The sequence below is a fragment of the Streptomyces sp. NPDC048434 genome, from assembly GCF_043200375.1.
Classification (GTDB): Bacteria; Actinomycetota; Actinomycetes; order Streptomycetales; family Streptomycetaceae; genus Streptomyces.
Map to the genome: position 1 here is coordinate 110,702 of NZ_JBICXQ010000027.1, position 41,649 is coordinate 152,350.

Genomic DNA, 41,649 nt, shown 5'->3' on the forward strand with positions numbered 1-41,649 from the left:
TACTCGTCCTGCTTCGACGCCAACGGCGGCGTCTTCGAGACGCTGCTCGGCCCGGACGACGCGGTCATCTCCGACGCCCTCAACCACGCCTCCATCATCGACGGCATCCGCCTGTGCAAGGCCCGCCGCTTCCGTTACGCCAACCGCGATATGGCCGACCTGGAACGCCAGTTGAAGGAGGCCGGCAGCGCCGGCCGCAAGCTCGTCGTCACCGACGGCGTGTTCTCCATGGACGGCTATGTGGCGCCGCTGCGCGAGATCTGCGACCTGGCCGACCGCTACGGCGCCATGGTGATGGTCGACGACTCGCACGCGGTCGGCTTCGTCGGCCCCGGCGGCCGCGGCACCCCCGAGCTGCACGGGGTGATGGACCGCGTCGACCTCATCACCGGCACCCTCGGCAAGGCCCTCGGCGGCGCCTCCGGCGGCTATGTCGCGGCCCGCGCCGAGATCGTCGCGCTGCTGCGCCAGCGCTCGCGCCCGTACCTCTTCTCCAACTCGCTCGCCCCGGTGATCGCGGCCGCCTCGCTGAAGGTGCTCGACCTGCTGGAGTCGGCCGGCGACCTGCGCGAGCGGCTGCACGCCAACACCGCGCTGTTCCGTTCCCGGATGACCGAGGAGGGCTTCGACATCCTCCCCGGCGACCACGCCATCGCCCCCGTCATGATCGGCGACGCGGCCGAGGCGGCCCGGATGGCGGAGCTGCTCCTGGAGCGCGGCGTCTACGTCATCGGCTTCTCCTACCCCGTGGTCCCGCAGGGCCAGGCGCGGATCCGGGTACAGCTCTCCGCCGCCCACTCCACCGAGGACGTCCACCGCGTGGTCGACGCGTTCATCGACGCGAGGTCCGCGCTGGGGGACTGACGCCGCCCACGGGCGTCGCCTGAGAAACTGGAAACATGATCGAAGCACGCCGGCTGCACATCCTCCGTGCGGTGGCCGACCACCGCACGGTCACCGCCGCGGCCGCCGCGCTCTATCTGACGCCCTCGGCGGTCTCCCAGCAGCTGGCCGCCCTGGAACAGGAGACCGGCCACCGTCTGGTGGAGCGCAGCGCCCGCGGCGTACGGCTGACCGCCGCGGGCGACATCCTGCTCGCCCATGCCAATGCCGTCCTGGCCCAGCTGGAGCGCGCCGAGTCCGAGCTCGCCGCCTACGGCTCGGGCGAGGCCGGCACGGTCACCGTCGCGGCCTTCGCCACCGGCATCGGCCTGGTCGTCGCGCCCGCGCTCACCGCGCTCACCCGCACCGCGCCCGGCATCCGGGTCCGCGTCCAGGACGCCGAGGGCGACGCCAGCCTGCTCATGGTCCTGGACCGGCAGGTCGATGTGGCGGTCGCCGTCGAGTACCGGGGCGCGCCCAGCGCCGACGACCCACGGCTGACCCGGGTCCCGCTCTACGCCGAGCCGTTCGACGCGGTGCTGCCGCCCGGCCACCGCCTCGCCGACGCCGCGCAGGTGGCCGTGGCCGATCTCGCCGACGACCCCTGGATCGGCCCCTACCCCGGCAACCCCTGCCACGATGTGGTCGTCCTGGCCTGCGAATACGCCGGTTTCGAGCCCCGGCTGGAGCACTCCTCCGACGACTTCCGGGCCGTGGTCGCCCTCGCCTCGGCCGCCGCGGGGGTGGCCCTCGTCCCCCGCTCGGCCCTGCGCGACATGGACCTCACGGGGGTGGTGGTCCGCCCGGTCGACGATGTGGCCCCCACCCGCCGGGTCTTCGCCGCCGTACGCCGCGGAGCCGAGGAGCACCCCCTGCTCCGGCCGGTGCTGGCCGCCCTCCGGGAGGCGGCGGCGCCTCAGGGGTGAGGGGCGCCCGTCATGCCACGCTCGGTGCCTCGTCCATGGGGATGACCCGGGCCGTGGCGGCGGCGGTGGCGATGAGCCGCTCGTCGCCGTCGGTGAGGGCGGCCTCCAGGAAGGCGATATCGCCCACGCGGTGCACGATGCGCCCGGTGCCGATGAGCCGGCCGGGGCGGGTGGGCCGGAGGAACGAGGCCGTCAGCTCCAGGGTGGACTGGAACTGGTCGGGCCGGAGCGTGGCGAGGAGAGCGGGGCCGACCGTGTCGTAGAGCATCGCGGCGAGGAAGGCCCCGAGGACGTTGCCCATCGGGTTGGTGAAGTCCTCGGTCGCGGTGAACGCCAGCCGGATCGTGCCGTTCGCGGCGTCCGCGTCGAGGAACTCCATGCCCAGGGTGGCCGCCGCGGGAGGCAGGGGCGCACGCCCCTCCATCGCCTCCCGGAACGTCCCCGCCCCTTCGCTCATCGGACTCCTCAGGCCGCCGTCCACGACGTTGATGTCTTCTCTCCCTACCCCGCCCGGCCCCGGTACGGGCCCGGTCCACCCGAATAGCCATGCCCCCGAGGACGCGCCCGGCATGCCGGGCGGGGCCGGTCATGGCAGGCTCGGCACGGCGGCGGCGAGGGAGGCGAAGCGATGTCGGTCGGCTCCACCGGCCCGGGCGGCGCGGCGCCGGGCACCGTGCCCCAGGACCCCTACGCGCTGGTGCGCACCCGCGAGTATCTGAAGCTCCTGCTGACGGCGGCGCTGGTCGGCTTCCCGGTCTGTGCCGTCTCGTTCGGCTTTCTCGCGCTGGTCCACGAGCTGGAACCGCTGATCTACCAGGACCTGCCGCGGGCGCTGGGCTTCAGCGGGCCGCCGATCTGGTGGCCGGTCCCGATGCTCGTGGTCGCCGGCCTCCTGGTCGGCCTGACCATCCGTTATCTGCCGGGCCACGGCGGCCATGAGCCGGCTGACGGGCTGGCGCTCAGCGGCGCGCCCCCGCTCTCCGCGCTCCCCGGTATCGCCCTCGCGGCGCTGGCCTCGCTCAGCTTCGGTGCGGTGCTCGGCCCCGAGGCGCCGCTCATCGCCCTCGGCGGCGGGCTGGCCGCCGGCGCCGTACGGCTGCTGGGCCGGGATGCCGGCCCCCGGACCGCCGCCGCGGTGGGCGCGGCCGGCAGTTTCGCGGCGGTCAGCGCACTGCTCGGCTCCCCGCTGCTGGGCGCGTTCCTCTTGATGGAGGTGTCGGGCCTGGGCGGCCCGATGCTCGGGATGATGCTGGTGCCCGGTCTGCTCGCCGCGGGAATCGGTGCGCTCGTCTTCACCGGGCTGGGGGACTGGACCGGACTCGGTACGTACTCCCTCGCGCTGCACGACATCCCCAAGGCCGCCGAGCCGACGATTCCGGAGTTCGGCTGGGCCCTGGTCATCGGGGTGGCCGCCGCCTTCCTCGCGGTCGGCGTACGGCGGCTCTCGCTGTTCCTCAAGGGGCATGTGGTCTCCCGTCGCCGCGTCCCGGCCACGATGGTGATGGGCCTGGTGGTGGGCGCGCTGGCGGTGGCGTTCGCCGGGACCACCGGCAAGCCCGCCACCGAGATGCTCTATTCGGGCCAGTCGGCGCTGGGGTCGCTGTTCCAGGACAGTGCCGGCTACTCGGTGGCGGCGCTGCTGCTGCTCATCCTGTGCAAGGGCCTGGCGTACTGCGCCTCGCTGAGCGCCTTCCGGGGCGGCCCCATCTTCCCCGCGCTGTTCCTCGGCGCGGCCGGTGGTGTCGTGCTGTCCCACCTGCCCGGCCTGTCGCTCACCGCGGCCTTTGCGATGGGCGTCGGTGCCATGTGTGTGGCGATGCTCCGGCTGCCGATGATCTCGGTGCTGCTGGCCACCCTGCTGCTCGGCAGGAGCGGTCTGACCGTGATGCCGCTGGTGATCGTCGCCGTGGTCGTCGCGTATGTCGTGGCGCTGCGGCTCACTCCGGCCACCGCCGCGAGCGCACCCCCCGCGGCCGCACCGCACGCCGCCTGAGGCCCGTCAGCGCCGCGGCGTCCGGCCCGTCCGGGTCCAGGCGGCCAACTGGCGCTCCGTCCAGGTGTTGATGACCCGGTCGGCCGGTACGTCGCACTCCTCGGCGCGGGCACAGCCGTAGATCTGCCAGTCCAGCTGGCCCGGCGCATGGGCATCGCTGTCGATGGCGAAGAGCGTCCCCGCCTCCAGCGCCTGGCGGAGCAGCCGGCGCGGGGGATCGAAGCGGTCGGGACGGCAGTTGATCTCGACGGCCGTACGGTGCTCGGCGCAGGCCGCGAAGACCTCCCCGGCGTCGAACTGCGACTCCGGGCGCCGCTTGCCGGTGATCTGCCGTCCGGTGCAGTGACCGAGCACGTCCACCAGCGGATTGCGGACCGCGGCCAGCAGCCGCCGTGTCATCGGCGCCCTGTCCATCCGCAGCTTGGAGTGCACCGAGGCGACCACCACGTCCAACTGGTCCAGCAGCTCCGGCTCCTGGTCGAGGGTGCCGTCGTCGAGGATGTCGCACTCGATCCCGGTCAGCAGCCGGAATGGTGCCAGCCGCTGGTTCACCTCCGCCACCAGCGACAGTTGCTGCCGCAGCCGTTCGGCGGTCAACCCGCGGGCGACGGTGAGCCTGGGGGAGTGGTCGGTCAGCACACACCATGCGTGCCCGAGGTCGCGGGCGGTCCGGGCCATGGTCTCGACCGGGCTGCCTCCGTCCGACCAGTCCGAGTGCAGATGGCAGTCACCGCGCAGCGCCCGCCGGAGCCGCTGCCCCCGGTCCCCCTCGACCAGCGGACCGCCCGCCTCCTGTTCGAGAGATGACAGATACTCGGGCCGCGCCCCCGCGAGCGCCTCCTCGACCACCCGGGTGGTCTTCGGGCCCAGCCCTTTGACCCGCCCCAGCGAACCGTCCAGGGCGCGCCGGCGCACCTCGTCGGGGGACATGGCGCCGATCACCGTCGCGGCCGTACGGAACGCCTGGACGCGGTAGCTCACCGCACCCTGCCGCTCCAGCAGAAAGGCGATCCGCTCCAGCGCCTCGACGGGGTCCACGGACGGCTCCTTCCCGGGGCGCGGCCCCGCAGCGTCCCTTCACGGTGCCGCACGCGGTGGGCGGCTGCCACCGGGGGTGTCGGTGCCGCCCTCGGGAATCACCCATTACCGACGGGTCCGAAGGCGCGCCGTTATACGGTTATGTCCGTTCTCCGGGTACTCGGTCCGTTTCCATGGGAATGGCGTACGGATAGTTCCGATGAATCCGTTCAAGGTGTTCAACTCGCCCGATGCCGCCCATGAACTCCGGGCGAATCGGGCACATTTCATACCTCTGCAACATTCGGAGCGGTCCATCGTAAGTGCGCGCCGGAGTTCGGTGACCGTGCTGTGCTCAGGTGCCGTAAAAATTGGCGGTCTTCAAAAAATCTGCACACCGAATGCGCAGTCGGCACATGCTCTCCTGCGACGCACCCCCACGCTGACCTGCAGCTCATCGGTTTGATGCGGGAATGTCCAGTTCGTCGAACGAGCGATTACCGGTGGGTCAAAAGTGAAACTGGAGAAGTTGTGGAGAAGCTGCCACCAAGTCATGGACGCGCGTGCACTTCACGTAATTCGGCGAGGCGTTGGGGTCGAGATCGGTGGTTCTCCGATTAGCAGCGCAACGCGCCCGCATGCTTTGATCCTTCGCACTGCGGGAGTCACACCATCGGTCCCCGATTGCGGGTACCGGACTGCCGCAGCCGCGGCCGGGCCACCCCACCGGACGGTTCGGGCGCAGCTTTTTCGAGATATTCATCCGAAGGGAAACACCATGAACTCCACCCCCCAGGTTCAGACCCAGGAAATCTCCGACGCCGACCTGGACAACGTGTCCGGTGGCCTCCTCAACGGCGCGGTCGGCACCGCCGCCAACACCGTTGACTCCATCGCCCCCGTCTCGGGCGCCGTGGGCACCGCCACCGGCCTGGTCGACGGCGCCACCGGCGTCAACGCCTCGGGCGTCGTCGGCACCGCCACGGGCCTCGTCTCCGGTCTCTGAGTCGTCCCTGTGCCGCTGAGCGGTACAGCCGGCTTTGAACGGTGACAACGGCAGGTCGGCGCCCCCTCCTTGTCGACGTGCCGGGCCGAGTGCCCCGGATCCCTGGCTGTGTCCGGGACCGGGGCGCACGGCCGCCATCCTTCTGAAACAGACCATTGCAGTTGAGGGAAGAGTGTCGTGGAGTTCCGCCAACAGGCCCTTTCCAAGCTGCAGTCGCCCGAAGAAATCGACGTGCCGGTGCGCTTCGCCAGGCCCCAGGGCCTGCTGGTGTTGATCGTCACGGTCCTCTTCGTGATCGCCGCGTCCCTGTGGGCGGTGACCGGCACCGTGTCGTCCACCCTCAGCGCACCCGGAATCCTCACCCACGGCCAGGGCAGCTATATCCTGCAGAGCCCTGTCGCGGGCCAGGTCACCGCCGTACTCGCCCAAGAGGGCAAGCGGGTGGCCGCCAACACCCCGGTTCTGAAGGTTCGCACCGCCCGGGGCACCGCCGTCGTCCGCACCCTCGCCGCCGGCCGGCTGACCACGATGGTCGCCACGATCGGATCCGTCGTCACCACCGGCGCCGATGTGGCCTCCGTGGAGCGCGTCGCCCATACCGGCGACCCCCTGACGGCAACGCTGTACGTACCGGCTGAGAGCGGCGCCACCGTCCCCGTCGGCGCCTCCGTCGACCTCACCGTCCAGTCCGTGCCGAGCCAGCAGTACGGCGTGCTGCGCGGGCGGGTCAAGGCCGTCGGCAGGACCGCGCAGACCCGTCAGCGGATCGGCGCCTACCTGGGCAACAGCCAGCTCGGCGAGCAGTTCTCGCAGCACGGCCAGCCCCTCGCGGTCCTGGTGAAGCTCGATGCCGCCCCGCACAGCGCGTCCGGCTACGCCTGGTCGACGTCCGGCGGCCCGCCGTACGCCGTCGACTCCATGACGCCGGCCACCGGCGCCGTTCATCTGGCCGCGCAGCACCCGATCGATTGGCTGCGGCCATGACCGCCACCGAAGACTCCGCAGCCGCGCAGCAGCAGCTGCCGCCTCCGGGCCGCGGCCGGCACCGTCCCGAGCCCGCGCCCGGCGCCCGCCGCACCCGTCGTGCGGCGCCGCCCGCCCCGAAGCCCAAGAAGACCAAGGCCGTACGCACCCCCACCGTCCTCCAGATGGAGGCCGTGGAATGCGGCGCCGCCTCGCTTGCCATGGTGCTGGCCCACTTCGGACGGCATGTACCGCTCGAAGAGCTGCGGATCGCCTGCGGTGTCTCCCGCGACGGCTCGCGCGCCAGCAATCTGCTCAAGGCCGCCCGCAGCTACGGCCTGCAGGCCAAGGGCATGCAGATGGAGCCGTCCGCGCTCGCCGAAGTGCAGGCGCCGGCCATCCTGTTCTGGGAGTTCAACCACTACGTCGTCTACGACGGCACCGGCCGGCGCTTCGGCCGCCGCGGCGTCCGCATCAACGACCCCGACAAGGGCCGCCGCTTCGTGGCGACGGAGGACTTCGACACCAGCTTCACCGGTGTCGCCCTGGTCTTCGAGCCGGGCGAATCCTTCCGCAAGGGCGGCCGTAAGCCCGGCGTCCTCGGCGCGGTGCCCGCCCGGATGCGCGGTACCACCGGCACCCTGCTGGCTGCGCTGCTGGCCAGTCTGCTGCTGGTCGCGGTCGGTGCGGCGGTGCCCGCGCTGAGCCGTACGTACATCGACATGTTCCTGATCGGCAACCAGACCTCGCTGCTGGGGCCGCTCTTCGCTTCGATGGCCGCGATGGTGGCGCTGACCGCCGTACTGACGGGTCTGCAGCAGGCGAATCTGCTGCGCGGCCGCATCATCTCCTCCACCCTGACCAGCGCCCGTTTCCTGCGCCATCTGCTCAGACTCCCGGTCACCTTCTTCGCCCAGCGCAGCCCGGCCGACCTGGTCCAGCGACTGCAGTCCAACGACGCGGTGGCCGAAACCCTGGCGCGCGACCTCGCCGCCGCGGGCGTGGACGGCATCGTCGTCATCCTCTACGCCGTCCTGCTGTGGACCTACGACCCCCAACTCACGGTCATCGGTGTGGGGATCGCGCTGCTCAACGTGGTCGCCATGCGGATCGTGATCCGGCTGCGGGCCACCCACACCCAGAAGCTGCGCGCCGACACCGCCCGGCTGACCAACACCTCCTACTCCGGTCTGCAGCTCATCGAGACGATGAAGGCCACCGGCGGGGAGAACGGCTACTTCCGCCGCTGGGCCGGACAGCACGCCACCACGCTGGAGGTGCAGCAGCGCCTCGGTGTGCCGAGCGCCGCGCTGGCCGTCGTCGCCCCCACCCTGGCCACGCTCAACAGCGCGCTGATCCTGTGGATCGGCGGACTGCGGGCGGTCGAGGGCCATATCTCCATCGGTCTGCTCGTCGCCTTCCAGGCGCTGGTGACCCGCTTCACCGCCCCCATCACCCGGCTCAACGGAGTGGCGGGCCGAATCCAGGACTTCGCCGCCGACGTGGCCCGCCTCAAGGACGTCGAGAGCTTCCCCGTCGACACCCTCTACTCGCGCCCCGAGCCGGACGCCGACACCCGCAGGCTCAAGGGCCATGTGACGCTGGAGGAGATCAGCTTCGGCTACAGCCCGCTGGACAAGCCGCTGCTCACCGGCTTCTCCCTGGCGGTCGGCCCCGGCCGGCAGGTCGCCCTCGTCGGCGGATCCGGCAGCGGCAAGTCCACCGTCTCCCGGCTGATCTCCGGGCTCTACAGCCCCTGGGAAGGCACCATCCGCATCGACGGACAGCGTCTGGAGGACCTCTCCCGCAGCGCGCTGGCCGCCTCCGTGTCCTTCGTCGACCAGGACATCTTCCTCTTCGAGGGCACGGTCCGCGACAACGTGGCGCTGTGGGACCCGTCGATCCCGGACGACGCGGTCATCACCGCCCTCCAGGACGCCGCGCTCTACGACGACGTGATCGCCCGTCGCCCCGACGGCATCCACAGCCGGGTCGAGCAGGACGGCCGCAACTTCTCCGGCGGGCAGCGGCAACGCCTGGAGATCGCCCGCGCACTGGTCCGGCGCCCCAGCATCCTGGTCCTCGACGAGGTCACCAGTGCCCTGGACGCCCAGACCGAGCAAATCATCATGGACAACCTGCGGCGGCGCGGCTGCGCCTGCGTCGTCATCGCCCACCGGCTGAGCACGGTCCGCGACAGCGACGAGATCGTAGTCCTCGACCACGGCGTGGTCGTCGAACGCGGCCGGCACGAGGACCTGGTCACCGCCGGGGGCCCGTACGCCGAGCTGGTCAAGGAGCACTGACGTGTCATCCGTACCCCCGCCCGCGGTCGTGGGACCGGGCGACACCGATGCGGTGACGCAGGCGCTGGGCAGCCTCGGCACGCCCGTCGACTGCACCGGGCTGCGCAGCGTTCCCCTGGAGGGCCCGCATGTGCTGTGGCTCGTCACCGGCGGAGCGCTGGACCTCTTCGCGGTCGACGCCGCCCAGGAAGGGCACTGGCACTTCCTCGGCCGGCTCGAAGCGGGCACCCTGCTGCTCGGCCCGGTCGCCGGCCCGCACCACACCCTGCTCGGCCGGCCGTCGCAGGACTGCCTGCTGCGCCGGATCCCGCTGCGCGAGCTGCCCCGGTATGAGTACGGGGACTTCGGCGACACCGGGTCGTATCCGCAGTACGGCGCGCAGGGCGGCTATGGCTACGACCCCGCGTACGGCGGCCAGGGCGAGGCACCCTCCGCGCTGGAGCACGCCTTCGCGCTGGGCACCGCCCGCAGCCTGGGTGTGCTGTTCGAGGCCCCGCTCGACGGCCGGCCCGCCGATGAGGCGGTGGCCGACGACGACATCCTGTGGATGCCGGTCCCGCCCGGCAGCGTGCAGTACGGCGCCTCCTACAGCGCGGAGGCGGCCGGCGATCTGCTGGTGGACCCCGCGCTGTGGCAGCAGATGGTCAATCAGCAATACCGGCTGCTGTCCGCCGTCGACCGCTGGATCGAGCAGCTGGAGCGCGCCCACGAGGACCGTACGGCGGCCGGCATCAAGGCGGGCGAGGCTGTCCGCGAGCGGGCCGACCAGGCGCTGATCGCGTCCATCGGCCGCCAGGACCGGGCCGGGCGCGGCAGCGCCGAGAGGGACCGGGCCGGCGACGACGCCACCTTCGCGGTCTGCCGCACGGTCGCGGAGGCGGCCGGGATCACGCTCACCGAGCCGCCGAAGGGCGGCGCCGCCAACGACCGCATCACTCCGGTCGAACGGATCGCGGTCAGCTCGCGGATCCGGACCCGGGCGGTCCGGCTCCAGGGCCGCTGGTGGCGGACCGATACCGGACCCCTGGTGGGCCACCGCGCCAAGTCCGGCGCCCCCGTGGCGCTGGTGTGGCGCCGGGGCCGCTACGAGGCGGTCAACCCGGCCTCCGGGCTACGGATGCGCATCGGCAAGGACAACGCCGATGAATTCGAGCCCCGCGCCGTCATGTTCTACCGCCCGCTGCCGGAGCGGTCCATGAGCCTGTGGCGGCTGATGCTCTTCAGCCTGCGCGGTACGCGGACGGACCTGCGGAATCTGGCCCTCGCCGGGCTGGTGACGGTGGGTCTCGGTGCCCTCGTGCCCCTCGCGACCGGCAAGGTGCTCGGGGAGTACGTCCCGAGCGCCGACCGGAGCCTGATCGTCCAGGTCTCCCTGGCCGTCATCATCACCAGTGTCGTCTCCGCCGCCTTCATGCTGCTGCAGAACCTCACCGTGCTGCGGATGGAGGGCCGGATCGAGAGCGCGCTGCAGCCGGCCGTGTGGGACCGGCTGCTGCGGCTGCCGACGAAGTTCTTCACCGAACGCTCCACCGGCGAGCTGGCCAGCGCCGCGATGGGCATCAGCGCCATCCGGCGGGTGCTGTCCGGACTCGGCCCGGTGGCCGTGCAGGCCACGACGGTCGGCGCGATGAACCTGGTGATGCTGCTCCTGTTCAGCGTGCCGCTGGCGCTGGCGGCCATCGCCATGCTGATCGTCATCGGTGCGGTGTTCCTCGCCATGGGCCTGTGGGAGCTGCGCTGGCAGCGACGGCTGGTCAAGCTCGGCAACAAGCTCAACAACCAGGCGTTCCAGACCCTGCGCGGTCTGCCCAAGCTGCGGGTCGCCGCGGCCGAGAGCTTTGCGTACGCTTCCTGGGCCCGGGAGTTCGCGCGCTCCCGTGAACTCCAGCAGAAGGCCGGCCGGATCAAGAACCTGACCACCGTCCTCAATGCGGTCTATCTGCCGCTCTGCTCGCTCACCATGTTCATGCTGCTGGCCGGACCGGCCCGCGGCAGCATGTCGGCCGCCTCGTTCCTCACCTTCAACACCTCGGTGACCATGCTGCTGACCTCGGTCACCCAGATCACCGGCGCCTTCGTCTCGGCCGCCGCCGCACTGCCGATGTTCGAGCAGATCCAGCCGGTGCTGGACGAGAAGCCCGAAGTGCGCGGCGCCAGCGCTCAGCCCGGCGCCCTCTCCGGCGGCATCGAGGCCAAGAAGCTGTCCTTCCGCTACACCGACGACGGCCCGCTGGTCCTCGACGATGTCTCGCTGCGGGTCCGGCCCGGCGAATTCGTGGCCGTCGTCGGCCCGAGCGGTTGCGGCAAGTCGACCCTGCTGCGGCTGCTCATCGGCTTCGACAAGCCCACCTCGGGCAATGTGCTCTACGACGGCCAGGATCTGGCCGCCCTGGACCAGGCGGCGGTGCGCCGCCAGTGCGGGGTCGTCCTGCAGAACGCCCAGCCCCTCACCGGATCGATCCTGGACTGCATCTGCGGCGCCGAGTCCTTCACCCAGGAAGAGGCCTGGGCGGCAGCCGAGATGGCGGGCCTGGCCGAGGACATCAAGCGGATGCCGATGGGGCTGCACACCATGATCTCCGGTGGTGGCGCCATCTCCGGCGGCCAGCGACAGCGGCTGATGATCGCCCAGGCGCTGGTCCGCCGTCCGCGGATCCTGTTCTTCGACGAGGCCACCAGCGCCCTGGACAACGAGACCCAGCGCATCGTCATCGACAGCACCCGCAAGCTGAGCGCCAGCCGTCTGGTGATCGCGCACCGGCTGTCCACGGTCATGGACGCCGACCGCGTGATCGTCATGGCGGACGGCCGAGTCGTCGAGCAGGGCGCCCCGGCCGAGCTGCTCGCCGACACCGGCGGTTGGCTGCACGACCTGGTCCGGCGTCAGCTCACCTGAGCCCGCCGGTGGTCTGCCGCACCGCTGCCCCGCCCGGCCGAGCCTTCCCGGAATCCCCGCAAAGCACCGCATATCGTGCAGGTAGCGAGCGGAGGATGCGATGGCCAACAGCAGAAACCTGTTCCATGCGATGCCGCCCGACCGGCGTCGGCGGCTGAGCGATATCGCCGTCGAGGTGTCGATGCCGCGAGCCACCCGCCTCTTCGAGGAGGGCCGGCGGGCGGACCGTTTCTGGATCATCCACAGCGGTCAGGTGGCGCTCGATCAGCGGGTCCCCGGGCGCCGGGCGGCGGTCGTCGAAACGCTCGGCCGGGGCGAACTGCTCGGCTGGTCCTGGCTGTTCCCGCCCTACCTGTGGCACCTGGGAGCGCAGACCGTCGGCCCGGTGGAGGCCGTGGAGTTCGACGCCAGGGTGGTCCGCGACCTGTGCGAGTCCGATCCCGTCCTCGGCCGGGCGATGTACCGCTATGTGGCCGAAACCGTGGCCGACCGGCTGCACGGCACCCGCGTCCGCCTGCTGGACCTGTACGGCCCCCAGGGCAGCGGCCTCGACGCCTGACCGTCGCGCGGGCGCCGGCTTGTGACGGATGACTGCCGACGCTGTGTCCGCTCACCATGAACCCGCGCCGCCGGCCGCACCACAATCGCCTCCATGAGCACTGCGGACATCAGCGAGCCGACCGCCCACCACGGCCAGCCGCTCGCCCGGGACGACGCACAGGACCTCGCCGACGCCGACCGCGGCTTCGTCGCCGGTCTCGACCCCTGTGTCGTCCGGGACGCGGACGGCCGGGTCGTCTGGGACAACGACGCCTACGCCTTCCTGGCCGACGACTGCCCGCCCACCGCGCACCCCTCGCTGTGGCGCCAGAGCCGGCTCGTCGCCCGGCAGGGCCTCTACGAAGTGCTGCCGGGCATCTACCAGGTACGCGGCCTGGACCTGTCCCACATCACCTTCGTCGAGGGCGAGCGCGGTGTCCTCGTCATCGACCCGCTGATCAGCGCCGAGGTCGCGGCCGCCGCCCTGGCCCTGTACCGCGAGCACCGGGGGGAGCGCCCGGTCACCGCCGTCCTCTACACCCACTCGCACATCGACCACTTCGGCGGCGTACGGGGCGTGGTCGACGAGGCGGACGTGGCCGGCGGCCGGATACCCGTGATCGCACCGGCCGGCTTCCTCGCCCACGCGGTGAGCGAGAACGTCTTCACCGGCCCCGCGATGGCCCGCCGGGCCGGCTACATGTACGGCGCGCTGCTGCCCAAGGGCCCGGCCGGCCAGATCGGCTGCGGCCTGGGCCAGACGACCTCGCTCGGCTCCATCGGCCTGATCGCCCCCACGCTGCACATCACCGAGACCGGCCAGGAGGAGGTGATCGACGGCATCCGGATGGTCTTCCAGCTGACGCCCGGCACCGAGGCCCCCGCCGAAATGAACTTCCACCTCCCCGACCTGCGGGTCCTGTGTGTCGCCGAAAACGCGTGTCACACCCTGCACAACGTCCTCACCCTGCGCGGTGCGCTGGTCCGCGACCCCAGCGCCTGGGCCCGCTATCTCACCGAGACGCTGCGGCTGTTCGCCGGCACCACGGACATCGTCTTCGCCTCCCACCACTGGCCCACCTGGGGCCAGGAGCGTGCGGTCCGCTTCCTGGAAGAACAGCGCGACGCCTACGCCTACTTGCACGACCAGTCCGTACGGCTGATCAACGCCGGGCTCACCGGATCCGAGATAGCCGAGGAGCTGCGCTTCCCGCCCGCGCTGGAACGCGCCTGGCACACCCGCGGCTACTACGGCACCCTCAGCCACAACGCCAAGGCCGTGTACCAGCGTTACATGGGCTGGTTCGACGGCAACCCGGCCCATCTCTGGCAGCACCCGCCGGTGGCCGCGGCCACGCGCTACGTGGAGTACATGGGCGGCGCCGACGCCGTACTGGCCAAGGCCCGCACGGCGTGGGAGGCCGGCGACCTGCGCTGGGTGGCCGAGGTCGTCCACCACGTCATCTTCGCCGAACCGGACAACGCCGAGGCCCGCGCGCTCCAGGCCGATGCCCTCGAACGGCTCGGCCACGGTGCCGAGTCCGGGCCCTGGCGCAACTTCTACCTGATGGGCGCCGCCGAACTGCGCGAGCACACCACCGGCACCCGCACCCCTGCCGCAGGGCGCACCCCCATCGCGCCCGACCTCCTCGCCGCCCTCACCCCCGAGCAGATCTTCCAGTCGATGGCCGTCCGCCTCAACGGCCCCCGTGCCGGCGACCAACGCCTCCTGCTGCGCTGGGAAATCGCCGCCCCTCCGGCCGGCACCGACGGAGCCGGCGGCCTCGCCACCCCGGAGACCTGGACCCTCCTCCTCTCCAACGGGGCACTCACTCCCATGCCCGGCGACGCCCCGCGCGGCGAGAAGCCCCACGCCACCCTGCGTCTGGCGCGCACCACCCTGAACGCCGTCCTCAGCGGTGCCACCACCTTCCCCGACGAGATCGCCGCCGGAACGGTCACCCTCGACGGCGACCCCCAGGCCCTCCTCACCTTCAGCGCCCTCCTGGACAAGCCCGACCCGGCCTTCCCGATCGTCACGCCGTAGGGGGCGTCGTCACCCTCCCCGGCGGACCCCGGAAGCCGGCCGGCCCGGCTCCTCGGCGTCACGGAGCAGGAGCGCGGCCAGTGCCAGCGCCGTGCCCCGTGGCGTCGAGAGGTCGAGCCCGGTCAGCGTGGCGAAACGGGCGAGGCGGTTGTCGACGGTGTTGGGGTGGAGGGTGAGCAGCCGGGCCGTGGCCCGGCGGTCCTGTGCCTGCTCCAGATGGGTGCGGAGGGTCTCGATGAGTTCGGGCCGGTCGGCGACCGGGTCGAGCAGGGCGGCAATCCGGTCGCTGCCGGCGCTGGGACGGGACAGCTGGTATTCGAGCAGCACGTCATCGAGCCGGTGCAGCCCGGCGGGGTGTCCGCAGGCGCGGGCCACCCGGACGATCCGTGCGGCGGTGCGTGCCGCCTCGGGGATCTCCGTGCCCTGTTCCGCGTGCACGGCAGCGAGCCGTACGCCCGGACCGCACACCCCGTCGAGCAGCTCGGCGAGTACGGGCGGCGGCTGTACCCGGCCGGGCACGATCGCGCGGCCCCCGGTGCCGTCGAGCAGGGCGGGCACTTCCCTGCCGAAGGCGCGGTCCAGCGCCGCCTGCAGCCGTCGCACCACGCGCCGTGTGGCGACCGGAGCCCGGGGACCGTCCGGCAGCTGTACGGAGAGGACCAGCGACGGCCCGTCGAGGCCGCTGCCGGCCGGAGGAGGTGTGGTGCCCTCCAGCAGCCCGCGTACCAACGAGCGGCGCTCTGCACGCCGTTCGGAGGCGAGGGCGGCCTGCTCGTCGAGGTAGGTCTCGGTGACCGTGCGCACGATGCGCTGCTCGGCGCCGAACAGCCAGCCGGCCAGCTCGACCAGCGCGGCGTCCTCGCCCGGCCGGGCGGCGTCCCGCAGCGCCTGCCACAGCACCCGCACCCCCACGCAGTGCGTGGTCAGCAGCAGATGCAGCGGCATGCCCTCCTCGGCCCGCTGGGCGGCGCGCTCGCGGAAGACGTCGAAGTCGCCGGGGACGGTCCGGGGATCGCGCACCACCCGGTCCAGGAACAGCCGCAGTCCGTGCCGCGCGGTCGCCGCGATCTCCACATCCTTGACGTCGGCGGGGAGTTCGGCATAGCCGTGCAGCTGCTCGAAGACGTCCCGGGACATCAGCCGGGCGAGTGCGTTCACCCGGGGCGCACAGCGCGCCGCCAGCGACCGCGCGGTGTCGGACAGCGCCGGGACCGCCGAGTCCGGATCCGTCACGTCGGACGCACCGGACGCAGCGGAGGCATCGTCCACACCGGCCCCATCGGCCGTACCGGCCCCATCGGCCGTACCGGGCACGCCCGTCGTCATCAACCGCCTCCCGGTGCCGCTGTGACGCGCCACCCTAGCCCGGCCGGCTTCCGGCGGGAAAAGAGCGCTGCCGTCCGGAACCGTCCCCGCCACCCGGCCGACTACCTGTGCCGGGTCGCGCCTGCGGCCCGTCGGCCGCTGCTGCGGCGAGTGAGGCGGCCGGGTGCACCGGCTGGTGATGCGTAGGGGAGAAGCGCCATGCGTTCTGGGAAGTTGTGCGGTGCCGCGGTGGTGGTCGCGCTGGCCGCCACCGCGTGCGGCGGCAGTGGGGGAGACGGTGGCAGGGACACGGCCGGGGGCGCCCACGGGCCGGGCTTCCCCGTGCGGATCGCCGACTGCAAGGGCGCCACCACCACCTTCCCGTCCGCGCCGCGCAAGATCGTCACCAGCAACGCCGCCTCGCTGGAGATGCTGCTGCGGCTGGGGGCGGGCGACCGGGTCATCGGGACCGGATTCCCGCCCGGCAAGGGCGCCTTGCCCGGCGCCCTGGGGGCGCAGGCCCGGAAGGTGCCGGTGCTGGGGAAGTCCGTGATTCCCAAGGAGAAGCTGCTCGGCTCGGGTGCCGATCTCTACATCGACACCTTCGCTTCGATGAACTCCATGGGCCGTGCCGGTGACGCGCCGAGTGAGGAGGAGTTCACGGCGGCGGGCATCAAGCACCTCTACCTGGCGTCCACCGCCTGCGCCCCGATGGCCGGGAAGCCGCAGCGCGATCTGTCGGGTGTGGAGGGCGACATCAAGCGGCTGGGCGCGGTGACCGGCACCAGGGAGCGGGCGGACGCGCTCGTGGCGGGGATGCAGAAGAAGACCGACAAGGTGCACCGGGCGGTGGGCGGCATCGCCCCCGCCGAGCGGCCGACGTACTTCTTCTTCGACTACGACGCGGGCACCAAGCAGCCGGTCGCCGTCTGCCGCAAGCAGGTCGCCAACGCCGTGATCGGCCAGGCCGGGGCACGCAATGTCTTCGAGGGCTGCGACGGGGACTTCAAGCCGGTCTCCTGGGAGGAGGTGGTCGCCAAGAACCCGGACTGGATCCAGCTCGGGGTCCGTCACCGCGGTGACGCGGCGGCCGACGCCAAGGCGTACGACGAGGCCGCCGCGTTCCTGAAGAGCTTCCCCGCCACCAAGGGGCTCGCTGCCGTGCGCAACGGCAAGTTCCTGCGGATCGGCTCGGAGCGTACGACGATCGCCGGTGTCGGTAACGCGGACACCGTCGAGGAGATCGCGCACACCATCCATCCCGAACGGTTCAAGGCGGCCCGCTGATGGCTCCGGTGATCTCCGGGCCGCACGACCGCGAGGAGCGGACCGAGCGCTACGAGCGCCCCACACCGCCCGCCGGACCGCTCGCCGTGGGGCTCGGCCTCGCCGTGGTGGTGGCGCTGACCGCCGCGGTCTGCCTGGGCTCCACCGATATCGCGCCCGCTCACGTCTGGTCGGTGGTGTTCCGGCGGCTCGGCGGTGCGCCGCCCCGGCCGGGTACCGACGACCTGATCGTGTGGCAACTGCGGGTCCCCCGCGCCCTGTTGGCGGCACTGGTGGGTGCGGGGCTGGGGCTGGTGGGAACGGCGACCCAGGCGCTGGTGCGCAATCCGCTGGCGGACCCGTATCTGCTCGGCATCTCCAGCGGCGCCTCACTCGGCGCGGTCGCCGCCATCGTGCTGGGCGCCGGCGCGGGCGGAGTCCTGGGGCTGGGGCTGTCGGCGGCGGCGTTCGCCGGAGCGCTGGCCTCGTTCGCGCTGGTGTGGTGCATGGCCCGGCGCGGCGGGGGGCTTCTCACCGCTGCGTCTGGTGCTGGCCGGCGTCGGCATCGGGCAGTTCCTGTCCGGCCTCACCAGCTATCTCGTGCTCCAGGCCGGCGATGAACAGCAGACCCGCAGTGTGCTGTTCTGGCTGATGGGCAGCCTGAGCGGGGCCACCTGGAACGTCCTGTGGCTGCCGGTACTCGCCGTCGCCGCCGGGCTGTTGGCACTCCAGGCGCGGGCCCGCGCCATGAACGCCCTGATCATGGGCGATGAGACCGCGGCCGGGGTGGGCGTGGACGTCACCCGGCTGCGCAGGGAACTCTTCGTGGTGACCGGTCTGCTGACCGGCGTACTGGTCGCGGTCTCCGGAGCCATCGGCTTCGTGGGCCTGATGGTGCCGCATCTGTGCCGGCTGGTCATCGGCGGCGACCACCGCCGGCTGCTGCCACTGTCCGCGCTGACCGGTGCATTGCTGCTGGTCGTGGTGGACATCGTGTGCCGTACGGCGATGGACTCCCAGGAACTTCCGGTAGGAGTCGTCACCGCGATGATCGGGGCGCCCGCGCTGCTGTTCATCCTGGACCGGCGGATGGAGGCGGGCCGGTGAATGTCGAGATCGAGGATCTGCAGGTCGGCTACGCGGGCCGGAATGTCGTGGCCGGAGTGCGGCTGATGGCGGCCGACGGCGAGATCGCCGGGCTGGTCGGCCCCAACGGCAGCGGCAAATCCACCGTGCTGCGGACCGTCTACCGGCATCTGCGGCCCACCGCCGGGAGGGTGCTGCTGGCCGGGGCCGACATCCGCACGCTCACACCGGGACAGACCGCACGCCGGGTCGCCGCGCTGCCGCAGGAGCGCGGCAGCGATTTCGAGCTGACCGTGCGCGAGGTGGTGACGATGGGCCGTACGCCCCACAAGCGGGCCTTCGCGGGCGAGGACCACGCCGACCGGGAGAGCGTGGCCCGCGCGCTGGCCGCCGTCGGCCTGGCCGGGCAGGGCGCCCGCCGGTTCTCCACCCTGTCCGGGGGTGAGCGTCAACGGGCCCTGCTGGCAAGGGTGTTCGCCCAGGACCCGGCGGTGCTGGTACTGGACGAGCCCACCAACCACCTCGATGTCCGGCATCAGGTGGAGCTGCTGACGCTGCTGCGGGCGCAGCGCCGTACGACGCTGATCTCGCTGCACGATCTGAACGCCGCGGCGTCCCTGTGCGACCGGCTGCATGTGCTGCACGCCGGGCGGGTGGTGGCGTCCGGCACGCCCCGAGCGGTGCTGACGCCGTCGCTGCTGGCCGAGGTGTTCGGGGTGCGCGCCGCGGTGACCGAACATCCGCTCACCGGCGACCCGTTGATCGCCTTCGATCACCGGGAGGCGTTGCCCGCCGGGGACGGGTGACGGTCGCCGCGCCGGGGCGGCGGCGGACACCCCGCCCCCTCACCCGGCCACGAAGTGGTTCGGCCGCCCCTGGTGGAACACCAGCCGGCCGAGCCGCTCGGCCTTCGCGCGATGCAGCAACTCCCGCCGTCCGTCGCCGTGTTCGAGCACACAGGAGTGCCAGGGCGTCATCCACACATCGGGCGTATCGAGCAGCCGTATGCCGAACTTGGCCGAGCCCCCCGGCTGCGGATGGATGGAGAGCCGGAACGCGCCCGGGTGGTACGCGCCGACCAGCTCGCCCCAGGCGCGGCTGCGCTGTATCACCCCGTAGGCGCGGCGGCGGCAGTCGCGCTGCAACGCCGAACGGGTGCCCCGGAACGAGGCGGAGTCCTCGAAGAGGAAGCGGGTGATGCCCTGGTACAGGCGGCGCGTCGGTTCGTCGCCGCGCGTCAGGGACCGCAGGGCCTCCAGGGCCGGTGCGTAACGCTCGTGGACCAGGGCCCGTTTGGCGTCGTGCGACAGCCGCTGCCCGTACACCTCGCGCAGGTCGAAGACGTCCAGCCGGGTCAGGCCCTCGTCGTGGATCAGGGCGCGCAGCGCGTCCGCGTAGGCATCGATGTCCCGGTCGGGCACCTGGATGAGATCGCTGAAGACATGCCCGTCCGAGCAGATGACCACCCGCGCGCCGGGCGGGTGGACGGCCTCGATCCGGGCACACAGGGCGTCCAGGAAGCGCAGTGCCAGCCGTTCGCCCTCGTCGGGGAGGTGGCCGAGCACCTTGGCGGGGTTGGGCGACTTGCACGGGAAGCCCGGCAGGGTGAACACGATCGGCTCGCCCGCCGCCACCGGAGCGGCGAGCTGCCGCAGTTGGGCGGGGAAGGCGTCCGGGGTGTCCCCGTGGCCGGTGTCGAGCGTGCGGCGGTGGGGCAGGAGCTCGGCGAGCACCGCCGTGCAGCCGGCCGGGTGGCCGGCGGGCACACCGGGTCGCGGCCGGGCCGGGCTGGTCAGCACGCGGCATCCGGCCCGCCCGCGCCCGGACAGGCGGCCGGCGCGCCGTAGGTCACCGGCAGCCGGTCGACCCCGCGCGCCAGTACCGCCGGGATCCAGCCCAGCTCGCCGTCCGGGACGGCCGGCCGCAGGTCCGGCAGCCGTCTCAGCAAGGTGCCCAGGGCGATGTGGAGTTCGATACGGGCGAGCGCGGCGCCGGGGCAGAAGTGGATGCCGTGGCCGAAGGCGAGGTGCGGGTTGGGGGCGCGGTCGAAGTGAAGGGCGTCGGCGTCGGGGAACTGCCGGGCGTCGCGATTGGCCGCACACAGCGACACGATGACGGAGTCGCCCGCCGGGATGCGCGTCCCGTGCAGATCGGTGTCCTCGGCGAAGAACCGCCAGGTCGTCAGCTCGAAGGCGCTGTCATAACGCAACAGTTCCTCGACGGCGCGGGGCAGCAGCTCCGGACGGTCGGCCAGCGCCGCCAGGTGGGCGGGATGGCGCAGCAGGGTGACCAGGGCCGTGCTGATCTGGTGGGTGACCGGTTCCTGTCCGGCGACCAGCAGCTGGAAGATCATCGAATCGAGCTCTTCCCGGCCGAGCCGGCCGTCGTCGCGCGCGGCCACCAGCCGGGAGAGCAGATCCTCGCCGTGCTCCCCACGTTTGTGGACGACCAGATCGGCGATGTACTGCTGCAGTCCGCGCAGCCGCGCCTCGTACGCCGGGCGGCCGGGGTCCGCCGGCCCCACGGGCTGGACCACCTTGCCCCAGTCCCGGTCGAAGCGCGCCGCGAACTCCCCCGGCAGCCCGATGACTTCGGCGAGCACCTGAAACGGGAAGCGCCCGGCGAACACCTCGACCAGATCGGCCTCGCCGGCGTCCGGGAGGCCGTCGAGCAGGGCGTCGGCCATCGCCTGGAAGCGGGGGCGGAGCCCCTCGACGCGCTGCGGGGCGAAAGCGTCGGTGATCAGCCGGCGCAGCGCGGTGTGCCGCGGCGGGTCCTGGTGGAGCAGATGCACCTGGAGCTGGGAGTGCTGGGGCTCGGGCATGATCGAGGCGCGGGCCCGCCAGGCTGCGTTGCCACGCGCATGGTGTTTGCCCAGCCGGGTGTCGGTCAGCGCCTGATGGGCGGCCTCGTAGCCGGTGACGAGCCAGGCGCACACCCCGCTGGGGAAGCGCACCCGGTGGACCGGGCCGCGCGCCCGTAGCTCGGCGTACAGGGGATAGGGATAGCGGGTGTACTCCGGCCCGTACAGCTCTACGGGATCGGGCGGTGTGGACAAGGTGTCCTCCTCGGCGGTGCCGGTCGGTGACGAACCGCGCCCGGACGGCACGGCGTTGGAGAGGTCGTGCGCGGGGCGCGTCGAGTTCCCGCCGGGGACGGTGATTTCGGCCGGGCGGGCGAGCGGGGTGGCGAAGAGGGCGGCCGGGAAGTAGCCGAAGAGGATGCCGAAGCAGAGGATGCCGAAGCCGACGTCGAACCGGACCCGGGGCACCGAAGCGGACGCTGAAGGGGACGCCGAAGGGGACGCCGCACAAACCCAGTTAGTCGGCCCCGAAGGCCGCTGAGTTCCGGCGCAGGAACAGGACAAACCTCACCCTCCGACGAGCCCCCGATGGCCCGCTCGGCACCGCCTCCACCTGCCACGATGACGCGATGTCCCGCTCTTCGGCCGACCGCAGTCGGCCCCCTCTCCGTCAGGCCGTCCAACGGCTGCTGCCCGCACGGCCGGTCATAGGCTTCCTCGTGCTGCTGGCGCTGCTCGGCACGCTGTCGTACGCGGCCGGTGCCGTCGCCGGTCCGGTGGCCCCGGATCTGCGCCCGGCCGGCGATGCCCGTACGGGAGGCGGCCCGCCCGCCGATGACGGGGACATGGGCGGTATGCACGGCATGGGTGGCGCGGACCCCCGCCCGGTGACGGGGGGAGTGCCGCGATGACGCCGCAGCCCCGGCCCGGACCCCGGTCATCGCCCCCGCTCGCGGCATCGGCCCCGCCCGGCACCACCACCCTCACGATCGGCGGAATGACCTGCGCGGCCTGTGTGGGCCGGGTCGAGAAGAAGCTCGGCCGGCTGGACGGCGTCGCCGCCACGGTGAACCTCGCCACCGGCCGGGCAACGGTCAGCCACCCCGCGGCGGTCTCCGTCACCGACCTCGTCAGCACCGTCGAGGCCGCCGGATTCACCGCACAGCTCCACGGGCCCGCCCCGGCGCCGGATGCGGAAGACCGGCCGTCGCTCGCCGGCCGCCCGGACGACCGGGACGACGGCGCCCGCGCCGAGCGGCACCGGCTGCTGGTGACCGCGGTGCTCTCGCTGCCCGTCCTGGTCCTGTCGATGGTGCCCGGCTGGCAGTTCCGCGACTGGCAGTGGCTGTGCTTCGTGCTCGCCGCGCCCGTCGCCGTATGGGGCGCCGCCCCCTTCCACGCCCGCGCGCTGCGTGGTCTGCGGCACGGCGCGGCCACCATGGACACCCTGGTCTCGCTCGGCGTCGTCGCCTCCTTCACCTGGTCCGCCTATGCGCTGTTCCTCGGTGGAGCCGGGGCACCCGGAATGACGATGCCGTTCAGCCTGCTGCCCGCCGCCGGCGACGGGGCCGCGCACCTCTACCTGGAAGCCGCCGTCGGTGTGCCGCTGTTCGTGCTGGCCGGGCGGCGGATGGAGGCCAGGGCCCGGCGCGGCACCGGGGCCGCGCTCCGCGCCCTGGCCGAACTCGCCGCCAAGGACGTCGAGGTACGCACGGCCGACGGCATGGGGGGCGCCCAGGTCAGGCGCATCCCGGTGGACCGGCTGCGGGCCGGCGACCGTTTCCTGGTCCGGCCCGGGGAACGGGTCGCCACCGACGGCACCGTCGTCGAGGGAAGTTCCGCCCTGGACCTGTCCCTGATCAGCGGGGAGAGCCGCCCCGTCGAGGTCGGTCCGGGGGCGGCGGCCGTCGGCGGCGCGGTCAACTCCGGTGGTCTGCTGGAGGTACGGGCCGACGCGGTGGGCGCCGACACCCAGCTCGCCCGGATCACCCGGCTCGTCGAGGACGCCCAGACCGGCAAGACCAAGGTCCAGCGGCTCGCCGACGCGGTGGCGGCCGTTTTCGTCCCCGCCGTCCTGACCGTCTCGGTCACCGTCCTGGGCTTCTGGCTCGGCGCCGGGGCCGACCCGCAGGCCGCGGTCACCGCGGCGGTGGCCGTCCTCGTCGTCGCCTGCCCCTGCGCACTGGGGCTGGCCACCCCGACCGCGCTGCTGGCCGCCACCGGCCGGGGCGCCCAGCTCGGGATCCTGGTCCGCGGGCCGGAGGCGCTGGAGCGACTGCGCCGCATCGACACCGTCGTCCTCGACAAGACCGGCACCCTCACCACGGGCCGGATGAGCGTCACCGCCCTCACCGCGCGCACCGGCGGCCTCGAATCCGCGGCGGCGCTGCGGCTGGCCGCCATCGTCGAGCAGGGCTCCGAACATCCGCTGGCCCGCGCCGTCGGCGCAGCCGCCGAAGCCCGCCTCCCGGGCCAACTGCTGCCGCCCGTAACGGACTTCGCCGCCACACCCGGGCACGGCGTCCACGGCACGGCCGACCGGCACCGGGTGGAGGTCACCCGGCCCGGCGACCTCACCGGCCTGCCGGCCCCGCTGCCGGAAGCGGTGCGCACCGCGGAGGCGGCCGGACACACCGCCGTCCAGGTCACCGTCGACGGCACCCCGGAGGCCGTCATCGCGGTCGGTGACGCCCTCCGCCCCGACAGCTACCGCGCCGTCGAGCATCTGCGCCGCCTGGGGCTGCGGCCGGTCCTGGCCACCGGCGACCGCGCCGCCACCGCCCGCGCGGTGGCCGGCCATCTCACCATCACCGAAATCCACGCCGGGGCCCGGCCCGAGGACAAGGCCGCCCTCGTCACCACCCTCAGGGAGCAGGGCGGCCGGGTCGCCGTCGTCGGCGACGGCGTCAACGACGCGGCGGCCCTTGGCCTCGCCGACCTCGGGATCGCCATGGGCAGCGGCACCGATGCCGCGATCGGCGCCGCCGATGTCACCCTCGTACGCGAGGACCTCCAGGCCATCCCCGACGCGGTACGCCTGGCCCGGCGCACCCTGGGCACCATCCGCAGCAATCTCGTCTGGGCCTTCGGCTACAACCTCGTCACCGTGCCGCTCGCCGCCGTCGGCCTGCTCAGTCCGATGCCGGCAGCCGCCGCCATGTCCGCCAGCTCCCTGCTCGTCGTGGGCAACAGTCTGCGGCTGCGCGCCTGGCGCCCGGCCGGGCCCGGCAATCCGGCCCGCCGCCCCCACAACCGCCGGACACCGGCCGGCCGGGAGACCTCATGAAACGGCTGTCCGTCATGAAACGGCTGTCCGTCCCGTCCTTCGCCGTCCCCTTGCTCACCTGTCTGGCGACCCTCGGCACCCTCACCGCATGGACCGCCACCGGCCATGCGGGCCGGCCCGCGGAGCTGACCGTCCCCGAGGGCCGGGTGCTGATCCCCTCGGGAGCCGAGGCCACCGCCGCGTTCTTCACCCTCCGCAACACCGGCGGCGCCGATGACGTCCTGACGGGTGTCACCGGCCCGGCCGGCCACCGCGCGATGCTCAGCCGCACCGTCGACATCGGGCACAACGCCCGGAGCATGACGATGGTCCGGGCCGCCACCGTCCCGGCGGGCGGCGCGCTCACCATGACGCCGACCACCCTGGACGTCATGGTCAGCCCGCCGCCACGGCTCGCGCCCGGCGACCGGCTCACCTTCACGCTGCACTTCCGCCACAGCCCGCCACGGACCGTACGGGCCCGCGCGGTACGTCCCGGCCGGTGAACCCGCCGGGCCCCCGACGCCACGGGGCTCATGGACCGGCCTTCGCCCACCCATGAGCCCCGTCACTCGCCCGATTGCGCGGCCCGTCAGGCCAGGGCGTCCTCGTATACGCGTGGCCCGTCGGCCGGTTCGGGGCGCTCCGCCTCCGTCAGCAACGCGACCAGCGTCTCCCGGGCGCGCGCCACCCGGGACCGCACGGTTCCCACGGGGCAGCCCATCACCCCGGCCGCCGCCGCGTACGGCAGCCCGAGCAACTGCGTGAGCACGAACGCCTCCCGCCGCTGTGGCGCCAGCGCCGCCAGCAGTTCGGCCAGCGCGACGCCCTCGTCGAACCCCGGCACACCCCGCGGCTGCACCCGCTCGGCGGCCGTCTGCCAGTCGTCGGTCGCGGCCAGCCGGGGCCGCACCGCGTGGGACCGGATGCGGTCCGCCACGACCCGCCGGGCGATGGTCAGCAGCCAGGTCCGCGCCGACGACCGGCCCTCGAACCGCGGCAGACTGCGCAGCGCCCGGACATAGGTGTCCTGCACCAGGTCGTCGGTCGCTTGCGGATCACCGCTGAGATGCGCCACATAGCGCCGCACATCGAGCTGAGTGGCCCGCACGAACTGCTCGACGGCCCGTTCGTCACCGGTACGGGCGGCCAGCGCCCAGCCCGTCACCGCCTCGTTATCCCGCATACCGCGACCGCCCCTCGCAGCCCGTTCGCGCCTCGTGGAGGATGGACGCATGCTCTGCTCGCGCATCCGTACGGCACTCTCCGCCCGCCTCGACGGCGAGGAACTGCCACCCGAGCTCACCCCCGGCCGGCTCGACGACCACCTCGCCGGCTGCCGGGACTGCCGACTGTGGGACGCGCAGGCACATGCCCTGACGGCAGGCCTCGACCGCGCCGCCGCACACCCCGAGGACGACCCGACGGCCGCCGATGCGCTGCTCGCCCGGCTGCGGCCGGCCGCCGCACGGCCGGGGGTATCTCCCGGCTCGGCGGACAGCGGCGGCACCCGGGCCGGTTGAGGCGGGGGAAGCGGTGGCCCGCGGGCGCCCGCCCCCGTCGGCCGGTGCGCCGGGAACGGACACCGGCAGCAGCGCCACCGGCATCCGGACAGGAATCATCATCTGGAGTCCTTCGCATGATCCGGTCGCCGCGCGCGGCGGGGACCGGTGAAGTCGGAGCCGGGACCGTCGGCGGGTGCACTCGGCGCCCGCCCGTCCGTCGGCTCAGGAATTCGACCGTGCTGTCAGCAGACAGCCGGCTCATGCGGCGGACCCCGCAACGACCTCGTATACGCCAGCAGCAACTGCCGCACCGCACGCCGCGGCTCCTGACGGGCGGCACGGACGGCGGGCCGCGGCTCGGGCAGCAGAACCCGTAGGACGAGCACCAGCGGCGCGAACAGCCGGGCCGACACGGTCCGTACGAGCCGGAACGCCGCCCGTTCGCCGCCCCACAGCCATCCGGCGCTGAGCAGTGCGACCAGCAGGTGGGCGGCCAGCATGCCGGTCGCGCTGCCGTGCATTCCCGGCATCTGATCCGGGTGGACCATGCTGCCCATGTGCCCCATGCCGCCCATGTCTTGCATAGGGCCCGCATGGTCCATCGAGGGCATGGCCGCCATCTGCTGATGCATCAGCTGCTGCAGCTGTGCGCCGTCCCGGCCGGAGAGCCGCATCCCCTCCGCGCCGCACAGCCAGTTCTCCGCCCACTGGCGTGCGAGCGAGCGCTCGCCGCCTCCGGTACGGGCGACCGCCTGGCCGAGCGAGAAGGCGCTGTGCAGGGCCGCCTGGGTGCCGACGGTCAGCAACCCCACCCACAGCGGCCCGCGTTCCCGGCCCGCACAGCACCAGGCGCCGGCCGCGGTCCCCGCCCCGGCGACGAGCAGCATCCACGCCGGTACCACGGCATCGGACATCACCATGTGCCCCAGCGCGGCGAGCAGCACACAGACCGCCGCGAACACCGCCGCGCGTAGCCCCCTGAGAACCTGCCCCGCATCCATGACTGGCCCATCGTCGCACCCCTGTTCCGCAGCGGAACGAGAGGGGCCCCGGCCTGCCGCGCCGACCGGATCCACGCGGAACCGGCAACGGGGCGCGGCCACCCGCCACGCCCCGTCGTCAGTGGTTGCCGCTCCTGCCGTGCCTAGGGCCGGGGCCCGATGACCTTCTCGCCGTCCCGGACGGTGATGGCGACGGCCGGGCAGATGTCGGCGGCGTCCAAGGCGCGCTCGTCCTCGTCGATCCGCTCGTTCAGCGGACGGGCGTGCGCGCCGTCCAGGGCGAAGAGATCCGGCGCGATGGCGGCGCAGGATCCCGAGGCCATGCACTGCTCGGGGTCGATCTCCACCTTCCAGGTCATCAGCTCACCACCCCACCGGCATGACCCGCGGACCGCGCACCAGCATCTGGCTCTTCCACTCCACGTCGCCCGCCAGTCGCAGCTCAGGGAACCGGGTGATCAGGGCGATGAGCGCCTCCTGAAGCTCCAGCCGGGCCAGCGGTGCGCCCAGGCAGTGATGGACACCGTGACCGAACCCGAGGTGCTGGGTTCCGCCCCGGGAGATGTCCAGCTTCCCCGGTGCGTCGAAACGCAGTGCATCCCGGTTGGCCGCGCCCACCGCCACCAGGACCGGGGTGCCGGCCCGCACCAGCGTCCCGCCGACCTCGATGTCCTCCGTCGCATAGCGCGGCTGGCTCGCGCCACTGCCGAGCGGCACGAACCGCAGTAATTCCTCCACGGCTCCGCCGATCAGCTCCGGCTGTTCGCGCAGCAGGGCGAGCTGGCCCGGATGATCCAGCAGCGCAAGAACGAAGTTGGGGATCTGGGTAGCGGTGGTCTCGTGCCCGGCGACCAGGATCCCGACGCACAGGTCGACGAGTTCGAGTTCGGACAGCCGGTCGTTGACATCCCGGGCGTCGATCAGCGCCGTCATCAGATCGTCCCGTGGCGCCTGCCGGTGCTCCTCGATCAACTGCCGCATGTAGGAGCGGAGTTCTTCAAGGTTGGCGTCGAATTCCGCCGCCGTGAGGGAACTTGTCGACAGAGCGGCGTCACTCCACACCCGGAACCGCGGCCGGTCCTCGGCCGGCACGCCGAGCAGCCGGCAGATCACCGCGACGGGGATGGGCAGCGCATAACGGTCCACCAGGTCGGCGGGCGGCCCGGCCGCCGCGAGCTCGTCGAGCAGCTCGTTCGCCAGCTGCTTGACCTGCGGCCTGAGCTTCTCGACCTGGCGGACGGTGAACGCCTTGGCCACCAGCGTGCGCAGCCGGGTGTGATCGGGCGGGTCCATGCCCAGGATGCCGCTGTCGCGGCGCCCTTCGGACTGCCGGGGCTCGTCGTGCCGGACGCCCTCGGCACGGCTGAAGCGCTGGTCGCCGAGGACGAACCGGGCCTCGGCGTACCGGGTCACGAGCCAGGCCGGCTCGCCGTACGTCATCCGCACCTTCAGCAGCCCCGGGCGGTTGCGGGCCTGCTCGTACTCTTCGGAAAGCTCAAGGCTCTCGGGGACATTGAAGGGGTAGGAAAGGGGTGCTGTGTCGGCTGTGGTCACGGTGACCTCCCTTGTGTAAGCACCTGCTTACATAAGGTAGGCCGCCCCCTCGGGGCGGTCAACGACGCATTGTGGCCGTCATCGTGACGGGCCAACGGAGAGGAGCGTGACGATGGCGGAGTCCCCGCAGCACGACGTGCCGAGCACCTACCGCCGGGACGCACAGGGCACGCGACTGCGGTTGCTCGACGCCGCGTCGGAGCTGTTCGCCGAGCGTGGCTACGAGCGGGCCACGGTGCGCGACATCGCGGCCCGCGCCGGGGTCAATCAGGCCCTGCTGTTCCGCTACTTCGGCTCGAAGAAGGCTCTGTTCGGGGAGGTGATGGCGCATGGCGGCCACGAGCAGCTGCGCACCACTCCCGCCGAGCGGCTGTTCGAGGTCGCGCTGCGCGGCATGCTGGCCGGCGGCAGGGAGGGCGCCGACCGCTCGCTGGAGGTGTGTCTGCGCTCCATCGGCGGCAGCGACGAGATCGCGGATGCGCTGCGGGGGCTGGGAGAGGAGTATGCGGCGGTGCTCGCCACGCTCTCCGAGTCCGACACCGGGACCCTGCGCGGGGATCTGGCGCTGTCCTGGCTGCTGGGAATTGGCCTGATGCGTGTGGTGGTCGGCAAGGAGCCGCTGGCGAGCGCCGATCCCGACACGGTGTGCCGGCTCGTCGTGGGCGCCCTGGGGGGTCTGCTGGAGGGCCTGCCGCAGGGTGCGGGGACCGACGGGGAAGGCGGCCCGATTCCGGAGTGAGCGGGCGAGTCGTGGCGTGGCCTGTTGCAGTTCGTGCTGCGTTCCAGTGACTCTGCGGCGGGTCGCGAGTCGGTGGACAAAGCCACCCTTATTGTCAGTTTTGCAGAGAATATTCTTTTTCTGCAGAGTCGAGTGAAGGTGGAAACATGCTCCGTTCGATCCCTCGCGGCCTTGCAGTGGCCGGCCTGGCCGCGGCTGCCCTGGTGGTGCCGACGGCAGGCGCCGCCACCGCCGCAATCCCGGTCCCCAACAGCTCACAGACCGCCAAGTGCTACTCGCGCCACTGCGACAGGGGCCACTACGGCGACCGGTACCACAACCGGCATCACAACCGACACCACGGCCACAGCCACGGCCGCTTCGGGCACGGCGGCCACGACGGCTACGACGGCTACGGCCGTGACAGCGGCCGCCGCGACGGCGTCGGCTCCGGCCGTGACGGCGGCTACGAACGCGACGGCTTCGGGCGCGACGACGGCCTCGGGCGCGAAGGCGGCCTCGGGCGCGAAGGCGGCCGCGACGGTAACGGCCTGGGCCGGGACGGGCTGCTCGGCCTCGGGGTGCTCGGACTGCTCTAGAACCCGTCAGGTAGCCGTACAGGGGGCCCGGGGAGATGCATCCCGGGCCCCCTCTGCATGCCGTGCCATGTGCCGGGTCGCCTGGTCCCCTGGCGTCAACAGGGCCGTGGTGCCGGTATCCGTACGGTCCCGGCCGGACCGACCGGTTAACAGGAGGATTGCATTCCGCCGAGTTGCCCCGCCACATTTCACGTTTCAACGTTTTTTGGATTCAGGTGAATCGTTGTCATAGGGCTTGCGGGATGGCAGGATTGCCCTGTCGCATCGTGAATGGGGGATTTGCGGCCAATGGGGGACGGGGGAAAGGGTCCCTTCTGCGTAGCGCGCACCTGACCCGTGCGCCGACCATCAAGCCCATGGGTATCTCGCTTGAGCGAGTGCACTTGCTTTGCGCTGCCCATTTTCAACGGTTTGGATTCTGGTGATAGCGGAAGAAGTTTATGATCTTGTGCTGGATGATCTCTTCATCCGGCTTGACCAACTGGTTCCGGGGAGTTCGGTCTTCCTCAAACTGGAGGGTCTCAATCCTGCCGGTTCGGTAAAGCTCAAGACCGCCGTCGCGCTCGTAGCAGCGGCCGAGGATTCCGGTCGCTGCTTTCCGCGGACCCGGCTGATCGAGTCGACGTCGGGAAACCTCGGCGTCGCCCTGGCAATGGTGTGTGCGGCAAAGGGATACCCGCTGACCTGTGTCACGGACCCCAATGCCACCGTCCAGTCGAGGCGCCTGATGGAGGTCCTCGGTGCCGAAGTGGTGGTCATCGACGTCCGGGACGCCCAGGGCGGCTATCTGCAATCGCGCATCGATTACATCGGCGAACGGCTGCGCCGCGATCCCGATCTCCACTGGCTGAACCAGTACGCCAACCCGGCCGGACCGCAGGCGCACCGGGATCGCACCGGCCGTGCGATCTTGGAGGAGATCGGCCATATCGACTACGCCTTCATCGGCGCCGGTACGACGGGAACGCTGATGGGCTGCGCGGAGTACCTCCGCCGGCACAGCCCCGCTACCCGGATCATCGCGGTGGATGCCGCGGGTTCGGTGACCTTCGGCGGGCCGGCCTCCCGGCGGCACATTCCGGGACTGGGGACGAGCCGGCGCCCGGAAATACTGGACACACGGAATATCGACGACGTCGTGCTGATTCCCGAAGCGGATTCCGTCGAGATGTGCCGGACGCTGGCCGAAGAACGCGGACTGCTGCTGGGCGGGTCGTCCGGAACGGTCTTGTGCGCCGTGCATGACGCGGCCAAGAACATCCCGGACGGAAGTGTCGTGGTGGCGATTTCACCGGACTTCGGCGATCGCTATCTGGAGACCATCTACAACGACGCATGGGTGGCCGAACGCTGGCCCGAGATAGCCGGCCACAAGATATCTCAGGCACCGGCCTGAGACGGGGGGAAGATTTATGTTCAACTTCGAGATAGTCGCCGGAGAAACGGTGCGCCAGGTCCTCGACGACAAGCGCGGAGACGTTCTCGGCATTGTGCGTAGCGCCTACCGGGCGCATGAGTCCGGAGACTCCATCAATCCGGACAGCTACTTCCTCCGCTTCCCGGACAAGCCGGATTCCCGGATCATTGCGCTGCCCGCGTTCCTGGGCGCCGACGTCCAGCTCGCCGGCATCAAATGGATTGCGAGCTTCCCGGGCAACACCCGCATCGGAGCCCCGCGGGCATCGGCCGTCCTCCTTCTGAACGACTACGAGACCGGCTACCCGATCGCCTGCCTGGAAGCCGCGAGCATCAGCTCGGCCCGTACCGCCGCCTCCGCGGCCGTCGCGGCCATCGCGCTCCGCCCGGACGGCTTCGCGGGGACCCGGATCGCCGTCGTGGGCGGGGGAGTCATCGCACGCAACATCTGCGACTACCTCGCCGTCGCGGGCTGCGTCCCGGACTCGTACCTCGTCCACGACCTCGACGAGGCCTCCGGACAGGCCCTGGCCGAGCATGTGCGCACCACGCAGCACCGTGCGGCCACCTTCACCGCCGACCTCGATGCCGCGCTGGGGGCCGACACCGTCGTCTTCGCCACGACCGCGCTGGAGCCCTACGTCAGCACGCCGTTCAAGCCCGGCCAGCTCGTGCTCCATGTCTCCCTGCGTGACCTGGCCCCCGAGGTGGTCCTGGCGGCGGACAACGTCCTCGACGACATCGACCACTGCCTCAAGGCGCAGACCTCACCCCACCTCGCCGAGCAGCTGTCCGGCTCCCGCGAGTTCGTCAACGGGACCCTCGCCGGAGTGCTGAACGGCGAGGTGACGCTCTCCCCGGACCGCCCGGTGATCTTCTCGCCGTTCGGCCTGGGTGTGCTGGACCTGGCCGTGGGCGCGTTCGTCCTGGGCGAGGCCCGCAAGGACGGCACCGCCATCGAGGTGCCCAACTTCTTCGGGGAGACCCGCCGGTGGTGAACCACATACCCCGCTCCGTCGCGATCGTGGGTGCCGGATCGCGCGGCCTGGGCATCTTCGAACGGCTGGTCGCGCACTGCCTCGACCGGCCGGCCCCGCTCACCGTCCACCTCATCGACCCGCAGCCCTTCGGCGCCGGATTCCACCTGCCCGGCCAGCCCGACCACCTCCTGCTCAACACCGTCTGCGCACAGCTGACGGCCTTCGCCGACGCGGACATGGTGGACGGCCCCGTACCGTCGCCCGGCCCCTCGCTCCACGCATGGTGCCGGCAACGGGATCTGCGGCTGGCGGACGACGGTTATACCGTGCGCGCGGGAGAAGGACGGGAGATCCGGCCGAACGACTTCCTGCCGCGCAGGCTCCTGAGCGAATATCTGGTCTGGGCGGCGGAGGAGATCGCCGACGCGGCGCCCGAGACCCTCACGCTGGTCCGGCACGGTACGACCGCCGTCGACATCCTCCCCGGGGCACCGGACACCGAGACGGTGGTCCTCGCCGACGGCACCCGCATCGAAGCCGACGTCGTCTTCGTCACCGTCGGGCACCACACGCTCTACCGGCCCGCGGCGCCCGCCCCCGATCCACGACTGGTCACCCGCCCCTACCCGCTGCCCGCGGCGCTCGACAGCATCGGAGCGGGCGAACGCGTCGCCGTCCTCGGCGCGGGGCTGACCGCCATGGACGTCATCGCCACGCTGACGCTCGGACGCGGCGGCAGGCACACGACGGGCGCGGACGGAATGCGCTACCTCCCCAGTGGGCGGGAGCCGTCGATCGTGCTCACCAACCGCTCCGGGCTGCCCTCGCGCAGCCGCCCCCGCCTCCACCCTGGACGGGTGCGCTTCGCGCCGCTGGCGCTGACCACGGACCGTCTCGACGCGCTCCGCACCCACCGTGCGGAGGGACGGCTTCGCTTTGCCGACGATGTCCTGCCGCTCGTCGAGGCCGAGATGGAACTCGCCTACTACCGCGCGCTGCTGGCCCGGGAGCTGGGCGACGCCATGAGCGCGGGGCTGGAACTCACCAGGCGCTGCGCCCGGGCGGGGCACGAGAGCGTACTGGCGGAGCTGCGGGCCCGGTTCGGCCCCGGCCCGGTGCCCGGGATCCTGTCCGCTGACGTCACGGACCGGCAGTGGACGGGGTACGACGCCTACCGCGACTGGTTCACCGCCGAGGTCACCGCCGATCTGGCCGAGGCCAGGGAAGGCCTCGGTGCGAGCCCCCTCAAGGAGGCCCTGGAGGTCCTCCGCGACCACCGCGATGTCCTGCGGGCGGTCATCGACCCGCCTGGCGTCGACGACGCGTCCCTGGCCACGTTCTTCGGGGAGTTCGCTCCCGCGGTGAACCGGCTGGTGATCGGCCCGCAGCTCGACCGGTCGGCGGAGCTGCTCTCCCTGATCGACGCGGGGATCGTCCGGCTCGGCCCCGGCCCGCAGCCGAAGGTCGTCGCACCGGCCGGAGCGGGCCCCTGGCGGCTGGAATCCACCTGTCTCGCCCAGCCGTTGAGGATGGAGGTCGACCACGTGGTGCAGGCGCATGTGGCCGAGCCCGGCGCGGACCGGGTGCCCGGGTCGCTGCTCGGCACGCTCGTCGCCGCGGGCCGCCTCCGTACCCTCGCCCACCGCGGAGGCACGGTGCACGGGCTCGACGTCACCCGGCAGGGCCAGGGCATCGACCGTACGGGCACCGCGCAGCCGCGTCTGTTCCTCCTCGGCTCGCACACCGAGGGATCCAGTTACTACAACCACTATGTGCCCTCGCCCGGCGCGCCCTCCCGTGCACTGCTGGACGCGGAACTCGCCCTGGGCACTGCTCTGCCGGAACTGATGACGAGGAAGCGATGAACAACAGCGAGACCTTCACCCCATGGACGCAGGAGTACCGGCCCGAGACGCGCGCCGCGCAGGGCGACGGCTGGCGCTGCCCGACCACCGGCGCCGTGCCGCCCCCGGTCGGGCTGGGCGCCACCTACGCGCGCGACAACGAATACCGGTCGCCCGCCGGACTGGCGTACCTCCGGGACCAGGGGACGCCGGGGTACGAGCAGGTCGAGAACGTGGTGGCGGGTCTGGAGGGCGGCTCGGACGCGCTCGTCTTCTCGTCCGGTATGGCCGCCGCCACGTCCGTCTTCCAGGTACTGCCCGCCGGCGCGCGGGTCGTGGTCCCGCAGACCATGTACTTCGGACTCACCAAGTGGCTGCGGGAGTTCGGCCCCCAGCGCGGCCTGGACGTCGTCCAGGCGCCCATGAACGACCTGGACGCGGTGGCTGCCGCCGTGACCGCTGCCCCGACCGCGCTGGTGTGGGCGGAATCCCCGGCGAACCCCACCTGGACGGTGACCGATCTCGCCGCGTGCGCCGAGATCGCGCACCGGGCCGGCGCCCTGTTCGGCGTCGACAACACCGTCCCCACCCCGGTGCACTCCCGGCCGTTCGCACTCGGCGCCGACCTGATCATGCATTCCGGCACCAAGTACCTCAACGGCCATACGGACGTCGTCGCCGGACTGCTCGTCAAGGCGCCGGAGAGCACGGAGGCCCGGGACGCGATCTGGGAACGGCTGCAGCTGCACCGCCGGCTGACCGGCCCGATACTCGGGCCGCTGGAGACCTACCTCCTCATGAGGGGCATCCGCACGCTCTTCCCCCGTATGCGCCAGATCTCGGCCACCACGATGGCAGTGGCCGAGCACTTCGCGGAACACCCCCTCATCCGCCGCGTCGCCTACCCGGGACTGCCCACCGACCCCGGACACGAGATCGCCGCCCGCCAGATGACCGGGGGATTCAGTGGCATGCTCTCCCTGCATGTCGACGGCGCATGGCAGCAGTCCCTGCGTACCGCGAACCACTGCGAACTCTTCATCCGCGCCACGTCGTTGGGCGGTGTGGAGAGTCTGATCGAACACCGCTACACCTTCGAAGGGCCGGGTAGTACCTCGCCGAAGGACATGCTGCGCCTGTCCATAGGTCTGGAGAGCCCCTCAGACCTCGTCGCCGACCTCGAACAGGCCCTTGAAAAGGCCGCTAAGGAAGACCGTTGAGTTCCAAGACCCCCACTCCCCACTCCGAAGCCGCCCCGCCGGACTCCTCTCCGCCGGCGGGCCCCGCGGCACCGGAAGGCGGCGGCCCGCCCCCGGCCGCAGGGCCGGGGCGCCGTCCCGGCTTCCTGCGTGACGCCTCACTGTCCGCGGTATTGGCGGGCTTCGTCGCCGTCGTCGTGTCCTACTCGGGTCCGCTCGTCATCGTGCTCGCGGCGGCCTCCGCCGGGCACCTCGACACCGCCCAGACCAGCTCATGGGTATGGGCCATCTCCATCGGCAGCGGTCTGACCTGCATCGCGCTGAGCCTGCGCACCAAGATGCCGGTGATCACCGCATGGTCGACCCCGGGTGCGGCCCTCCTGGTCACGAGCCTGGGCGCCTACTCCTACGCGGAAGCCATCGGGGCCTTCCTCATCACCGGTCTGGTGATCACCCTGGTTGGTCTGACCGGGGTGTTCGGGTGGCTGATGCGGCAGGTGCCCACCGCCGTCGTCTCCGCCATGCTCGCCGGCATCCTGTTCTCGTTCGGAACAGGAGTCTTCACCTCCCTCAAGACCGCACCGTTCATTGCCGGTTCGGTACTGGTCGCCTACCTCCTGGCCAAGCGCTGGCTGCCCCGGTACGCCGTACTCGTCGCCCTGGCGGCGGGCGTCCTCGCCAGCGCGGCCAGCTCCCGGCTGGACATCCATCTGGACCGGATCGAGCTGGCCAAGCCGGTCCTGACGACCCCGGACTTCTCGCTCGCCTCGCTCATCGGCATCGCGGTGCCCATGATCCTGGCGACCCTCGCCTCGCAGAACGCACCGGGCATGGCGGTGCTCACCGCGTCCGGCTACCAGCCCAAGGACCGCCTCCTGATCGGTTCGACGGGCCTGGTCTCCACGCTGCTCGCCCCGTTCGGCTCCCACGCCATCAACCTCGCGGCGATCACGGCCGCCATCTGCACCGGCCCCGAATCCCACCGCGACCCCCGGCGCCGATATGTGGCCGGAGTCTCCTGCGGAGCGTTCTACCTCCTCATCGGGGCGTTCGGCTCGACGCTGGTGGTGCTCTTCGCGGGACTGCCCAAGGAACTCGTGGCGGCGGTCGCCGGTGTCGCGCTGCTCGGCGCCCTGGCCGGCGGCCTGACCGGTGCGGTGAAGGAGGAGAAGGACCGCGAGGCGGCCCTGATCACCTTCCTCGCCACCGCCTCCGGCGTCACCCTCTTCGGCATCGGATCCGCCTTCTGGGGACTGCTCTTCGGGGTCGTCGCCCACCTCGTGCTGACCCGCTGGCGCGGTACGCCCAAGGAATCCGCCGCCTGACCCGATCCGCCGTTCGCCGACAGCGGACCCGGCCCCGCCGGGCCGCCGGACCCCCTCCGTGTCCGGCGGCCCGGCGCCGCCCGTCAGGAGTTCCGCCCTGCCAGCCCTGCCGTGGGCGGGTGACGGGAACGGTCAGGAGGAGCCGGATCCGGCGCCCTCCCGGTTCAGATTCGTCACCTTCTGCGGCAGCGGCCCCGCACCGTCGGCGAGCGGGGGAGCGGAGCCGGACGTGGTGGTCCCCTGCTTGAGGCTGTCGAGAATGGCCAGCCCCTGGCCGACGATGCCGGAGGCGATCTCGTTCACCCCGTCGGTGCCGTTGAGAACGGTCAGCCGGGAGCCGGAGAGACCCTCGGCCGCGGCCTTGGCGAGGGCGGGGAGGTTCTCGATGGTGCGGTTGGCGGCGATCAGCTCCTGGTTGCCGTCCCGCAGTGAGCCCGCGAGGGCCGTGTTCGCATCGGCCCGTGCCTGGGCGACGGCCCGCTCGCTGTAGGCGCGGGCATCCGCCTCGAAGCGGACCTGGTCACGCTGTGCCTCCGCCAGGGTGCGCAGCCGGTAGGCCTCGGCGTCCGCCGGGCGGCGCACCTCGGCCTCCAGCCGCTGGGCGGCGAGCGAGGCCTGCCGCTGGGCCAGCGCGGTCTGCTCCTCGATGACCTCCTGCGAGGCCCTGGCCTGCGACAGCGGGCCGGCCTGTGCGGCGCGGGCGTTGTACTGCTCGGTCTCGGCGAGGAAGCCGGCCCGCTTGATCGCGGTGTCCCGCTCGTACTCGGCCTTGAGCGCCGCCGCCTGCTGTTCCCGCTCGGTGGCTTCCTGGTCGGCCTTGGCCTGCGCGATCCGCGCCGCGCTGGCGACCGCCGCGGCGTGCGGAGCGGCGAGGTTGGTGATGTATCCGGAGGTGTCGGCGATCTCCTGGATCTGCAGGGCGTCGACGACGATGCCGAGCTTCTCCATCTCGGAGTGGCTGCCGTCCTTGACCTCCTGGGCGACCCGGTCCCGTTCCCGGATGATCTGCTCGACGGTCAGCCCGCCGACGATCGACCGCAGGTGACCGGCGAAGATCCGGCCCACCAGCTCTTCCATGGTGGTCTGCTCGTCCAGGAACCGGCGCGCGGCGTTGGCGATCGAGGTCTGGTCGTCACCGACCTTGAAGACGGCGACCGCCCGGACGCCGATCCGGATGCCCTGCTGGGTGACGCAGTCCTCGGAGATCTCCGCCTCCCGCAGCGACAGCGCCAGCAGGCTCGCCTTCTGCTTGACGGGCATGACCCAGCAGCCATGGCCCGTGACGATACGGAATTGGGCGTCCCCGGTCCGGCGCTTCGAGCCGGAGATCAACAGCGCCTCGTTCGGCGCAGGAACATGCCAGAACAACATCGAAAGGCTCCTGGTCCGTTGCGACCGGCCTCGGTGGGTGTGCGGGGACGGCTGCGGGAAAGGCAGTGCTCAGGCGGCCGGCCACGGTCTTCGGACGGCCGGTCACGTGGGCAGCGGCGCGACGATCACCGACCGCGCCGAGGTGTGGTCCACCACGATGACCTGTGTATGGCGGGCGATGGGCTCTCGGGACCAGGCGGCGAAGGCCTCGGTCCCGCCGCGTACGGGCAGCAGCACCTCGCCCGGCCCGTCGCTCGGGATCGAGACGGTCACCCGCCCGATCACCCCGATCGGGCTGAAGTCCGTGTCATCCGTTGCGCTCACCCGGGCTCCGTCGCTGGTCAAAGCCGCTGCCGGCGCAGGAGCCGGGCAGCGGTAAATCCTCGACAACTCAACGGTACTCCGGCCGGGGCGCCGCTTCAGGCCGCGGGCCGGCGCCGGCCGGCGCACACCGGGTTCAGGCGTCCAGCCGGGCGGTACGGGCCGCGGGGACGTGCTTTCTCGGCGGTAGCACATCGGGCGCGCGATGGGGTCGGAGGGCCGTCAGGGCCGTCTCGGTCTCCTCCATCAGTGCGCGGTAGGAGACCAGCCGCTGCCACTCCGGATCGGCAACCCCGGGTACGGTGGCGGCGCGCTCCGTCCACTGCTTGACCAGCCCGGCGTACACCGGTGTCTGCCTGATGATCTCCGCGGTGATCCACCGTGGTGTGTGCCCGGGGCGGGGGAGGGGGGTCCGTCCGTGACCTGCGACGGTGCCGGAAGAGGGGTCGCTCATGGCCGTAGAAACGATTCTTCCGCCCTGGGGTCACTGCGTATTTTTGCAGGAGTCCGTACTTCCGCCGCGGAGGCAAGGGCGTATCTCTCTCGAATATCACCTTATGCAGTGATCTATAGCCGGGAAGCAGTCCAAGTACGGCGAAGAAACGTTGACGCAGTCATGGAACCGAGGGAGTTGTGGGAGCGGCATGCCGTACTCGCACAGGCGTTTTGCAGCAGCGATGACGAGGTCCGCAGGACGCAGGGACTCCTCGACGAGGCCGAGGCCCGCCGTTCGCGGACCCTGGCCGCCTTCGCCGTGACCGTCGGCAGCGACGGGGTGGTGGCGGAGCTGCTCGGCCTGGACGAGCGCGAAGTGCGCCTGGCCCGCCGCACGGTGGGCAAGGACGACGCCCGCGCGGTCGCCAAGAGCCTACTCGCCCAGAACACCTGCGAGCAGCCGCCCGCCCAGCAGACCGCCACACCCCCGGCGGCGCACTCCACGACGCCCCCGGCGGCGCACTCCACACAGCACTCCACACAGCACTCCACGCAGCACTCCGCGGCGCACTCCACACAGCACTCCACGCAGCACTCCGCGGCGCACTCCACACAGCACTCCGCGGCGCACTCCACGCAGCACCCCACGACGCACCCCGTGGGCCCGGCTGCGCCGGCGCCGGCCCCCGCCCCCGCCGCCCCCCAGCCCGGCGAACCGGCCTGGGCGCCGGCCCTGGACGCGGTCCTGATGAGCAGCTGGCACAGCGGAGTTGACCTCACCGCGCTTGCCACCGAACTCGGACTCGATGTCCGGCTCCTTGTGGCACGCGCACAACAGCTCGCCGCCGAAAGCCGCCCGACCCAGGCGCCGCCACCGGACCGCACGGGCCGGCACCGCCGGATGGCCAATCTCCCGCCTTCCCCACAGCACGAGAGCGCCCATCTGACCTGGCGCGAGCGCCCACCGCAGCCCCCACGCGAGTCCTACGAGCACGATCCCTGGAAGCAGCAGCAGTACCAGAACTACCCGGACCAGCAGGAGTACCAGGAGTACCGGGTCTACGAGGAGCACCCACAGCAACACCCACAGCACCAGCAACAGCACACACAGCACCAGCAACAACATCCACAGCACCAGCAGTATCAACAGCCTTCCCACGCCACCTGGGATGCCAGTGCCATCACCGCCGCGCAGCACGACTGGGACGGCATCCTCAGCCACTGGGAAGCCACCAGCTCCACCACGCCGCCGCTCTCCGCCCCTGGTCAAGGGGGTGTGTGACGGGCCCGGTCCCTCGGGCACCCGCCCGCCGGGCCGTTGAGGTGCTCGACGCGCGTGACGGAGCAGATGCCGGGGACCTCCTCCAGGGCTTCCGGGCGTCGATTACAGTGGGCGCCGGGCCGTGACTGGCGCTTGGGTGGAGTACCACCGGGAAGCGGCTCGGCCACTTCTGGCCAGTGCCGCGCGCCTGGGCGATCCGACACGACGCTCAGGAGCACACCATGTCCCGGACCGCACGCCTCATGGACGGCAGCGCACTGGCCCGCCGCATCGTCGAACAGGCCGCGGAGCGCGCGGCGGCCCTCACCCGGCAGACCGGAACGTCCCCGTGTCTGGCGACCGTACTGGTGGGCGACGACCCCGCCTCGGCGACGTACGTCCGCATGAAGCGTGCGCGCTGCGAGAAGGCCGGGATCCGCTCCCGGCATATCGCGCTCCCCGCCGCCACCACGACCGCGGAGCTGGTCGACACGATCACCGCACTGTCGGACGACCCCGACGTGCACGGCATCCTGCTCCAGCACCCGGCCGGCCCGCACATCGACGAGCGCGCCGCCTTCGAGGCCATCGCCCCCGAGAAGGACGTCGACGGCGTCACCTGCCACTCCTTCGCCGCGATGAGCTTCGGCCTGGACGGCTTCGCCTCCTGCACACCCGGCGGCATCCTGCGCCTCCTGGATCACTACGACGTCGACCTGGCCGGCAAGCACGCCGTCGTGGTCGGCCGCAGTGCGATCCTCGGCAAGCCCGTCGGGATGCTGCTGCTCGCCCGCAATGCCACGGTCACCTACTGCCACTCCCGCACCACCGACCTCGCATCGATCACCAAGGACGCCGATGTCCTGGTCGCTGCCGTCGGCCGTCCCCGGTTCTTGAGCGGCGAGCACCTCAAGCCCGGGGCCGTCGTGATCGACGCCGGGTCCAACCCCGGCAACGTCGGTGACGTGGACTTCGACTCGGCGTGCACCCGTGCCTCCCTGATCACCCCGGTCCCCGGCGGGGTCGGTCCGATGACCATCGCCACCTTGCTCACCCAGACCGTCGATGCCGCCACCGTCCAGCTGAAGGCGGGCTGATCGCCGTGCGTTGAGATTCCGTCATGGTTGCGCAGGCGTGCGCCCGGCTTGCGGTGGTCGTCCGTATGATCGCGAGGGGGAGCTGGCCACCCCCGGAGGCTTGAACACATATGACGGAACGGCGAGTTGTCCTCGTGGCGGGCGGTGGGACGGGCATAGTTGCCGCCCCGCGCGGCCGCTGCGGTCGGCCGGGTGTGCCGCGCTTGCCTTCCGTATCGAGGCCCACGACGGCGCGAGAGGCTGAGGACGGACGATGACAGACACCCTCTACCGGGACCGTTGGATCGAGTGCACCGCCGATGCTCTGCGCATCCGCGGCTACTACTTCCCGTGGGGCACGAAGACCGTCCGCTACGCCTCGATTCAGGCGGTCCGGCGGGTGGAGATCGGCGCCTTCAGCGGTCAGGCCCGGATCTGGGGGACCGCCCACCCGCGCTACTGGGCGAGTCTGGACCCGGGGCGGTTCTCGAAGAAGGACGCTCTGATCCTCGATCTGGGCCGCTTCGTCCGTCCGTTCATCACGCCGGACGACGCCGAAGCCGTGGCGACGATCCTGCGCGAGCGCGCACCCGCGCCGCCCGGGTGAGTCCGCCCCGCCGGGGTCCGGTGCACGGGCTACTTGCCTGTCCTCAGCACTCGATGATGTTGACGGCGAGTCCGCCGCGTGCGGTTTCCTTGTATTTGACGCTCATGTCGGCGCCGGTGTCCTTCATGGTCTTGAT

At 71.9% G+C, this 41,649-nt stretch carries 37 protein-coding genes, 1 pseudogene and 1 riboswitch (1 of these 39 running past the window's edge); of the genes and pseudogenes, 26 read left to right on the forward strand and 12 right to left on the reverse strand.

The features are described 5' to 3' along the window. Both ACGFWI_RS28905 and ACGFWI_RS28910 read left to right on the forward strand, forming a co-directional pair. Positions 1-864 carry the 3' portion of a glycine C-acetyltransferase gene (locus ACGFWI_RS28905; protein WP_393908971.1) on the forward strand. Its footprint begins 330 nt before the window's first position, so 864 of the gene's 1,194 nt are visible here — the last part of the coding sequence; its start codon lies off the left edge, out of view; the stop codon is at positions 862-864. A gap of 35 nt (positions 865-899) precedes the next feature. Then, positions 900-1,808, forward strand: a complete 909-nt coding sequence (locus ACGFWI_RS28910) for a LysR substrate-binding domain-containing protein (RefSeq protein WP_393908972.1) — start codon at positions 900-902, stop codon at positions 1,806-1,808. Between the two features lie 10 nt (positions 1,809-1,818). Here the strand turns inward: ACGFWI_RS28910 and ACGFWI_RS28915 are convergent, their stop codons facing one another. Beyond that, positions 1,819-2,265, reverse strand: a complete 447-nt coding sequence (locus ACGFWI_RS28915) for a PaaI family thioesterase (protein WP_393908973.1) — start codon at positions 2,263-2,265, stop codon at positions 1,819-1,821. Positions 2,266-2,436: 171 nt separating this feature from the next. Between ACGFWI_RS28915 and ACGFWI_RS28920 the strand changes: the two genes are divergently transcribed. Next, a complete protein-coding gene (locus ACGFWI_RS28920) occupies positions 2,437-3,801 on the forward strand; it encodes a chloride channel protein (RefSeq protein ID WP_393908974.1) in 1,365 nt (454 codons plus the stop codon). A 6-nt stretch (positions 3,802-3,807) separates the two neighbouring features. Here the strand turns inward: ACGFWI_RS28920 and ACGFWI_RS28925 are convergent, their stop codons facing one another. Next, complete coding sequence (locus ACGFWI_RS28925) at positions 3,808-4,839, reverse strand: PHP domain-containing protein (protein ID WP_393908975.1); 1,032 nt, start codon at positions 4,837-4,839, stop codon at positions 3,808-3,810. Between the two features lie 757 nt (positions 4,840-5,596). On the opposite strand from ACGFWI_RS28925, the gene ACGFWI_RS28930 reads away from it, so the two are divergent. From ACGFWI_RS28930 to ACGFWI_RS28955, 6 genes are all read left to right on the forward strand, one after another. Continuing rightward, the gene (locus ACGFWI_RS28930; protein ID WP_393908976.1) at positions 5,597-5,824 is read left to right on the forward strand and encodes a type A2 lantipeptide; all 228 of its coding nucleotides are present in this window, start codon (positions 5,597-5,599) and stop codon (positions 5,822-5,824) included. A 177-nt stretch (positions 5,825-6,001) separates the two neighbouring features. Continuing rightward, the gene (locus ACGFWI_RS28935; protein WP_393908977.1) at positions 6,002-6,808 is read left to right on the forward strand and encodes an HlyD family efflux transporter periplasmic adaptor subunit; all 807 of its coding nucleotides are present in this window, start codon (positions 6,002-6,004) and stop codon (positions 6,806-6,808) included. Further along, positions 6,805-9,093 (forward strand): NHLP family bacteriocin export ABC transporter peptidase/permease/ATPase subunit, encoded by a 2,289-nt coding sequence (locus ACGFWI_RS28940; RefSeq protein ID WP_393908978.1) that lies wholly within the window; start codon positions 6,805-6,807, stop codon positions 9,091-9,093. Before ACGFWI_RS28935 ends, ACGFWI_RS28940 begins: the two co-directional genes overlap by 4 nt. 1 nt (position 9,094) lies before the next feature. Further along, positions 9,095-11,989: an NHLP bacteriocin export ABC transporter permease/ATPase subunit gene (locus ACGFWI_RS28945; RefSeq protein ID WP_393908979.1), complete on the forward strand. Its 2,895-nt coding sequence runs from the start codon at positions 9,095-9,097 to the stop codon at positions 11,987-11,989. Positions 11,990-12,089: 100 nt separating this feature from the next. Further along, entirely contained in the window at positions 12,090-12,548 is a 459-nt protein-coding gene (locus ACGFWI_RS28950) for a cyclic nucleotide-binding domain-containing protein (protein ID WP_393908980.1), read from the forward strand. Between the two features lie 93 nt (positions 12,549-12,641). Further along, on the forward strand, positions 12,642-14,576 hold the full coding sequence (locus ACGFWI_RS28955) for an alkyl/aryl-sulfatase (RefSeq protein WP_393908981.1): 1,935 nt from the start codon (positions 12,642-12,644) through the stop codon (positions 14,574-14,576). 9 nt (positions 14,577-14,585) lie between these two features. Here ACGFWI_RS28955 and ACGFWI_RS28960 read toward each other — a convergent pair whose 3' ends face one another. After that, on the reverse strand, positions 14,586-15,902 hold the full coding sequence (locus ACGFWI_RS28960; RefSeq protein ID WP_393908982.1) for a PucR family transcriptional regulator: 1,317 nt from the start codon (positions 15,900-15,902) through the stop codon (positions 14,586-14,588). A 198-nt stretch (positions 15,903-16,100) separates the two neighbouring features. Between ACGFWI_RS28960 and ACGFWI_RS28965 the strand changes: the two genes are divergently transcribed. The 3 genes and pseudogenes from ACGFWI_RS28965 (at position 16,101) to ACGFWI_RS28975 (ending at position 19,039) form a co-directional block, all read left to right on the forward strand. Then, positions 16,101-17,168 (forward strand): ABC transporter substrate-binding protein, encoded by a 1,068-nt coding sequence (locus ACGFWI_RS28965; RefSeq protein WP_393908983.1) that lies wholly within the window; start codon positions 16,101-16,103, stop codon positions 17,166-17,168. Further along, positions 17,168-18,254 (forward strand): annotated as a pseudogene (locus ACGFWI_RS28970) (FecCD family ABC transporter permease). Before ACGFWI_RS28965 ends, ACGFWI_RS28970 begins: the two are co-directional and overlap by 1 nt. Beyond that, positions 18,251-19,039: an ABC transporter ATP-binding protein gene (locus tag ACGFWI_RS28975; RefSeq protein WP_393908984.1), complete on the forward strand. Its 789-nt coding sequence runs from the start codon at positions 18,251-18,253 to the stop codon at positions 19,037-19,039. Before ACGFWI_RS28970 ends, ACGFWI_RS28975 begins: the two are co-directional and overlap by 4 nt. Before the next feature lie 39 nt (positions 19,040-19,078). Here ACGFWI_RS28975 and ACGFWI_RS28980 read toward each other — a convergent pair whose 3' ends face one another. Both ACGFWI_RS28980 and ACGFWI_RS28985 read right to left on the reverse strand, forming a co-directional pair. Continuing rightward, complete coding sequence (locus ACGFWI_RS28980; protein WP_393909011.1) at positions 19,079-20,029, reverse strand: L-tyrosine/L-tryptophan isonitrile synthase family protein; 951 nt, start codon at positions 20,027-20,029, stop codon at positions 19,079-19,081. Further along, positions 20,026-21,291 carry a cytochrome P450 gene (locus tag ACGFWI_RS28985; protein ID WP_393909012.1) on the reverse strand — a complete coding sequence of 422 codons (1,266 nt, stop codon included), beginning with the start codon at positions 21,289-21,291 and terminating at the stop codon, positions 20,026-20,028. The genes ACGFWI_RS28980 and ACGFWI_RS28985 overlap by 4 nt, the downstream gene beginning before the upstream one ends. Before the next feature lie 374 nt (positions 21,292-21,665). On the opposite strand from ACGFWI_RS28985, the gene ACGFWI_RS28990 reads away from it, so the two are divergent. From ACGFWI_RS28990 to ACGFWI_RS29000, 3 genes are read left to right on the forward strand one after another with little or no spacing between them, the layout of a single operon-like run. Then, on the forward strand, positions 21,666-21,947 hold the full coding sequence (locus ACGFWI_RS28990) for a hypothetical protein (RefSeq protein ID WP_393908985.1): 282 nt from the start codon (positions 21,666-21,668) through the stop codon (positions 21,945-21,947). Then, positions 21,944-24,322 (forward strand): heavy metal translocating P-type ATPase, encoded by a 2,379-nt coding sequence (locus ACGFWI_RS28995; protein ID WP_393908986.1) that lies wholly within the window; start codon positions 21,944-21,946, stop codon positions 24,320-24,322. The genes ACGFWI_RS28990 and ACGFWI_RS28995 overlap by 4 nt, the downstream gene beginning before the upstream one ends. Beyond that, positions 24,319-24,807 (forward strand): copper chaperone PCu(A)C, encoded by a 489-nt coding sequence (locus ACGFWI_RS29000; protein ID WP_393908987.1) that lies wholly within the window; start codon positions 24,319-24,321, stop codon positions 24,805-24,807. The genes ACGFWI_RS28995 and ACGFWI_RS29000 overlap by 4 nt, the downstream gene beginning before the upstream one ends. A gap of 86 nt (positions 24,808-24,893) precedes the next feature. Here ACGFWI_RS29000 and ACGFWI_RS29005 read toward each other — a convergent pair whose 3' ends face one another. Next, on the reverse strand, positions 24,894-25,487 hold the full coding sequence (locus tag ACGFWI_RS29005) for a sigma-70 family RNA polymerase sigma factor (protein WP_393908988.1): 594 nt from the start codon (positions 25,485-25,487) through the stop codon (positions 24,894-24,896). A 49-nt stretch (positions 25,488-25,536) separates the two neighbouring features. Here ACGFWI_RS29005 and ACGFWI_RS29010 point away from each other — a divergent pair, with 49 nt between their 5' ends. After that, complete coding sequence (locus tag ACGFWI_RS29010; RefSeq protein ID WP_393908989.1) at positions 25,537-25,824, forward strand: zf-HC2 domain-containing protein; 288 nt, start codon at positions 25,537-25,539, stop codon at positions 25,822-25,824. Between the two features lie 224 nt (positions 25,825-26,048). Here ACGFWI_RS29010 and ACGFWI_RS29015 read toward each other — a convergent pair whose 3' ends face one another. The 3 genes from ACGFWI_RS29015 to ACGFWI_RS29025 all read right to left on the reverse strand — a co-directional run bounded on the left by ACGFWI_RS29015 (position 26,049) and on the right by ACGFWI_RS29025 (position 28,361). Then, a complete protein-coding gene (locus tag ACGFWI_RS29015) occupies positions 26,049-26,807 on the reverse strand; it encodes a PE-PGRS family protein (protein WP_393908990.1) in 759 nt (252 codons plus the stop codon). Positions 26,808-26,950: 143 nt separating this feature from the next. Then, positions 26,951-27,166: a ferredoxin gene (locus tag ACGFWI_RS29020; RefSeq protein WP_393908991.1), complete on the reverse strand. Its 216-nt coding sequence runs from the start codon at positions 27,164-27,166 to the stop codon at positions 26,951-26,953. Between the two features lie 4 nt (positions 27,167-27,170). After that, positions 27,171-28,361, reverse strand: a complete 1,191-nt coding sequence (locus ACGFWI_RS29025; RefSeq protein ID WP_393908992.1) for a cytochrome P450 — start codon at positions 28,359-28,361, stop codon at positions 27,171-27,173. Positions 28,362-28,473: 112 nt separating this feature from the next. Here ACGFWI_RS29025 and ACGFWI_RS29030 point away from each other — a divergent pair, with 112 nt between their 5' ends. The 7 genes from ACGFWI_RS29030 (at position 28,474) to ACGFWI_RS29060 (ending at position 36,442) form a co-directional block, all read left to right on the forward strand. Then, positions 28,474-29,100 carry a TetR/AcrR family transcriptional regulator gene (locus ACGFWI_RS29030; protein ID WP_393908993.1) on the forward strand — a complete coding sequence of 209 codons (627 nt, stop codon included), beginning with the start codon at positions 28,474-28,476 and terminating at the stop codon, positions 29,098-29,100. Between the two features lie 146 nt (positions 29,101-29,246). Further along, positions 29,247-29,678 (forward strand): hypothetical protein, encoded by a 432-nt coding sequence (locus ACGFWI_RS29035; RefSeq protein WP_393908994.1) that lies wholly within the window; start codon positions 29,247-29,249, stop codon positions 29,676-29,678. A gap of 388 nt (positions 29,679-30,066) precedes the next feature. After that, a complete protein-coding gene (gene sbnA, locus ACGFWI_RS29040; protein ID WP_393908995.1) occupies positions 30,067-31,074 on the forward strand; it encodes a 2,3-diaminopropionate biosynthesis protein SbnA in 1,008 nt (335 codons plus the stop codon). 16 nt (positions 31,075-31,090) lie between these two features. After that, complete coding sequence (sbnB, locus tag ACGFWI_RS29045) at positions 31,091-32,092, forward strand: 2,3-diaminopropionate biosynthesis protein SbnB (RefSeq protein WP_393908996.1); 1,002 nt, start codon at positions 31,091-31,093, stop codon at positions 32,090-32,092. Further along, entirely contained in the window at positions 32,089-33,939 is a 1,851-nt protein-coding gene (locus ACGFWI_RS29050; RefSeq protein ID WP_393908997.1) for an FAD/NAD(P)-binding protein, read from the forward strand. Before sbnB ends, ACGFWI_RS29050 begins: the two co-directional genes overlap by 4 nt. After that, entirely contained in the window at positions 33,936-35,138 is a 1,203-nt protein-coding gene (locus ACGFWI_RS29055) for a trans-sulfuration enzyme family protein (protein ID WP_393908998.1), read from the forward strand. Before ACGFWI_RS29050 ends, ACGFWI_RS29055 begins: the two co-directional genes overlap by 4 nt. Continuing rightward, positions 35,135-36,442, forward strand: a complete 1,308-nt coding sequence (locus ACGFWI_RS29060) for a benzoate/H(+) symporter BenE family transporter (protein WP_393908999.1) — start codon at positions 35,135-35,137, stop codon at positions 36,440-36,442. Before ACGFWI_RS29055 ends, ACGFWI_RS29060 begins: the two co-directional genes overlap by 4 nt. A 132-nt stretch (positions 36,443-36,574) precedes the next feature. Here the strand turns inward: ACGFWI_RS29060 and ACGFWI_RS29065 are convergent, their stop codons facing one another. The 3 genes from ACGFWI_RS29065 to ACGFWI_RS29075 form a co-directional block, all read right to left on the reverse strand. Continuing rightward, on the reverse strand, positions 36,575-37,813 hold the full coding sequence (locus ACGFWI_RS29065) for an SPFH domain-containing protein (protein WP_393909000.1): 1,239 nt from the start codon (positions 37,811-37,813) through the stop codon (positions 36,575-36,577). A gap of 102 nt (positions 37,814-37,915) precedes the next feature. Continuing rightward, positions 37,916-38,137, reverse strand: coding sequence for a hypothetical protein (locus ACGFWI_RS29070; protein WP_393909001.1), 222 nt, complete (start codon positions 38,135-38,137; stop codon positions 37,916-37,918). A 133-nt stretch (positions 38,138-38,270) separates the two neighbouring features. Next, positions 38,271-38,588, reverse strand: a complete 318-nt coding sequence (locus ACGFWI_RS29075; protein WP_393909002.1) for a hypothetical protein — start codon at positions 38,586-38,588, stop codon at positions 38,271-38,273. Positions 38,589-38,750: 162 nt separating this feature from the next. Between ACGFWI_RS29075 and ACGFWI_RS29080 the strand changes: the two genes are divergently transcribed. The 3 genes from ACGFWI_RS29080 (at position 38,751) to ACGFWI_RS29090 (ending at position 41,513) form a co-directional block, all read left to right on the forward strand. Further along, entirely contained in the window at positions 38,751-39,851 is a 1,101-nt protein-coding gene (locus ACGFWI_RS29080) for a hypothetical protein (protein WP_393909003.1), read from the forward strand. 111 nt (positions 39,852-39,962) lie between these two features. After that, positions 39,963-40,051, forward strand: a riboswitch (ZMP/ZTP riboswitch). 21 nt (positions 40,052-40,072) lie between these two features. Then, the gene (locus tag ACGFWI_RS29085; RefSeq protein ID WP_393909004.1) at positions 40,073-40,927 is read left to right on the forward strand and encodes a bifunctional 5,10-methylenetetrahydrofolate dehydrogenase/5,10-methenyltetrahydrofolate cyclohydrolase; all 855 of its coding nucleotides are present in this window, start codon (positions 40,073-40,075) and stop codon (positions 40,925-40,927) included. Positions 40,928-41,180: 253 nt separating this feature from the next. Beyond that, positions 41,181-41,513, forward strand: coding sequence for a hypothetical protein (locus ACGFWI_RS29090; protein ID WP_393909005.1), 333 nt, complete (start codon positions 41,181-41,183; stop codon positions 41,511-41,513). Positions 41,514-41,649 lie beyond the last annotated feature (136 nt).

What these genes read in the sequence shown, in the direction of transcription:
- ACGFWI_RS28910 (WP_393908972.1), top strand. Translation starts at nt 900, where the DNA reads ATGATCGAAGCACGCCGGCTGCACATCCTCCGTGCGGTGGCCGACCAC.
- ACGFWI_RS28915 (WP_393908973.1), bottom strand. Translation starts at nt 2,265, where the DNA reads ATGAGCGAAGGGGCGGGGACGTTCCGGGAGGCGATGGAGGGGCGTGCG.
- ACGFWI_RS28920 (WP_393908974.1), top strand. Translation starts at nt 2,437, where the DNA reads ATGTCGGTCGGCTCCACCGGCCCGGGCGGCGCGGCGCCGGGCACCGTG.
- ACGFWI_RS28930 (WP_393908976.1), top strand. Translation starts at nt 5,597, where the DNA reads ATGAACTCCACCCCCCAGGTTCAGACCCAGGAAATCTCCGACGCCGAC.
- ACGFWI_RS28940 (WP_393908978.1), top strand. Translation starts at nt 6,805, where the DNA reads ATGACCGCCACCGAAGACTCCGCAGCCGCGCAGCAGCAGCTGCCGCCT.
- ACGFWI_RS28950 (WP_393908980.1), top strand. Translation starts at nt 12,090, where the DNA reads ATGGCCAACAGCAGAAACCTGTTCCATGCGATGCCGCCCGACCGGCGT.
- ACGFWI_RS28955 (WP_393908981.1), top strand. Translation starts at nt 12,642, where the DNA reads ATGAGCACTGCGGACATCAGCGAGCCGACCGCCCACCACGGCCAGCCG.
- ACGFWI_RS28960 (WP_393908982.1), bottom strand. Translation starts at nt 15,902, where the DNA reads ATGACGACGGGCGTGCCCGGTACGGCCGATGGGGCCGGTACGGCCGAT.
- ACGFWI_RS28965 (WP_393908983.1), top strand. Translation starts at nt 16,101, where the DNA reads ATGCGTTCTGGGAAGTTGTGCGGTGCCGCGGTGGTGGTCGCGCTGGCC.
- ACGFWI_RS28990 (WP_393908985.1), top strand. Translation starts at nt 21,666, where the DNA reads ATGTCCCGCTCTTCGGCCGACCGCAGTCGGCCCCCTCTCCGTCAGGCC.
- ACGFWI_RS28995 (WP_393908986.1), top strand. Translation starts at nt 21,944, where the DNA reads ATGACGCCGCAGCCCCGGCCCGGACCCCGGTCATCGCCCCCGCTCGCG.
- ACGFWI_RS29000 (WP_393908987.1), top strand. Translation starts at nt 24,319, where the DNA reads ATGAAACGGCTGTCCGTCATGAAACGGCTGTCCGTCCCGTCCTTCGCC.
- ACGFWI_RS29005 (WP_393908988.1), bottom strand. Translation starts at nt 25,487, where the DNA reads ATGCGGGATAACGAGGCGGTGACGGGCTGGGCGCTGGCCGCCCGTACC.
- ACGFWI_RS29010 (WP_393908989.1), top strand. Translation starts at nt 25,537, where the DNA reads ATGCTCTGCTCGCGCATCCGTACGGCACTCTCCGCCCGCCTCGACGGC.
- ACGFWI_RS29015 (WP_393908990.1), bottom strand. Translation starts at nt 26,807, where the DNA reads ATGGATGCGGGGCAGGTTCTCAGGGGGCTACGCGCGGCGGTGTTCGCG.
- ACGFWI_RS29020 (WP_393908991.1), bottom strand. Translation starts at nt 27,166, where the DNA reads ATGACCTGGAAGGTGGAGATCGACCCCGAGCAGTGCATGGCCTCGGGA.
- ACGFWI_RS29030 (WP_393908993.1), top strand. Translation starts at nt 28,474, where the DNA reads ATGGCGGAGTCCCCGCAGCACGACGTGCCGAGCACCTACCGCCGGGAC.
- ACGFWI_RS29035 (WP_393908994.1), top strand. Translation starts at nt 29,247, where the DNA reads ATGCTCCGTTCGATCCCTCGCGGCCTTGCAGTGGCCGGCCTGGCCGCG.
- sbnB (WP_393908996.1), top strand. Translation starts at nt 31,091, where the DNA reads ATGTTCAACTTCGAGATAGTCGCCGGAGAAACGGTGCGCCAGGTCCTC.
- ACGFWI_RS29055 (WP_393908998.1), top strand. Translation starts at nt 33,936, where the DNA reads ATGAACAACAGCGAGACCTTCACCCCATGGACGCAGGAGTACCGGCCC.
- ACGFWI_RS29065 (WP_393909000.1), bottom strand. Translation starts at nt 37,813, where the DNA reads ATGTTGTTCTGGCATGTTCCTGCGCCGAACGAGGCGCTGTTGATCTCC.
- ACGFWI_RS29075 (WP_393909002.1), bottom strand. Translation starts at nt 38,588, where the DNA reads ATGAGCGACCCCTCTTCCGGCACCGTCGCAGGTCACGGACGGACCCCC.
- ACGFWI_RS29080 (WP_393909003.1), top strand. Translation starts at nt 38,751, where the DNA reads ATGGAACCGAGGGAGTTGTGGGAGCGGCATGCCGTACTCGCACAGGCG.
- ACGFWI_RS29085 (WP_393909004.1), top strand. Translation starts at nt 40,073, where the DNA reads ATGTCCCGGACCGCACGCCTCATGGACGGCAGCGCACTGGCCCGCCGC.
- ACGFWI_RS29090 (WP_393909005.1), top strand. Translation starts at nt 41,181, where the DNA reads ATGACAGACACCCTCTACCGGGACCGTTGGATCGAGTGCACCGCCGAT.